Below are 57,671 nucleotides of genomic sequence, written 5' to 3' on the forward strand. Positions count from 1 at the left end.
TGGACATTTCATTCTTTCATTTTACAACATTCTTCATTAAACTTTCAGCAACGTCGATAATAATGCGATCGCATTATTATCCATTGCATTCAAATTTACAGATTTTGCCCGATTGATACCATCAGGAGAGATTACCCAAAGAAAAGTTTGACTATTGGCTAGATTATCAATTGCTTTTTGGATTCCAGTAGCAACTGGAAACATCTCACTGTATATCTCAGCATCACGCGGTAAACGCCTAGCAATATCTTCAACATGACGTTTATGCGAACCAATTAAAATCTGTTGCATTTGCCATGTTGTCCAAATAGCAACGCTACTCAATCCCAAAGCCGAAACTGCAACGATACCCACAGTTAATCGTACGCGCAGTGAAAAAGGGTCAATTCGCCAGATGTTCCTAATTCTTGCTATCACCAACTGTTTCCTGGTGTCGGACAAGTTTTATTCGCAAAGTCACACTGATAAATATACGACTCTTGCCAGCGTAAGGGAATTTCTAGTAAATCTCTTGTTCCTGTGATTTCTTGTCCAATAAATAGCAAAAGTGCAATACAGTTTAAAATTGTATGGATTTTCCGCCAACGCTGCGAATGATCTTTGTGAATATCTGGTGCAATTGCCAACGAAAAAATTATTAACATCGCCGCTGCTATCCCAATATAATAATGCGATAAATACCACTCACTCGCTCGGCGAAAAACTCCATCTTGACTGCCTAAAATGATTAAACCTACACCTGTAAGTGTAGCGAAGATGCCTCGCCAAAGACGCTGTTTTGCGCGAAGAAGTAATACTAAAGAAGTGACAGTAGCCGCAAACATTAACACTATGAATACAACTTGAAATGGTTGCTTAGTAATAAGTTGATTACTGATGACAATGTATAAGCTTGTCATAGATGTAAAATCAATTCCAATTGAGAAGTGAGTAGAAAAGCACTCACTTTCTTCTCAGCAAATTCTCATAATCAATCTGTTGTATTTTTCACTTAAGCTATTAAAGTAAAGGAATAAAAATAATTTCTCATCCCTCTAAATAGTTCCCTTTAAACAGCTTCTGTCGCAGATAAAGTATTGAGATACTGCGCGGTCGCTTGCTTTGGTACGACACCCGCCATCCGCTCTACAACTTGCCCTTTCTGGAAAAATATTATGGAGGAAAAGTTAACTTTAACAGGACAAATTATCCAAAGTAGATTTGATAATGAATTTCCTACACTGCTGGTATCTTTTAAGTCACTTGATTTAACTCAACAATGTCAGCTAGTAGAAATGCTATTTTGTCATCCTGGGCAATGGAACGTTCAGAATACACCAAGAGAATTAGCTTCTTTATTACTGATATTTAACATTTTACTGCGTTCACGAGTTTTGTTTAATCGAAATTTATCAGTGAGTACTATTAAAGTTGCTCAGGTGTAGATTAAGATAGATTATGTGTTATTTAACTAGCCTGACTGTTTTTATTTCGAGTAGAAGCAGCCATTTGCTTAGATGAGTATTGTTCCATTTCCGCCACCGGTAAAACCCAAATTTAAATTTATAAATCTATTCTGCGGTATTGGAGGTTTTAGATTAGCATTACAATCTCTTGGTGGAAAATGTGTATTTTTGTCTGATATTTATACAGTAGCGAGAGCAACATACCAGACAAACTTCGGAGAGTTACCTTATGGAGATATTATAAAGCTTACTAACTTAGACATATCAGATGATGAACTAGATCGCCTCATTCCAAACCATGATTTATTAACTGCTGCTTTTCCATGCCAACCTTTTAGTAGGGCTGGAGTGTCGGCTAGAAACTATCTAGGTCAAAGTCATAAATTCAAAGATCTTGAACAAGGAAATTTGTTTTTTGACATCGTTAGAATTGCTAGATTAAAAAGAGCTAAAGTCTTATTACTAGAAAACGTAAAAAAACTTTCTTACTCACGCTCAAACAAAAACTATTCATATTGTTAGGGAAACAATTGAGAAGGATTTAGGTTACTCTTTTAATTACAAAATTGTAAATTCCATCTCACTGGTTCCTCAAAAAAGAGAGCATTTTTACATAGTTTGTTTTCGAGATAAGGTACACTTTAAGTTTCCTAATTTTTAAGGAGAACCATTACCTTTAAGGTTAATTTTAGAAGAAAATGTGTGCACTAAATTTATAATTTCAGATAAACTTTGGGAAGGACATCAGAAAAGATCGTAAAGGAATGAAGCCAGAGGTGCTGGATTTACGGTGAAATTAGCAAACTTAGACAAAATATCTAACACTCTGGTTTCAAGTTATTACAAAGATGGAAAAGAATGCTTAATTCCTCTGAAGCTGTAGGAAAAGTTCCAAATGATAAAACTTATGCTTTTGTTAAAAAGTAGGCTACAGCTATACTTGATACTAAAAAAGAGTAAGGTTTAGTAAATTTAATTCGCGATTGGGATGACTTCACAGGAATGCTCGCTAGTAAGTTTGAGGAAAATATATCTAAAAGCGATGAAGATGTTGTTTTAACAGCATTATGTCAAGAATACGAAAGGAGAGTTGCTCAAAAAAGAAAAACTAAGGCTGGTAAAGACTTAGAAAGTAGTATTGAATTTATTTTCAATTATTTTGGTATTTAAACAGAAGGTAAACCTAAGCATTTTACCGCTGGTTTGGAAATAGACAACTGGGTTGAAACTAAAAATGGGTGGTATATAGGAGTAACTTTGAAAAGAACTTTAAGAGAAAGATGGAAGCAGACATACACAACTGATGTTAAAATCTATGTTTAACACAAAATTAGTAAAATATTGTGGGTAATTAGTGATGATTCTGATTTAAGTGAACAAAAGATATCTGAACTTGTGTCATACAGGTATATCTTTTTTATTCCAGATAATTTTCGTGTTTTGAGAAACTTGTGTTCTCACCCGAATATAGGGAAATATCTTTTTCCGATTACAGAATTAGTTACTCAGGTACAACAATTAATAGAAACCTGTTAGCACTCTAACAGTAGCGTTTTCGGTGCTAAGTTAGGAAATTTGCACGATTTTAGAACGTAGTCGCAGTTTACTCCAATTAAGTATTTGTAAAACCTGTATCCTGAAGAAACTCTAAAATTGCTGTGTTGAGTTCTTCGGGACAGTTTGCAGGTGCGTCATGACCACAATTTTCAATAATTTTTACTTGCGAATGGGGCATGTGCGATCGCAATTTTTCAGCATCTGTAACCGGAAACCAGCGATCTTGATCGCCCCAAACAATGAGTGTTGGACAAGTAATCTCACCTAAACGTGCTTGAATTTTACTAATTAAATTAGGCTGTTTTTGCTGTAAGCGTTTGATTTCCTGGGCAGCAATTTGTAGTTCTTCAGTGACTTTCGCTAGTGTTCCAGGGATGTAAATGTAGGGATAAGTAATCCAGTAAACTTCTTCAGGTGTAACTGTTGACCAATCTACCAAAACCTCACGGCGTTCTACTCGGACGATCGCGCGGACAAGCGTCGAGAAAAAGAATGTCAACCGCAGCGAATCAACAATCTTTAATAATTCAATAGGTAAATCGGAAAGCGATCGCATCCATCGGTTAGGTAATCGTTCAGGAAATATTGGTACGTTAATTAAAACTAAACTTGCAAATAACTCCGGATTCTCTTGCACAACCGCAAGACTCACCAATGCACCTAAAGATATTGCTACTACAATCGCAGGTTCATTACACAAAGCACGGATAATCCGCTCTAATTCTATCAGTTGATGCCCTGGGTGTTCTGGATATGCTAGTTTCTCGGAGAAACCGTATCCTTTCGCATCAAAGCAAATCACGCGAAAGTGTTTCGAGAGTGGTTCAATACAATGACGCCAACTATAAGACCAACTACCAATACCATGAATTAAGATTAGCGGTTTTCCTGTACCTTTTTCTCCATAGGCAATCGAAACTGGATGACCATTAGTATCAATTATTGTTAAATTTTGCCGTCCTTGAGGAAAAGTCTCTCTCCACCAGTCTTGCATTCGCTTTAATTTATAACAATACTGCTGAATTTATTTAACCACCTATTTAACAAATAATAGGCTGAAAGTTATGCAGCCTACCTTTATTGCAAAATTTTTAATCTGATTCAAAACAGCAATTCGTCTTACTTGTTCACAGCGTTTTGAGGATTCTTGAGATATTCTTCTAGCAAATCGACATTCTTCATATTAGCTTTCCATGCAAAGTCGAACATATCACCGATGACTGGAATTGAGCCAAACACACTCTCTATTACGATATTCCTGACCATCCGTCCTAATACAGCTTTAGGAATCCCTAACCTTGCTGCTTCAATGACAATATACGCCGAAAGGGCGGTTCCAACAATATCTCCAGCACCAGGAATTAAGCCGATAAGAGGGTCAATACCAATACGAAATTTTGTCCCTGGAATGCCAATAGCATTATCAAGCAAACGGCTAAACTTACGCAGGCGTTGTACTGATGTAAGTTTAGGGTGAGCCGCAACATTGGCAAACTGAGCAACAGATTGGGTCATAGATGAAACACAACCATTAATCTTAACGATCAAATTAAAACATTTTTCAATGTCATTTGTAGTGTACCTACAGCGATATTTGTATGTAGTGTAACGATGTTTTTTTGTCTAAACAAATCTCAGGAAATAAATCTAGAGAATGAGTAGGTTTAGAAGTTATTTATCTTGGAGTTTGTCGTACTACTAATTTCTATGACAGTTTTGGAGTGCGATCGCATCGCTTCGCCTACACAAACATTAAGCTGATCGCCGACTAAAAGCACTGCGGCACTCATATACAGCCACAACATCAAAACAATGACTGCGCCAACTGCACCATAAGCTTGATTGTAGTTACCAAAATTTGCTACATACATCCGAAACAAAGCCGATAAGATTGCCCAAGAAATCGCCGCTAAAATGGCTCCAGGCATCATTGGCGTACCAGAATCCCAGCAGCTTGGTCCATAGCGGTAAATAAAAGCAAAAGTCGCAGACATAACGCCTAAAGCTAAAGGCCAAATTAGGATTTGCCAGATGAACAATAAAAAATATAAACCACTTTCGCGAACAAAAAATTCTAAAATGAGATCGCTAAGAAATACTAGAAAAGAGGCGACAACTAATAGTATAATTGACCCTATAGTCAGACCAATTGAAATCAACTTTGCTTTCCAAAAAGGACGCGTTTGTTGTGGTGGAATTTGATGAATTTGGTCGAGGGCTGTCATTATCGTATTTAATGCGCCAGATGCAATCCAAATTGCTGCAACAAAGCTAATTGAGAATAACCCGCGATTTTGGTTCTGAGTAATTTCTTGAGCAAAATCCCGAATCAAAGAGAGGGCTTCATCCGGTGCAACTGTACTGAGTCGTAGTGCTAGTTGCCTAAACGTCGATTGTAGTGACTCTTGAAATAAGCTAATTGCTGTTAGAATAGCAAGAATTGCCGGAAACAGCGATAACATTGAGTTATAAGCGATTTCGGACGATAAACCTAACAGCCTTCTTTCACCTACACGTACAAAGGTTGCACTTAATGTTGCCCAAGTCATGTGGCGAAAAAACCTGACAAAGCGGGTTTTAAACATGTAAGAGATCAGGGGTCAGAGGTCAGAAGCTAGGGAAATTATAAAGTAGAGAAGCCGAGGGTAGGCGGTTACAAGGGAAATTGACAATTATCTGTATACACTGCTACATCCCACATTCGCACTCTACAACGCTCCCACTAGCTACTAACCACTAATCACTAAATAACTCCCATCGCCTGCGCTACAGCTTCGAGTGTCGGCTCTATTCCTGGTTTGAACGCATTTTGGTTGTTGTCAATTGCTGTGTTGGGATCTTTAAGCCCATTTCCGGTGAGAACACACACGACTGTTGCACCTGTGGGAATTTGATCTTTGACTTTTAACGTACCCGCAACCGAAGCGGCGCTTGCAGGTTCGCAGAAGATCCCTTCTGAGGATGCTAATAAACGGTAGGCTGCAAGAATTTCTTCATCAGTAACCGCGTGAAATTCTCCATTGCTTGCAGATTGTACAGCGATCGCTTTTTCCCAGTTTGCTGGATTACCGATGCGAATTGCGGTCGCGACAGTATCAGGGTGCGTTACAGCTTTTCCGGTAATTAACGGTGCAGCACCCGCAGCTTGAAAGCCCATCATTCGCGGTAAGCGATCGCATTTACCGGATTGATGATATTGACAAAATCCCATCCAGTATGCTGTGATATTTCCGGCATTGCCTACGGGGATGCATAACCAATCTGGAGCTTCACCTAAAGCATCAACAACTTCAAATGCTGCCGTTTTTTGTCCTTCCAAGCGGTAAGGATTGACTGAGTTTACTAAAGTAATCGGATAGCTATTTGCCATCTCGCGGACGATTTTCAATGCTTGGTCAAAGTTTCCCTTAATTGACAACACTTCAGCACCATAAAGCAGTGCTTGTGCCAATTTACCTAAAGCAACATATCCATCGGGAATCAGCACAAAAGCTTTCATTCCCGCACGTTTTGCATAGGCGGCGGCGGCGGCGGAAGTATTACCCGTACTTGCACAAATTACTGCTCGCGCTCCTGCTTCTTTCGCCTTGGAAATCGCCATCGTCATTCCTCGATCTTTGAAGCTACCTGTAGGGTTTAGCCCGTCGTACTTGGCGAATACCTGTACTTGTCTACCGATGATTTGAGCAATTGAGGGAATTGGAATCAACGGCGTATTACCCTCTAATAGAGTGACTATCGGTGTATTTTCAGTGACAGGTAAGTATGGCTGGTACGTTTTGATTAGTCCAGACCAAACTTCGCGGTTAGTAGATTTGTTAGCAATCAGAGTCACGGTGTTTGCAGCAACTTTATTTAGATTAAGATTCGGTAAGCGCAAGCATTTCGCTGGCGATGAATTCACTTTTTGTATTTAAAAGCGATATTCATAAATCTTCAGGTTGTATTACTTAGTTTACTCTGACAAGGGAACTATCATCGGGTACAGCACCTAGCCAGTTATAAAATCGACACATTTAATACAACTATGCTTCCAGATAGAGTTACAATAACATTTTGGTGTGAGTAGGCAAAAATAACTATTTAATATAACGATGGGAATCTGTTCAGCTACTATGTCTCCTTCCTCCACTTTGGCGGATAACGACCAAGCAATGACTACTGTTTCTGGCACATCGATAGCGCGATCGCCGTGGAACGAGTCACAAAAATCTTTGTATGCAGCTGGTGTACAAGTTAAATTTCTACATCTGGAAGCTGAAGTAGAATCACTGTTGCAGCAGTTGCAGGCGATAAAAAAACAACGTACCACTGCTGAAGAAGTATCAATGAAGTAAAGCAGTGCGTAAAATGCCCCTCAAATCCCCCAATATTGGGGGAATTTAAGCTTATTAATGATGACTTTGGGTTAGTTTGAAGACAGTGTTTATTTACTTGAAGCGTTGGTGTTGAGGAGACCAGCTTTTAAAGGTATAGTTTTTGCCAGTAGCAACCAGTAATGCAGGAAGTTGATCGTCTTCGAGAGCGGCGATCGCAATCACAGTTTGCCCAGAAGCCCCACTAAACTCGTTGTAAATTATCTTTCCAGTAGCTGAAAAAATAATTGTGTGCGATCGCGAATTGTTGTTTTGCGTTTGCACTAAGCTATGCTCAAAATTATGAACAGCCGCAATTTCCTGTGGGGAGATTGTCATTATTACTTCTATTGTTCCATCACCTGTTAAGTCGATTAACTGTACGGGTAACTCTCCGAGTTGCTGTAGCATTTTCTCTACATTCGGGACAGACTCTTGAGGATTTGGTTTGCGGCGTTGCAATTCCTGCCACAGTTTAGGTAAAATTTCTGCAACTTCAATAGGCTGCGGTTGTTGTGTTAAATCTGATAAAGTGATCGTTTCCGGTTGCAACCACTGTAGTGTTGTTTTCGTAAGTGCTAATTGTCGTGCGGCTGAATCGAATAAAGGAAATGCATCCGATACGGCTAATAGCTTCAGCGTACTACCTTGTAATTGCACAGCTTTGACAACAGCGAGATCAATTTGCTGATGTCCCCCTGGTAGCCAGGAAACGATTTGAACTTCAGCATCTGAGTTTAAACCTAATTGTTGCCAATATTGGGCTGCGGTTTTTGATGGTGCTAGCTTAAATGGTGCATGTTGCCAAGTGTTACCGTCGTGATAAGCGTTGAGTTGAATTTGATACCACGTTTGCTCTTCTGTGACTTGTAAGGGTCTTTGATCGATTTGCAGCCATTGCGCAGGATTGACTTTTGTCATTTTTTGTGGCGTACCAACAAAGCGACTAGGGTGAGAAGGTGTCACTTTATTTGATGAAAAGTCACCTTCTAAACGTTTGAGGAATCTTTGAATATAAGCAACATCAGCAGCAGTTGTTTGTGGTTGCTGTTTTAACCAGGCGATCGCGCTTCTTCTACTTTCTTGTGCGCCTTTGAGGAGTGCCCCCCAAGCTTTGACTTCGGTACGATTAGGGTTAACACGTAACGCAACTTCGACACGATTTCCTATTCGTCCATTATCCGTTTCTAGGAGTGTGGCGATTTCTTGTGTATTCGTTGGTGAAGCTTGAAACACTTTTAACGCCTCTCCCCAACGTCCATCGATTAACAAAGTCAGTACTTGTTGGCTAGGGCTTGCCCAAGTTTGATTTGCTTGCTTTTGAGCTTTTTCGGCGTGTAGTCGAATAAAATCGAGTTGTGCTTGCGCTGCGCTTGACCACGTTTGATGCTTTTGGCGTTGTTGTTTAATAAACTGCAACCATTTCTCGGCGGGTGTCCACAATCCACTACGCGCAATTAGTAATGCATTTTGATAATCGCGACTGTCTAATGCTGGTTCAGCGATGGAAACAGGTTCTAGTTGCAGTGGATCGAAGATGAAATTTGCGGATTTAACTTGATAAACTTGCAATCGCGGTTCTAAATCAACACTTTGATCGATAACTAATTCTGGAGAACCTCCGGCGATCGCTTGTTGCCATTGCGGTTGAGTCGGACTTGTCCAAGGTAACATTAAACTCAGATACGAGCGATCAGGGTTGTAGTGGACGATTTGACCGTAAGTGATCGTGTGTCCTCGTTGTCGTTGTCCCCAAAGATAAAACCACATTCCTTGAGTGGGGGTAGTATTGTCAAACCGACGCAATTCAGTTACAGGTAACGGGCGATTTGAACTTGTATCTGCGGTTTCTGGATCGACAAGTGGCGCGACAACAAATGATTCTTCAAGTCCTGTGACATCAACTTGAGTGATAAATTGATAGTGAACTTCACGACTTGGCTGATTGAGAAGGTTTTTAACGTCTGTAATGCGATATACGCGCAGTTCGACAATTTGATTTTGCGATCGCACGGGTAAAATAACAGACTTTGGTTGTGAATTAGCGTTAACTTCTAACGGTAGCGGTTCTCCGGCAATTTTTCCCTGTCGGCTTAATTCGGCTGTAATTTGTGTCAGCGTTTGTGTTGGTTCTTGACTCGATGGTAGCTGCGCCCACGGCGGTAAGAGTTGGTTTAAGGATGCGATCGCCTTTGGGTTAAAAAACAAACCATAAATCAACCACGCGCTACTTGCAACTAAACCTCCAGCACTCAAAAGTATTGTAATTCTTGCTAAAGTTCCAACCCAGTTTCTTTTATTATTTCTACTAGAAATTGGAACTTTATAGTATGGACGTTGCGGCATCTGGGCTATCTTATTTTACTTATAAATCTGCTACACAAACTTTGGTTTGAATTGTAGCAAATTATGCCCGTGTTTTTATTCAAATCCAGGTAAATTTATTTAAAAATTACAAATTATTCATTCACTTTGAACTATTTACTTTCTATAGCAGCAATCAGATCGTCTTTTTTAATTTTAGATGGAACTCGAATTCCTTTTTCCTTCGCTACTTCTTTTAATTGTGGCACTGTCATTGATGCATAATCATTTGCAGTATTAACTGTATTTTTTTGCTTTTTGGTTAGTTTAGGTTTTTGAGATTCTATTAAATACTCTTCAACCTTGTTTACTTTCTCAAGAAGCAAGGACATTTCTCCTGATAAAAAGCTCAATTTTTCTTTAATCAATTCATTTAATAAATTTAGCTTTTTTTCTATTTTAAGATAATTTTCTGGTACTTCATTTTGATTTTTGTGATGTTTTCTAATTAGTTCTACTTGCTTTTTAATAACATCTTCACTTTCTGCATCAATGATAAATGCTCCTATCATTTCACCTTGTAGGGGATTTTTCTCTTTAGCTTTGATAGCAGCATAATACTCAAAATCACCATCAATTACTTCATAAGAATCTCTACTCACTCTTTGAATAATTAAAGGATTAATTACACCTTCTGCTTCTAAAATCAAATTCGCTGCTTGCTCTAATTCTTCTTCTGAAAATTTAGAAGCATCTATATTAGACTTTATTTTTTTGACAGCAACAAGTGAAATTGAGAGTTTCATTCTGCTACTCCTATTTTTCTTAAAACTTCAGTAGCTAATACTTCAAACTCTTGGGCTGAAATTGAATCAGGTTTATAGTCAAAAACCGATCTAGGATCAGATCTTTCTATATCGTCCACCTTGGTAGTTCTCTCCATACTTTTAGCTAAATCTTCTCTCTCATAAATTACAGAATCCATTACTTCAAAACCGTAACGTTTTGGTATAGCAGCTATTCTTTTTGGCAATGTAGACTGAACAAACTTTGAATTTGTAGATATTTTGCACGGTAGAACACCTAATATATTAATTGGTGGTTTACCAATAATTTTTCTAAACTTATCAATCCGTTTGAAAAACTCTTTTATATTTAAAAGCCCTTGATTGGCAAATGGTTTTAAGTCGGAGGGTATAAGTAAGTAATCTGCTGTTGTTAGAGCAATTTCTGAAAAAAGGTTAAGCGCAGGCGGGGTATCAAAAATAACAATGTCATAGTCTGTATTTACTGCTTGTAATTTCTCATCTAGCATAATTTTAATATCAGCAAGTTGGCTTAATTCTTGCTCATATCTCATTAAGCTGATATGAGAAGGAATTACATCAATCTCTGGCTGATTGAATTGAGAAGGTCTAGCAACTTGTCGTATAGGATATGCTTCTTCTGACTGCAAAACATGACGGATATTACTATCTTTTAGATTATCCAATTCCTCATCGTCAAATTTAATTAGACCAGTAGCAAAAGTAGTGTTTGCTTGGCTATCTAGATCGATAACAAGAACTCTTTTCCCTCGTTTACTTAATGCAGCAGCTAAATTGACTACAGTTGTGGTCTTACCGACTCCACCTTTATTGTGATAAACCGCAATCGTTTTCATTGTATGTTGTCCTTCTGGTGTAAAACCTGCATTATAAAGTTGCTCTAATCTAATTAATTCTTGTTCTATTTGGTAGAGTAGTTTCGCTGTATTTTTGTTTGCTATCTCAGGTAATGAAGTATTAGATCCATCTTTTGTTAAGACTTCTTTCCCAATAATTGACTTGATTGCAGATAAATTATTTTCTACGTCTTTCCCCAAACATTTAAATAATAGTTTTATTTGATTTTGGTCTTTTTGGTATATTCTTATTTCTCTTCCGTTAGTTAGTAACCCATATTGAATATTTAAACTCGTTAGATATTGTGAGAGGCGGTACACGTGGTTGTTTAAGTTTTGATTGGGATGCTTTGCCTCTATGATGACACTTGAGAGACTATCATATAATCCACGAGCAAAAGCTAGGAAGTCTAGACGAATGCTGCCAAAAGCAACTTCTTGATACCAAGTGTCTGGTGAGTAGCCTAATGCTGGCAGCAGATACTGTACAATGAGCTTGCTTTCTACTTCACTTTCGTTACGACAATTTTCTGGGAAAAAAGGCAACTTCTTTTACCTTGACTAAACCAAGACGTTGTAAAAAAAACTTCTCAAGTCGATTTTCGGACAAATATTTTTGTTCTAGGTCAGGGAAATTACGGATTTTTTCAAGCGATCGCACACTATACTTGGTGCGATCGCGCTTCGCATTACCAGTTAGCGACTAACTCTTCAATCATCGCATGGGCTTCGTTCAAAGATTCCTGACGTGCGTCATCACCGCTGCTAAGATTATCAGCTTGCACAAACGTAATGTCAGTAATACCAACTAAGCCAAACACAGCCTGCAAGAAAGGCTTGAGGTAATCATACTGTTCTGCTGGCGTTCCCGATCTATAGCTACCACCGCTAGCAGTCACAATGAGCATTTTCTTTCCGTGAACTAAACCCGCGTACCCTTGATCGGTAACAGTAAAAGTACGATTGACGCGAACAATTTGGTCAATATAAGCTTTAAAAGTTGAAGGTACGCTAAAGTTGTACATTGGGATACCGAACACGTAGCGATCAGCTACAAGAAATTCATCTACTAGTTCATCTGAAAGCTTAATTGCTGCGTTGAGTTCGGGGGTACGCGCTTCTGGGGGTGTAAATGCAGCCGCAATCCATCCTTCATCAACATGAGGTACAGGGTTTTTCCCCAAATCGCGGTAAGTCAGTGTATCCTCTGGATGGGCATTTTTCCAAGCTGTAACGAACTCATAAGAAAGTTTACGCGAAAAAGAGCGTTCACCACGAGGACTAGAATCGATATGCAGAATATGCGCCATAAAACAATGATTCCTAAATATAATTTAACAGCATCAACCGAGTAAATTTAGCATTAATCATACTTTTGTGTCTGTCTATCTTAAGACAGCTAAATCGCAAAATTGATGTCATTAAGCATTAACTTAATTCCAGGATTTTACTAATGGCTTATATCATTGCAACAGCAAATATGAAAGGTGGTGTAGGAAAAACAACGCTAAGTGTTAATTTAGCGACTTCACTCGCCAAAGATCATGCTAAAAAAGTTCTTATTTTCGATTTAGATACTCAAATTAGTGCTACCTTGAGTATCATGTCGCCAACAGATTTCGCTAAGTATCGCAAAACAAAGCGAACTTTGAAATATTTAATCAATCAAGCTATCCAGCCAGAGACACGCTCAAAGATTAGTGTGAAAGAAGCAATTCACTACAATGCGTGCAAGCTTGCCAATCTAGATTTATTACCAGGTGATATCGAGCTATACGATGAATTTGTGGTTTCTGAAATGTTGCATGAAGAAGCCTTTGAAGTAGATAGACTTGATTTTGAAACAGTTTGGAATCGCTTTGAAAGAAGATTAGTTAAACAAATTTTAGAGCCAGTTCTCGAAAATTATGATTTTATTATTCTTGATTGTGCGCCTGGTTACAATTTGATGACTCGCAGTGCGCTTGCTGCAAGTGATTTTTATATTTTACCGGCAAAATCTGAACCTTTATCAATAGTAGGTATTCAGCTATTAGAAAGACGTATTGCTCAACTGAAAGAAAGCCATGCATCTGAGGTGAATTTAGATATTAAATTGTTGGGAATTGTTTTTACAATGTCTGGTAATTTAATTACAAGCAGATACTACAAACAAGTGATGCAGCGAATTAATGAGGATTTTGACGCAGCACAAATTTTCAAGACTCAAATACCAACGGATGTCAATGTTGCTAAAGCAGTTGATAGTTTTATGCCTGTTGTCATGACAAATCCGCAATCAGCAGGGGCTAAAGCATTTACTCAAATAACGCAAGAGTTTTTACAGAAACTGCAAGTTGCTGGGAGTAATCAGCAGCAAACGCAATTAGTTAATGCTCAGTAGGTAGACATAATTAAATATCACACTTGCTAAGGTTGGTAATCGGTAATCGGTAATGAGAAAAAAGATATTTGCCAGTTACCAATTACCAGTTACCTTTTAAAAGTCTCCGGCTAACGCCAAAACACAGCGTTCGCAAATAAGGGGATGTTCTGGAGATGCGCCGACGTGAACTGAGTAGTTCCAACAGCGATCGCACTTCTTCCCGTCTGCATTCACAACACCAATGGCAAGTTCGTCAGTTTGTAAGTTGTTTTTTGCTTGTTGCACTGCTTCTAGTGAATCAACGATTTCTACCTGCGAAGCAATGAATAAATAACGCAGTTCATCAACACCGTTAGATTGAGTTGCAGTCTGTTTTTCTTGTACTGGCACAGCTTGTGCGATTGATTTGGTTTCGTTAGTTGGCGCTTTCGACTTCTGCGATAATACGATGCGCATCAAGGCAACTAGCAAGTAGCGCAGCGTTGCGTAAATGCCAATGAGTTGGAAGACGCGCGGTAGCAGAGGAATATCGTTGATACCGACAAGCACGGCTTTCAACAAGCCAAGTGGCAGTACAATCAAGGGAAACACGGCAAGCACAACAGCAACAACCCAAAGTTCGCGGTATACCTTTAACACATCGCGTAAATATGCTGGCGATCGCATAAAAGGCTGCAAAAGTTCAGCTAAATACTGTTGCCAGGTTTTCGGCGTTTGCGTCGTTAGCGATGTTGTTTTTGTTACATACTTTTCAACAGTCGCTAAGGGTTGAGCCGTGCCAGGATTTAATGTTTGTAACTGCGCATTGAAGGCAGCATCGGGAACATAAAGCAACACCTTGGCTTCAAGTGAAGAACCGATCATTTTCTCGACGCGTGCTTGTTCGAGAACTTTATTGACATCAGCGCGCAGCAGCCGTAATTTTTGCCAAGAACTCGCGAGGTCAGGGTTGTGCCATTGAGAGTCTAGTTGCACCCAACCGGCTTCAAAGACGGATTTGTAGGGCGTCGGGTATGGTAGCTGCTGCCAAATATCTTCTGCCATATGACATAGTACAGGTGCGATCGCGCGGGCTAAATTTTCAAGTGCGACACTCAATACCGTTTGACAGCTACGTCGCCGAAATGCATTTGGCGCGCTAATGTACAATCGGTCTTTGGCAGTATCCAAGTAGAAGTTCGACAAATCGACGACGCAGAAATTTTGCACCGTTTGGAAAAACCGAAAGAATTGGTAGGTTTCAAACGCCTCAGTTACATCCTTAAAGACTTCGGTCATCCGGTGCAGCATATACCGATCGAGTTCGGGCAATTGCTCGTAAGGTACAGAATGCTCAGAAGGGTCGAAATCGTGTAGATTACCCAACAAGAACCGTGCTGTGTTGCGAATCTTGCGATATGCTTCCGACAATTGCTTGAGGATGTTTTTACTCAACGGTGCATCAGAGGTGTAATCGACGGATGATACCCATAGCCGCAGAACATCAGCGCCATATGCTGGTTCCTCTTTTTGATTTTTACCGCCATTAATTACAATCTCTGGTTCGATGCCATTTCCCAGCGATTTGCTCATCTTGCGACCTTGCTCATCGATTGTAAAACCGTGAGTCAAGACCGTTTTATAAGGCGCACAGCCGTTAACAGCGACACTGGTGAGTAAACTTGACTGGAACCAGCCGCGATGTTGGTCAGAACCTTCCAAATACATCTCCGCAGGGTAGCGCAACTCAGGACGCTGTTGCACTACTGCTGCCCAAGAGGAACCCGAATCGAACCAGACATCCATCGTATCGGTACCTTTGCGGTAAGACCGACCATTGTTGCGGTAACTTTCGGGTAGTAACTCCTCGGTTGATAATTCCCACCATGCATCGGTACCTTTTTCGGCGACTATTGCTTGCACGTGCGCGATCGTTTCTTCATTTAGTAGCGCTTCGCCAGTTTCTTCGTCGTAGAAGACAGGGATAGGTACGCCCCAGCTACGTTGTCGCGAAATGCACCAATCTGAACGTTCGGATACCATCGCGGTAATTCGATTTTCGCCGATCGCGGGAATCCACTTGACTTCAGTAATTGCTTTAAGCGCAGCATCGCGAAATCCTTCGACGGAGGCGAACCACTGTTCGGTGGCGCGGAAGATCGTTGGTTTTTTCGTCCGCCAATCGTAGGGATATTTGTGAACGTATGGTTCTTCTTTGAGTAACGCCCCTGCCGCAGATAGGGCATCGATGACAGCAGAGTTGCCATCCCCAAGAACATTTAATCCCGCAAATTGTCCAGCTTCTGCGGTAAAATTACCGTCAGCATCGACGGGTGCTAATATTGGTAAACCGTACCGCTGACCGACGATGTAGTCATCTTGTCCGTGGCCTGGTGCAGTGTGGACTAAGCCTGTTCCTGACTCGGTTGTCACGTAATCGCCACCTATGACGACTGGACTTTCGCGATCATAGAGTGGATGACGATAAGTTGTATGTTCTAAGTCCTTACCGCTTACTTTCGCTTTAATCGCGAGGTCGCTTGCGAGAATCTGTGACAAGCGTTCGACTAAGTCAGCGGCGACGATTAAGTATTTAGGTTGCTCGTTGTTGGCAACTTCCACAACCGCATAAGTTAATTCTGGATTGACCGCCACTGCTAAATTGGCTGGAATTGTCCAAGGTGTCGTTGTCCAGATTGCTACACTCAGATGTGGTAAAAATTCGCCCAGTGCTGAAGCAGTTTCCGAAAGACGAGTCACAGGAAAAGCCGCGTAAAGACTGCGCGAGGTATGACCTTCTGGATATTCTAGTTCGGCTTCTGCCAGCGCCGTTTTTGAGCTAGGACTCCAGTGGACTGGTTTCAAACCGCGATAGATGTAGCCTTTTAAGACCATTTGCCCAAACACGCCGATTTGCGCTGCCTCGTATTCGGGTTTGAGTGTCAAATAAGGATTGTCAAAATCACCCCAAACACCGTAGCGTTGAAAGCTTTTGCTTTGTTCTTCAACCGCTGCTAAGGCGAACTCTTTTGCTTTGCGCCGCAATTCTAATGGCGTGAGGTTTTGCCGTTCGGCTGCCTTCATGTTTTGTAGCACTTTAAGTTCTATCGGCAACCCGTGACAATCCCAGCCAGGAACGTAGCGTACTTTACGTCCTTGCAACAACTGATAGCGGTTGATTATGTCTTTGAGAATTTTGTTGAGCGCGTGACCGAGATGCAGCGCGCCATTAGCGTAAGGGGGACCGTCGTGCAAAACAAATAACTCGCCAGGGTTATTCTGCGACAGGCGATCATATATTTGGTTTTCTGCCCAAAACTTTTGGATTTCTGGCTCGCGCTTGGTCGCATTCGCCCGCATATCAAAATTGGTTTTAGGCAGATTAACAGTATCTTTGTAGCTTCCTGGTTCTGTCACAGTTTGATGCCGAAAGATGATGATGTCGTTTTGCAACTATTATCGACGACAATCCCCTTCCGCTTCAACCTCAATAGTAATCTTCCATAAGCTATTAGCAATTAGCTCAGAACACAATCAACTCGGCGAAGGGTTTTCAGGCGTTTCTGGGTCGGGTGGTGTCGCTTCTTGATGTTTTTCTTCAGCATCTCTAAGTGCAGCTTCTACCAGTTCTGGATCAGGTGGATGAGGGCGTACCAGTTCGGATGCTTCAGGTGCGACTTCAGTTGCGGTTGTGTCTGCAACAGCAGCGCTTGCTGTTTCCTCAGGTAGTGATGTTGCTTCTCTAGCAGCTTGGACAACTTCATCGGCTGCAGTAGCATCAGGAGAAGCCACTTCTGAGATACTTTCGTCGGGTACGGATTCTATCGGCGTACCTGGTGGTGTTGCAGTAGCGTCTGATTGCTCTGCTGTAGACGTACGATTATCAATAATTTGAACTGAGTTCGCAATGTTGTTAGTTGTAGGTGTAGTGCTTGCGGCAGTTGTTGAGGAAACTGTTTCTGGGACTTTTGTTTGTTCGCTCAATTGTTGCAATCGCTCTTTTGCAGTGGTCGCACTATTATCTCCACGCTTAGTCAATTGCAAGAGCTTAGAAAAGAATGAGGACTTGGCAACTTTCTCCTGAACAGTGCTTTTCACTTCCTCCGCACTTGGTGCTACCGTTTGCGAAAGACGTGGAGTAAGTTGTCGTCGGAGTGAAAGCGTTTGGGTAACTGACCAACCTAATAAAGCAACGCCAGCCACTTGACCGAGTAGAACACCCCCTGTGATGCGTCCAGAACACACCCATAAGACCAAGGCGTAGAATAATCCTACCCCGCTCCAAACAAAGTCACCTTTGCGGTGTACCTCAGGAAAAAAGAAAGCTGCCATGTAGATAGCGAGGCTAAGAAAACCTACCGCCAACGCCAGGATGTATGCCAGCATTTGTGGGTTACTCCTTACTGTCTCATGAGACTACATATTTCAATTTTGCGCTTTTATTGTTCAAATAGATACAAATCTCAGTTAATTAGCTAAATCATTCTTGAAATCTACCCATTGGAAGATAAAAACTTAAACCCGCAATTAGATAAATGTTTTTGCTTTTTTTAAAACCCTGATTATGCATTCTCAATGTATCATCTAGTTCGATTCAACCCAAAGCACAGGTCAGAAATCTGTCTTTTGCTTGATTTAGTCAGAGAATCTGTATTTTAGATGCGATTTTGTTCTACTTGATTAACACTTTTAATCTCTTTTTTACAGAAGATATCTTAAAGTTCGAGCTACCCTGAAGGGGAATCATCTCAATAGCGGAGTTAGCAAAGCAAACTTATGACACAGCAAAGCTTTGGTGTAATCGGCTTAGCCGTTATGGGCGAAAATTTAGCTCTTAACGTCGAGCGTAACGGTTTTCCGATCGCCGTCTACAATCGTACCCCAGAAAAAACAGATGCCTTCATGCACACCCGCGCGCAAGGAAAAAATGTAAAAGCTGCGTACTCGCTTGAAGAATTTGTTGGCTTGCTTGAGCGTCCCCGAAAAATCTTGATTATGGTGAAAGCAGGAGCACCTGTTGATGCCGTTATAGACCAGCTTAAACCCTTACTAGATGAGGGCGACATCATCATCGATGGTGGAAACTCTTTGTATGACGATACGGCGCGACGCACCCGTGAATTAGAGCCACTAGGTTTTAGATTTATCGGTATGGGTGTTAGCGGTGGTGAAGAAGGGGCGTTAAATGGTCCTAGTTTGATGCCAGGCGGTACAAAAAGCTCTTACGAATACTTAGAACCAATTTTGACAAAAATTGCGGCTCAAGTAGAGGATGGTCCTTGCGTTACCTACGTTGGTCCTGGCGGCGCCGGACATTATGTCAAGATGGTACACAACGGTATTGAGTACGGCGATATGCAGCTAATCGCCGAAGCTTACGATTTACTCAAAAGTGTTCTAGGACTCGATCACAATCGACTGCACGAGATTTTTGCCGAATGGAATACCACCGAAGAACTTAATTCGTTTCTGATTGAAATTACCGCAGATATTTTTAGGTACATCGACCCCGATACCAATCAACCACTCGTTGAGCAAATTCTTGATGCTGCTGGACAAAAAGGAACTGGACGCTGGACAGTGCAAAGTGCGTTAGAACTCGGTATTGCTATTCCGACAATCACCGCCGCAGTCAATGCCCGCGTGATGTCTTCATTTAAAAAGGAACGCGTTGCGGCTGCGCAAGTTCTTACAGGTCCTACAGCTAAGTACGAGGGCGACGCAGAAGCTTTTATTGATATGATTCGCGATGCGCTGTACTGTTCGAAGATCTGTTCTTATGCACAAGGAATGGCACAACTAGCGGCTGCATCAAAAGTGTATTCCTATAACCTGAATTTAAGTGAGATGGCTCGCATTTGGAAGGGTGGTTGTATTATCCGCGCTGGTTTTTTAGGTAAGATTCAACACGCTTATCAAGAAGACCCAGATTTACTTAACTTACTTTTAGCACCAGAATTTAAGCAATCAATTTTGGATCGGCAGAATGCTTGGCGCGAAGTGGTAGCTACTGCCGCTAAATTAGGCATTGCAGTGCCTGCTTTTAGTGCTTCATTGGATTACTTTGATAGTTATCGACGCGATCGCTTACCTCAAAACCTCACTCAAGCACAGCGTGACTACTTTGGTGCACATACTTATGAAAGAGTTGATAAAGAAGGATTCTTCCATACCGAATGGGCGCAATTTGACGAAGCGTCTCTACAAACTTCAACACCGGAACCTTTAGAGGCAGATCCAGCGACAACTAATGCTTAGGCGAAATACTAGGAATGTGGCTCGCTTAGCGACTAAAGTCGCAGCTAATTAGACAAAGACCATCTGCGTGGTCTACATTGCTGAGATTTATGACAAACGATTTACGCAGGAAGTTTAGGAAATAAGGGCTAGGAGTGTTCGAACTTATTTAGAAGCGGCTAACTCCTAGTCACTTTCCGTTTATACCTCAGGAGAATTTAACATTTGTAACAATCTCTCAACATTGTCTAAATCGCCAACTAAACGCCGCATTGGTTTTGGAGAAACTTTTACAAGCGTTGGTGTGGCACTGACTTGATCGATCTCGGCTTGCTCAGGATGCTTGGTGACATCAATGACTTTGAGCGTGTATGGATAGTGAAATTGCTCAAGCACTTGCCGTAGACTTTGTAGAATGCGCTCGGTTGTTGCACTATGCCCGGCGACAAAGAGGTGCAAAACGTAGGGTGTTTGTGGGTGTTGACGACTCAACGATTCAGGTTGCGATCGCTCAAAACGCACAACAAGGTCGTTTTCTTCCCAAAGTTGGGGAAACGTTGCGCGATACGTGTTCAGTAATATTGCATCGCATAAACCCTCTGCAACAGGCGCGGCTTGCCAAACCACATCAGTTTGAAACACAGCATTTAATAAAGCTTGATACCGCAGTACGAGCGGATATGCTTCAGCGTATGTTTGGACCTGCTGCGTTTGTGGGTCTAACCATCGGTCAATCGTTGCCGTATAGCAAGGCACTAAAAAGTGCGGCGGTTCTAATAAGTTGAGTATTTCTTGTAGACCTGCACACAAATGTAAATGCCAACGCCCTTGTTTACCAGGGTCGATGCAGTAAATAAGATCTCCCCCTGGCGTAAATAGCGCAATACCTTTAAATATTTCTGTATCTCTCGATTTAGCTTGATTCAACTGTTTGAATAAGGGGTCACGGTTCTTCTGGAGAAGAGGAACAAGTTACTGGCTATTAGTAACTAGTTATGATACACGCTTGACACTAATCACTAGCCACCAGCCACTAGCTACTAATTGCTCTTTCTTAGTTCTCTACCTAAACTCTACCGCGTAAAATCATCGCCATCTCGTTTGGCTTGGGTGATGTCTCTAACGCTGTTTCTTCTGTTAACCTTCCTTCTTCGTATAATCGATAAATTGATTGATTCATCGTACACATTCCCTCAAAGTTGCAGCGTGGAATGATTGCCTCTATTTCTTCAACTTCGTTGCGGATGATGTAATCCTTGATTGCGTCTGTATTAATCATAATTTCGTGAATTGCGGCGCGTTTGTTGTCCGTTGTCCGCACAAGGCTTTGCGCAATAACTGCAACGAGAGATTCTGCTACCTGAATGCGCATGGAACCTTGTTCATCAGGATTGTAGAGGTTTAAAATTCTTTCAATCGTTTTCACTGCACTATTAGTGTGCAAAGTGCCAAACACAAGGTGTCCGGTTTGCGCGGCTTTTAAAGCTGTATTTACCGTTTCGCGATCGCGCATCTCCCCAATCAAAATAATATCTGGGTCTTCGCGCAACGATGCTTTTAGCGCATTATCAAATTTCAACGTATGAATGCCCACTTCCCGTTGCTTAATGAGGGACTTTTTACTTTTATGTACAAATTCCACAGGGTCTTCAATCGAGATAATGTGTTTAGGCATTTCTTGATTGATGTAATCTACCATCGCTGCTAGCGTCGTAGACTTACCCGAACCGGTTGGTCCTGTTACCAAAATTAATCCTTTGTGGTAGTGGCACAAATCGCGAAAAACGGGCGGTAGACTGAGTTGTTCTAGCGTCAGAATTTTTAACGGAATCAATCGCAGCACCATCGCTGGACCATTTAACGCTACAAACAAGTTAATCCGTACGCGCGCTACTCCTTCGTACTGTGTCGCACCATCATATTCTAAATGCTCATAAAATTGTTGAATTTGTTGCTCTGTAAGAATTTCTTTGAGCCAGCTAGTAAATGTTGCTTCGTCTGTTTTGGGATAATCAGTAACAATAATTTCCCCACGTTCGCGGAAACGGGGCACTTCACCAACACCCAAGTGTAAATCTGAAATGCCTTTGTCATGAGCTTCGCGCACTAATTGCGCTAAGGTTGGGGCTGTAGTTGTTGAATTTTGTGCAGATTCAGTAGGCGATGTATCGAGTTGAGCAACAGTTTGCATCTGTAGTTGTGTATCTCTATCCGAATGATTCGAGACTCTGGATTTTGGTAATGGCATCGGTGGTACGCGGGGAACTACTGGTGCAGGAATTGGTAGACGCTGTGATTCTGTCATGTGTCGGCTGTTAACTAGTGGCTATTCTGGTCGAATATCAAATAAGGCGTGAGGAGGCACTGCATACTAAGTCGTGATATCCGCTTATAGCTTTCCCTAACTGTCATGCTTTATATCAGGTGTTGAATAGCAAGTATTTGAAGCGTTTTCTTTACTGTTGCTTTTCTTTATAAAACAGTCGTTTGAGCCACCAGTTTGTATGGAATTTGTTACAGTTTCGCTAAAAAATTAAAGCGCAACAATTATTTGTTTTTCAGTTTAAGTATTTATACTCCTACACGAGTGTTCTACCAAAATTAGTTGCTACTTATCAATTGGCGATCGCCACAATGCCTAAGTTAATCGCTAGAAGCTAAAGAAAAGTGAGTCGAGTCAGAACAATATTTAAGAAATATGCATTAATAACCTGAGTTGAGTGCTGCGCTTGATTGCCAATTTGCTCAGACTAGAATGCACAAATTATGAGAGAAGACCCATTTATTATAAATAAATGTTAAAGGCATGCAACGAATTTTGATCAGCTACTATTTAAACTCCACAACGTATATAACAGGATATTGACTAATGATGCTTGGGATCGTGCATTAGTGAGCTTTGGAGCTTTTCTTTCTATTGGTAGATGTCAAGGATAAATAACTAAAATCCAATAATTTTAATTGAGTAGTCATAAATACAAATACTCAAGTGTAAAGTTTAATAACTAAAAGATCATTTTAGCAATCAGCTTTTATATACTTATTTTCAATAGATGACGCTAGCTAAAACTAGCCGACGGGCATTTTACTTAATTCATTTTTTTATTCTCTGTGGAGGAGAAGTATATGACTCTAGCTCAAAGCTCCAGTCTAAAAAAGAACTATTATTTCTTCATGCTCAAAAGCTTTTTAATCTGGACTTTTACACTGGCAGTTTGCTTGTTAGTTGTTGGATTTCCGCTCGTGGTTTTAATGGCAACAGTGGGTTCGCTACTCTCAATTGTGTTGCAATCGGTGATACCAGTTAGTGCGGTTTTATTGGTTGTAGGTAGCATCATCACAATTAATGTATTAGCTGTAGTGGTTGGGGCTGGCGTACTGACGCTTAAAGGCATTCATCCAAAAGAAGTGAGTTGGCTCAACTGGCTACACGGCGAGGCAGACACCCTACATACTTCAGTTTACGCGGCTTGTCCATTAACGTGTGAACTGAAGCAATAAGGAGCGCTGGAAAAGCGGATACTTACAAAACGTGTCAAGTCCTTATCCGTAATAACAGTGGATCTGCCCGGTTGAAGCCGGGTTTTTTCATGCTAAAAATTGTAACTATTCAGGTCTGGTCATCGTTGAAAGCTTTAGCTGTTAATCGATTTCATCTAAATATGGTGTAAGGAGACAAAAGATAGGAGAACATATATCAGGGGAATTATATTCCCCTCAATCCAGTCTTAAACTCCTAGCACATGGCAAAGGTAAACAAGATCTGCATTATTTTGGGTACGCGACCGGAAGCAATTAAAATGGCTCCGGTCATTCAAGTTTTTCAGCGATCGCCACGCTTTGACACGCAAGTGATATTAACCGGTCAACACATTGAAATGGTTGCACAGGTCATGCAGTTATTTGACCTCGAAGCGAACCAAAATCTCGCAATTATGCAACCGAAGCAAACGCTCACTGATATTACTTGTCGCAGCTTACAAGGATTAGAAACCTTATTTGAGCAACTTCGTCCACAATTAGTCTTAGTTCAAGGCGATACGACGACGGCTTTTGCCGCAGCTTTGGCAGCGTTTTATCAAAAAATTCCCGTAGGTCATGTCGAAGCAGGTTTACGTACCGATGATGTTTTTAATCCTTATCCCGAAGAAGCCAATCGGCGGTTGATATCGCAGCTTACTCAATTACACTTTGCTCCCACGACGCTGGCGGTAGAAAATTTGCAACGATCCGGAGTTTTAGGAAAAATTCATCAAACGGGTAATACAGTCATTGATGCACTGTTATCAGTTGCCCAAAGCCAGCCTGCGTGCGATATACCTAGTTTGGAGTGGGGAAAATACCGTGTTTTATTAGCAACAGTGCATCGGCGTGAAAATTGGGGAGAACCCCTCCTGAAAATTGCAGAAGGATTTTTACAAATCTTAGAGGAGTTTCCTGATACAGCGTTGCTTTTACCGTTGCATCGCAATCCAATTGTGCGTGAACCGTTGCAAGCGGCGTTGAGTCATCACTCACGCGTGTTTTTAACTGAACCATTAGATTATGCCGAGTTGGTCGGAGCAATTGCGCGATCGCACTTACTGCTGACCGATTCAGGAGGATTGCAAGAAGAAGCGCCTTCATTAGGAAAACCAGTGCTAGTCCTGCGCGAAACCACCGAAAGACCCGAAGCGATCGCGGCAGGGACTGCTAAATTAGTAGGAACTGATCCAGCACAAATTGTTACTACAGCCAGCGTACTATTAAGTAACACCGATGCTTATCAAGCTATGGCAACTGCGATCAATCCTTTTGGTGACGGTCACGCAGCCGAGCGAATCTTGCAAATTGTAACAGAATATCTGGATGAGCAAGTCTTTGGGTAAAACTCACCCATAAACGCGTTATAAATCGTCAATTCGCGGATTGCGTTTAATCAAGCGCGAAATTAACTTCAGTTAGATGCTTTTTGTCCCCGCTAGCACCGAAAATAGAAAAAACCTCAGCCTAAAAGAGGAGTGATGATATAACTTATGGCACTCATGCAGTGGGCAAACGCCGTATCAACTCGTGCTTCGCTCGAAGCAGCCGTCGCAGAAGTTGTCGATAAAGCTTCTGCTTTGTTACAGTCACCCGCCGATCTTGGGTTAGTTTTTATTTCTGCTGCCTTTACCAGCGAATATCCCCGCCTGCTTCCGTTGTTACAAGAAAAGCTACGCAACATCAAAGTTCTGATTGGTTGTGGTGGTGGGGGTATTATCGGGACAAATCAACACGCGGTGCAGGAGTTTGAGGGTGTACCTGCATTAAGTCTGAGTTTGGCGCAACTACCAGGCGTCAAAGTTACACCTTTTCACATTGCGGCAGAGCAACTCCCCGATCCTGATAGTCCGCCGAAAGCGTGGGTAGATTTATTTGGTGTTTTACCTGCTGAGCAACCCCAATTTATTTTGCTATCCGATCCTTTTTCTTCAGGAGTCAATGATTTATTGCAAGGCATCGATTATGCTTACCCTAGTTCGATTACAGTAGGCGGGTTGGCAAGTGGTAGTCAAACTCCTGGGCGCATTGGTTTGTTTTGCAATGATAAGCTATACCGTTCAGGAACTGTGGGCGTTGCCTTGAGCGGCAATATTGTTTTAGATACGATTGTGGCGCAAGGATGCCGACCGATTGGCGAGCCTTACCGCGTCAGCGCTTCTGAACGTAACATTTTACTTGCTTTGGAAGAACAACCACCTTTAGAAGTATTGCGCGATTTAATTTCGAGTTTAAGCGATGCGGATCGGCAATTAGCTGAACATTCGTTGTTTATCGGAGTCGTGCGCGACGAGTTTAAGCAGAATCTAGAACATGGAGATTTTTTGATTCGCAATTTATTAGGAGTCGATCCAAAAGTAGGAGCGATCGCGGTTGCGGATTTAGTTCGCCCTGGACAGCGCATTCAGTTTCACCTACGCGATGCAGAAACTTCGGCGGATGATTTGGAATGGTTGCTACAACGTTATCAACAGACGCATCCGCATGTATCACCTGCTGGGGCGCTGATGTTTTCTTGTTTGGGGCGTGGCGAAATGCTCTACGGTAAACCTAATTTTGATTCGCAGTTATTTAGTAGCTATATGCCAAATATTCCCGTGGGCGGTTTTTTTGGTAATGGGGAAATTGGTCCTGTAGGCGGGAGTACTTTTTTGCATGGGTATACCTCAGTATTTGCAATTTGTCGCCAACCTTAATTTGAGTCTCAAATGACAAACGACTCGATTTCGCGATCAACCCACTCGCGTTGATATCTTTCCGCAACAAAAGGCTTAACAACAAACTTAGCAGGATTGCCTGCTTTGACATCAATGCGTAGAAATGAGTAGGGTCGCCGTTTATGCGAACCATGACCGCTGCGCCCAAGATAGAGATGCGATCGCGCGACTTCGCGTTCAGTATCACCAATGGTTTCGTGTAGCTGTGCGCCTTCTTTACGCTGTCGTCTTAAGCTATAACCACTTCCACCGCAAATAATCCAATTGATATAAGAATCGGCGTGTCCGGTATTGCCTGTAGAAAGATGCTCTAAGCAATGTGCATGACCTGTCAAAACTAAATCTACAAGCGGACGCTGCTGCGGTAGCCCGCCGAGTACTCCCGCCACTTCATCAAGTACCCAACGGAGATTACGACGTACTGCTAAAGTTTGTGCTTGATACCACTTCGTTGACTCAGTAACATAAGGTGGATGATGCAAATACACAACTCTACCGCGCACTTCTGGCGTGTTCCACGATTCAATGAGTCTTTGTTGCAACCACGTCAACTGCTCAAAATCAGTGACTGTAGTCTCATCCGCTGCTAGTTGCTTATCAATATCCAGCTTGACTTCCTCGACTTGTTCTAACTTTGCTTCTAGATCGTCAAGTCTTTCAGCTTCTTCTGGTGAATTTGCATTCAGCTTGCTTGCTTCCTCCATGATTTGCAGCTTTTCTTGCTCTAATTCATAAATACGACCTTCTAAAGTCCGCCGATAAGCTGCGCCTTCGCCTGTCGTGGGGAGGGGTGCTGGAGCGTTGAATGTGTTCGAGTCTAAAGCAAAAAAATCAATACCACCGCTACGAAAAGTGTAATATCGGTAAGGCAGTCTGGTAAACTCTCCTGGTTTATAAATCAAACAGCGACCTGTACTCGTTGTCGCGGTGTAATGTTTATCAAGATGGCGTTGCAATTCGGCATCAGTATCAAACGCTTTTAAGTAGTCAATAAAGGCTTTTGCATAAGCTTTACCTTGATTAGAACCATGCCAACCAATATCTAAGTCTAATCGTAACTTCAATATCCGCCTTAAAGGCAACGTTACGCCTCCCATCAAACCATAAATTAACGGCAGGTCGTAGTAGTCGTGATTGCCTAATACAGGTAGAATTGGTGTTTTAAATACCATCTTATCGTAGGCAATTTTTTTTGGTTTTTCACCGCCAACAATAAATTCTTTATAAGGCTCGATAAAGTTTTTTAAGTAGTATTCGCTCGACCCGACTAAATAAACAACATCTCCTGTATGTAGTATAAAGCGGGTGCGATCGCTATGCTCCAACATCTTGCTTGCGATCTGACGTTGTGGATTGTGTTTGCGATGTTTTCCTGAACCACTATCGCCAATAACCAAAAATGAAAATTCTGGGCTATCGTCTTCAGATGCCAATACAAATCGCGTTTGGTCAATTTGTCGTTCAAATATAACTGGGTCTTGCCACCGTACCCGTTGTTTCATTTTCTCAATTTTCACGGATATCGGCGGATCGGACACAAATTCCATAAACAGTATCTCGTTTGTCGTGTTTATCTCGTCGAGGCTCTTACTCAGAGTGATTGAATAGCGTTAAGCTTGGTTTTATAATTTAAGCTCTATTGATCGCTCAGCTAATTTGAGCCAAGCATAGATTACCTTCAGACTACAGCCTGCTGTCTCTATCATGCTGCATATTCTTGATGCAACAAAACGATATGTTAGCTCAAGATTCCAACTTACGCTAATATTTGAGAAACCTGAGTAGTCGGTGATCGCGTTTTGAATTTACCACAATTTGCCTCAACTCTCTGCTGGCGGTTTTTTGGACTCTACTCGTAGATTAGGTAATCCTTCTAATTTTTCTGTAGCCTCTTCTTCTGGAACCGCGGGGACAATAATTGTTAAGCCTCCAGGTACACACTCAACATTAATCGGTGTATTACCAACCAATTCGCCATCTACAACTACTTTTTGGGGTGGGTTGGTGAAAATTTTGATGCTTTTCGCCCGCAAGAAACCCGTATCAGGTCTATTCGCAACTTCGCCACTGTAAGCAGATTGTAAGAGATTATATGCAGCCGCGATCGCGCTCATTGTATTTGTCGGTGCAACGATTGTAACATCGAGTAAACCATCATCAATCAATAATTCTGCTGGTCCTTGCGCTAGTACAGAGGTAGGTGGCGCAGCATTTGCTACCGTTACTGCGGCTGCATTTAAGGTTATCACTTTGTCTTCGGTTTCAATTCGAGTTTCAAAAGACTCTAAATTACGTAACTCTTGAATACCTGCTAAAACATATGCAAGCATACCAAAGCGATTTTTTGCTTCGCGATCGGCACGTTCGACGGTTTCCGCTTCAAATCCTACTCCTGCAAGTAACACCATTGGTCTACCATTACAATACGCAGCATCGACGACGCGGGTTTTACCATCCAATATTGTTTGACAAGCTGCGGGAATTGTCGCCGGAATGCCTAAAGCCGTTGCAAAAGCATTTGCTGTCCCGCGCGAGATCACACCCAACGGAATCCCCGTTCCGACTACAGCTTCTGCCGCCGCAGACAGCGTACCATCTCCCCCAGATGCGATAATAATTTGTACACCTTGTTCCACAGCTTCTTTGGCAATTTCGTCAGCGTCTTGCTCAGGAGTCGTCATCCGAATATCAAGATCAAATTCAGGTTCTAGCATACTTTTAATTGTTGCTAAGTCTTGTTCGGAATTAGATTGACCTGCTACAGGATTAAAGATCAAGCAAGCTGAACGAGTCTGTCTTTGATTGCTGATAACTTGGTTGCTATATGCAGAAGAAACAATTACTTGTTTGCTTATTTGGTTTTCTGTGATGCGTTGCTTAGGTATTGCTTCTTGACGTGTTTGATTTTTAGCAATTAGTCTATCTTGATACTCTTTAATAACTCGATGATGGCGATCATTTAATTCATATAAATCTGCTGCTCGTGCATAATTATAGTTAGCTTCTTCTGGTTCAGTGCGCGTAATTTGGGGAACTTTTTCTAATTGCACAGATTCGATGTTGATGGCTAGCTGTGTATACGCTGCTCGTAGGTTCTCCTCATATTTGCTATCTACTGCTACTTGGTCGTTGTAAGCAGGAAGACTTTCTACTTGTTTGCGCTCTAACTCTAAGACATAAACTCGCTCGGCATCATAATCAATATGCGAATATCCTACTGGAAGCATAACTTGCTTGTTAAATATCCACAAGCCAAAGTCAACGACCAAGTAGCGAAAGTATCCTGTCTCATCTACTAAAATATCTTTGATGTAGCCAACTTTTTCTCGGGTCTTATCTGTATAAACATTAAAACCAATAATATCTTTGCCATTAAAAGATTCAAGATAACTTGGAGCAAAATCCTTAATTTTTTTAAGGGGCATAAATTTAACTCCTTGTGAGCATTGCGAATAAATTATCTTCTCATTTTGAGATTGTTGCAGCTAATATGTGTATGCTGTAGTCTTAGCTATTACTTAGTAACTAAATTTATATATTTATTACTCATTGGCACTTAGCAAAGTATCGAGCCTTAGATAGATCTAGATTGCTGTTTTGTGCCTTAACCTATTAGCCGCTGTGCTACTTGCGATGCTAACCAGCAGGTACAATCCTACGACAGGAGCGCGCTGTACACGCGCTTAATCAACGATCTACGTTGTATGCGCGGCAGTTTACCTAGAAATTATGAGTTTAAGTTACACGTCCACAAATATAACTTTCTGGTTATGCTGTAGGTGTATCTTACAACTGACTATCTATCAGCTAGCTCACAATACTAGTCAACTGCCGTAAGGCTTGATGTTGTGTTATTTTTTTCAACTCCCCAGGTAGGATTCGAACCTACGACCAATCGGTTAACAGCCGACTGTGAAGACTTGCTACGCAAGCCTTCTACAGTGATACAAGGTAAAAATACAAGCTTGATACAAGATTCATGCTCAATCGCATTGTTCTAACAATTATTTTTCTAAAGTTTAGTCGAGCGTAGATCGACTCAAGTTTGATACAAAATCAAAACAAAATTACCAATAAGTATTTACATCTATTGACTTTGTACTAATAGATGTAAATACTTCTTCGCTTTAACTAAGCGATCAGATTCATAATGTGCAGCAAACTTATTCGGCTGTCGCTTGTGTTAAGCGTTCGTTGCCATCGACTAATTCCAGTCGCACTCGCTTGCCAACTACCGCCGCAGCACGTTCGATTGTGTCTATCGTTACGGATGGATTGTCTGGATCGAGCAACCGATCAATCGACGACCTGCTTGTTTTCATCTGCTTCGCTAGCGCCGTTTTAGTTAGTTTCTTTTCTGCCATTGCTTGTTTTACTTGCCAGGCGATCGCGCGCTTGAGTGCGATCGCTTCTACTTCGGCAATTATTCCTTCTTCTTCTAACAGGTTGTCAAAAGATGAACCAATATGCGGATTTGTACTCATTTTATTGCCTCTAGTTTTCGCTTACGCTCCCTGGCTAAATCGAGATCTTGCTTTGGCGTTTTCTGTGTTTTCTTAATGAATCCATGCAACAAAACCATCTTGCCTTCATAAATGCAGAACAGTACACGCGCAATTCGACCTTGTGGTAGGTTCGTACGAACCTCAAGCAGCCCATTGCCGATTGAACGGCAAGTCGGCATTCCAATTGGCCAACCAAACTCCACTGTTTTGATGTCAGTGCCAATCAAATATCGCTCTTGCTTGTTCAATTCTTTGAGCCAATCACGCACTGGCTCAGCGCCAGTTTCGGTTTGGTAGAAAACAACAGGAATTCGTTTGTCTATCATCTCCCTCTATTTGTACCAAAAAAGGTACAAATAGGCAATACTCGGTCATTGACCAACGGCGCGGTATTGTCTCATGCGTTTGTTTGATATCGCGAGTATGCGCAGCCCCAAATCAAACACCTAGTTAGCTGTAGACACTCTCGCGGTAGCTAACTACGTGTCTGATTTGAACTAAGCTGTCATTTTAGCTACAGAAGCTATATCCGTAATAGCGGTAAATACCTATCGCTACTCAGATAAGGCGTAAATCGCTCAAGCGATGCGTTAGCACTTGACCTCCTCTGAGTCCCTTACGTTCTTCCCAGTGGACTTTCGCCTTATCAGCATTGATTTCTGTGATTGTGCCGTGCCAGTTGTAGGATTCGCGTTTGGGGTCAACGTGCGCAACTTTTGAGCCTATTTTGAATGGATGTGTATTTCCAAAAAAATTATTGTGGTTGTCTTGTGAAATAGAGCCAATTTCACCTATTGCATTAGCAACAACCGCTGTACTTCCCTCATTGTATGCACTTGAGGTATTTACAGTAAATTTTGCATTTAGATCGTCGGTGGAGCTTAGTGGAGCCTCCGGTGGAGCCATAGGGGGAGCCTCAACCCTTGCTAATTCTACGAGTGGAGCCAGTGGAGCTATTAAGCCATATTTACTTTCTAATTGTTTCACTAAATCCGTCACTTGCTGTTCATCGAGGTATTTTAGTTGCTCGATGAGTAAACGTAAGGTAGACAAAATAGCTCCACTGGCTCCACCTTGGCTCTGTGAGGGAGCTAAGGCTCCCCCTGTAGCTCCACCGATAGCTCCCCCTGTAGCTCCACCGATATTAATTCCGCTGAGATACCAGCTTCCTTTTTTGCCACGATTAGATTTGTCTTCTTCCCTTTTTATTTTTGGGAATAACTCAGAGAATCTTTGAAATACTTGGTGCGAAGCTTTCACCAGTTTGTCATCGCGGTGAATTGGTTCATTCCAAATATTTTTTTGTTTACCTTTAGCATCAGTTGTGATTTCTACATACCCGTTGTCTAAGTACCACTGAAACAGAAGGTCATACAACTCTCCAATAAAAACTTGACCACCGACTTGGTAATCAAGCCCAACCTCTTGACAGAACTCCAGTAGGTGATTATTCTCCCGCCTAATTTCCTGCAACGCTTCCTCGGTGCAGCTGTAATCGATGCCGTTCGCTGCAACATCAGGCAATGCAGCCAGCATTTTATTGAGCAGCGCTGGCACAACTTGCGTTTGTAAAAATGTCGGATCGTACTTAAAGCGCGGATCAGCCTCGATTTCCCCTTTATTTGGGTCGGCATTCAGCTTGAAAGTCTTATCGAAAGTCAGAACTGCCCAACGCGACTCATTAGCCTCTAGCGAGGCTTGTAGACGTGGCATATCGTTGATGTTGAACAGGAAGATGCAGCGCGGGTTCATGGGGCGCTCGTTGACGTTTTTAAGTTCGAGCGACAGCGTATCGCCAGTAATCGCCGCCTTCAAACTTTGCAACGAATCGATGCGCGACAAATTTGAATTCTCACTACTCCAACTGATCCGCGCGTGTTCGAGCTTGGCTAGCGTAAATTTGTGGCTGCTCGTGTCGTATTGGTGGAAATCATTAAACGTTGCACTGACAACCCCCATACCGCCGTACAGCGCTTGCACCGCTTCACGTAGGCTGTCTTTACCGTTGTTACCGTCGCCTTTACACAGCAGCGCTCGAACGCGACTTTTGAACAGACGGATTTTATCTAAGTCCAAACTTGCAGCCAGCGTTTTGATAAAAATGTCTCTTTGTGCAGGTTCAAGACACGACAGCAGGCGATCGCAATCCGTCGGGTCCGCATTCGGATTGAATTCAAATTCACTGACGTAGGTGTAAATCACTTCATGGTTGTGTGGTGCAAGTTGCCACGAAGGGCGTTTATCTTCCCACGAAATTGTTATCCGTCCGTTCAAACAATTAATTCCTGGCGGGTTAACGAGCGCCGGATCAACCGCGAAACTCACCAGCGACCAATTCCAAATCGCATCAACGTAACTCGATTTTGCGTAGGCGTAAGACCAGTTGTTGCTATTTCCCTGTACTGGCGTTGAATTGCACCACCGCGCGATTCTTGCTTTCTCCGCAGCGGTCGAGACAAGCGAGTAATGCGTACCTACCCATCGATACAGTTGCCCGTCAAGCGCAATCCAATTTGTATCGCTGTAAAGCGCATCGATTGCTTTTTGTGTGAACACTTCGTTAGCGGCTGGAACCGTTAACTGGTGGTCATTTGAGGTATTATCTTGACAAATAATACCTTTTTTTATACGCGCGCCCGCGCGTGAGAGATCATAATTTTTATTAGTATTAATAGCATTTAGTATTTGGTCTTTTGTTGCGCCGTCGGCAATCCAATCTGAAACATCTAAACCGCCTGACGCGGGTAAATTCTGCCAATAAAAGTCGCCTGGCGGCGCGTATAACCATCGCGCATCAGGAAAGTCCTCAGCGACCATTTCCATGTGCTTTAAGCCTGGTTGATCGCGGTCAGGGCATAAAACTATATCCGCGCCCTTTAAGTCGTCTAAATAGCCCCCATACGCGCGGTATTTACCTGAACCACCTAAAGTAGTCGTCGCGGCTAGTCCAATGCGGTGTAGCGCGTCAGCAACGCCCTCACCTTCAACGATAAAAATCGGTCTCCCCGCAGCGATCGCCTTCCTAATCTGCTGGTAACGGTAAATCGGAATGCGCGGTCGAATTTCTTCAGGACATCCCTCTAACCACCGCTTGCCATTCCAGTGATACTGAGCGAAAGACTTTTTGCCGTTGCCATCGTCGATGCGCAGCACCTTGATTAGCGGGTTGCCTTCGCGATCGCAGTAAAAGAATTCTTGTTTACTCGCGGGTCGAATCGGTTTGAGCGGCGCGTCAGGCGCGTAAAAGTAAGAACCGTCCTTATCTGTCTTCTCGGTCTGGTGCCATCCGTTTGCAGGTTCTGCACCACGCTTGCAAACGGTTAAGTCTCCGAGTCGATAGCACCAGTCAGGTTTACCGCAGTGAATGCACGGTTCAGATTTAGAAACTTCAGTTAGTTGGGCTTGAGTAGTACGGTTGTATTCTTGCATTACAGCACCTCCATCAAACTGAAGGTGTGCAAGTCTGTCACAAGATTTAGCGAAGTTGTGTCGCTGGCAACTGCTATGCCACTACCAAGTGTTGTATTATTCATATATGCTTTTGCTTCGATATGAAGCGTATAACAGCAAAAAGCAGCCCCGTAGAAACTCCGTCAAAAGTCTTACAGGTGCTGCTTTTTCATTTTTATACACTCCAAATTTAATCAGGAATAGAATCAGCAAAAATCAGGGTAAATACGCAAAATCATCAGATTTACGGATACACTGTCTGATTCTTGAAATTCAGCATACCAAAACTTGAGGGCGATCGCTCTAAGGAGTTTAGAGCGATCGCGCTTTGTAACCTTGTTCAGCCAAGAGCAATCATACAAACTTACTGATTAAGCCGCCACCGTTCGCCATCCCAAATGTAACCAGCGTTCTTCAATTGGCTAAAAATCTTTTAATGCAAATGTGCGATCGTAATTTACTGACTCAATTATTTTTTAAACTTACATGGATAAAGTAACAGAAGCCTTAGAAATTATTCAGCAAGGTTACGAGCGCGTATTAAAAGAAAAGCAAGAAGCTTACGTCTGTCAGTTGACAAACAACAATCAAGGTTTCAATACTTGGGAGATCGACGCAATCAAACAAGAGGTAATTAAACTTCGCTTTGATCTTCCCGTACACATCTCAATCTTGCCCATAGGTAAACAGCCAACTTCACGCAAGTTATTTGACAGACTTATCGATATATATTGCAACAATCAAGCTTTACAAAAAATGGTTGTCGAAATGAAAAAACAACCTAGATAATATAAAATTCCTATTAATCCTACAGAAGGTATATTTATGTCAGCAGTTGCAAACGGAAACCAAACTCTTCATAAACCTGAACAGAAAGAAACTGAAGTTAAACCAAAACGAAGTGGTAATCCTTTAATGAAAGTTATCAGCCCTGATATGTTGTCTAATCCATATCCACTAGACTTTATGGACGAAATGATGAGCAATGAATTTTGCTATGAGAAAGCAAACAAGCAATTACTACAACCACTCGGATTCAAAACAGAGAAAGAATGGTTAGCTTTTTGTAAGCAAGTGTGGATTTGGAGTGAGTCAGCCCAAGAAAGAGAAAGCGAAGCAATAGCTAATCAATTCTTGAGCCAATACCAAAACAACACCAAAATCATCGAAGTCCTTAAGCAGAAGCTATCAGAACGAACACAATAATTCCAGTCGTTAATGTCTTCTAGCGTTTGGATGTTGGCAACCGCAATTTTTAACGCGTCGAATTGTGCGATCTCTAAATTGCTTAGTAACCAGCACGGGGCGTTAACGAAATAGATTAGATAGTTCCGAATGAGCGCAATTTCTTGAGAATTAGGGGCGGGGTTTTTGTGCGGAGCGCTCCAGTAGTTCGTCAGGATAAAAACAGCTTCACTCAGTTCTTCATTGTTGTGATATTGCCACCTGAGGGGTGTTCCGTAGCGTCCGTATTTAACAGTAGGATTTAGGGTTTGTAGCATAGTTTCTAGATAGTTAAGACTTATTTTATTCTGCTGTTACGACTATTGTCAGCCAGAAAGATTAGAGAAGAAATAAAGTTTGCTTTGTGGAAATCGGCAAATAAAAAAACTTGTGCGCTTCGCACAAGGAATAGATAAATCAAACTAGATACTGATTAGTCTATAGGGCGTAATTGTGACAACTTCAACTTATCTGCATAGTTTTTATCGATCATCTGAGTAGAAGTGTCACACCATTTAGCAATTACAGCGCTTGGAACTCCGTTAAGCAATTGCAGCGTGATAAAAGTATCTCTGCAATTATAGGGTGTAGTATTTGGTTTGATTGGATCAACAATTGTATGCCAAGCGCGTTTAGTAAAGTTGTTATAGTTGATGGGCTTACCAGTAGGTGAGGGAAAAACTAAAGTGTTAGGTTTAACGTTTTCTGGTTTGATTGACAATAACAAAGACTGTACTCGCTTGCTAAGTGCAATCGCTCTAGATTTATTATTTTTTGAACCCTCGGACCAAACTTGCGATCCATCGGCAAGTGTTTGAATAGAGCCGTCAAAAATAACAGAAGTACAATCTTGAGAAACTTTACCCCACATAAACCCGATCGCTTCACTTGGACGGCATCCAGTAAAAAACCAAAATTCAACTATTGCAGCGTAGTGATTGTAACTAAGACCATGACGTTGATCGTGCTTGAATGCATGAATAACGGCATCTCGTTCATCTGGAGTGAATGCATCTGGAGTTGGATTAACGATCGACTGCCGTTTAGGCATTTCAGACGATAAACCTCGATAGGGATTATCAGCAATCAATCGATGTTTGATTCCCCAGTTACAACAAGCTGACAAGTATTGCAGCATCCTACGTGTCTGATCAGTTGTTGTGATATTGAGTAAGACGTTTTTAGTCTTTAATCCATCAAAAGTCAGGTTCTCGCCTAGTTTATCGAGTAGTTTAGTAAATTTTCGATACTCGTCTTGACTTTTAGGTTTGAGGTTAGGAAGTCGATCGTCAAGAAATTTATCCCATAGTTGCCTTAATTTGATTTCTGAGACTTGTATCGGTGATACAAGCTCTAAGACAGTTGGTTGTGACTTGCCATATTTCTGGAGAGTAGGATCAAAGCGCTCAAAGGTAATATCGCTGTCTATGACTTGTGCTTTGGCTCTAGCTGCGATGAGCGCGTCTCTAGAATCCCTTCCGACGGTAAGTGAGTATGTTTTACTTTTGATCGTCCACCGGAGGCGTATGCTCTCTCTAAATCGCTCAATCGTGATTTTGCCTAGGCGTTCTTTACCTGCAAAGAAATTAGATTGTGCCATTCTTGTATCTTAGACTTACTATCTATTGCAGTGATACAAGCTTGATACAAGGTTAACGGCTTGTCAACTCATCTGTCTACTACCGCACACGGTAGGTAAAGCGCTGTAATGTTTGATATTGTGTTGTTTTTTCTAACTCCCCAGGTAGGATTCGAACCTACGACCAATCGGTTAACAGCCGACCGCTCTACCACTGAGCTACTGAGGATTGCGAATTCCTATATTAATAGCAAACGATTGTATTTGGCAAGTGTTTTAGCAAAAAAACTTTAATGCTGCTTTTGCACTTCCACATCAGCTTTCCTGCTAGCTAAGTATTCAAGGGGTTTTTAGGTCTTTTTTATCCCCATTCTCATTTCTGCTAAACGCTGTCGCGCTTTAGTGTCTATAGAGTTTGCTAAAAAACGGCTAGCTGGTTTTCTAGCCGAGGTTTTTTCCCGCCGCATTCTACAAGCTGTTGTTTGTACCTCGAACTTAAGTTGTGCTGCTGACAACCATTCTGCCCCATAACCTACTACTGTCAATTGCTGTGCTCTATCAGATGTAGCAACAATTATGCGAGAAATGCGAGAGTAGATTGGTAGTTTACTATTTTTGTTCGTAGTATCGTTAGGCTCGATACCGCGCAGATATGGTCGAAACCCTGCACACAGTTTTTCGATGTATGTATCAGCAGTTTCACCAAAATTTGTGTAGTAAACGGACAAAGTTTCTGTAATGACTTCGTAGTTACTACAGGTATTTTGATAATGAGCATCAAAGACGACTTGAGTAATATATCCTTGATAGGCGCTGTAATTTGTCAAGTCTTCGATTAATTGCCAACGCGACGCTTCTAGTCCGTCGCTATCTCGTATCTTTTTTAAACAAGACCAAGCGCCAATTATATTGTAGCCGTCAACAAGGAGGACAGCTTGTGGTGAGGAACGGGGCATGATGACCAGCAAGTATTGCTAAAGTTAACATTATTTATTCATATCTTAATAGTAATCGAGGTATATCCTATAACATTTTGATAGATACACGTAGAGGACGCGCTTCGCAGGCTCGTGTTTTATGGTTAAAACAGGCGCTGCTAGGTAACGTTTAGCTAGTGCGCAATGGAATAGTTCAGAGCCTCTATAATTCTCTAACTATTTTGATCATGACCACAAACAGAAGCTCAAGCTTTGGCTGTGTTGGTCACATTTTCAGATAGAAATGCATTGATTAGGATGCTAATTCTACTTGCATCAAACGCTGTTTCAGCCGCTGCGGATCGCCACGATCTACTACGCAGCCCTTTTCTAGCAGAAACGCCCCATCGCAATAATCGAGTTCATCTAAGCGATGCGTTACCCACAAAGCTGTTAAATTGCGGCTTTTAACTAACCGTCTTACTTGTGCAACTAAGTCGAGTTGGCTATCTGGATCGAGGAGTGCTGTTGGTTCATCTAATAGTAGCACTTCGCTTTGCCGTGCGATCGCACCGGCGATCGCCACTCTTTGTTTTTGACCCCCACTTAATGCATAGATGGGTCTGCGCTGTAACTCTAGGAGATTGACTGCTGCTAGCGCTTCAGCGACTCGATGACGGACTTGAGTTGGAGATAGTTTTTCTTCTACCAACCCAAAAGCGACATCAGCGCCAACAGTTGGCATGACAAGTTGGTGGTCAGGATTTTGGAATACAAAACCCACAGGCGCTAAAACTTGGCGATCGCCCGACGTAGGAGTTAATAGACCTGCTAAAAGTTTTAGAAGCGTTGATTTTCCACTACCATTAGTTCCTAGCAGCATCCAAAACTCGCCCTGCGGAACTTCTAAGGTGCATGATTTTAAGACATCTGCGCCGTTAGACCAACTAAAGTATAAATCGCGCACCTGAATGGCAAATTCAGCCATATAACCACCAACTGTTAAGTTTATTCTGCTAATGCAAAGAAGCCAGGAGGTCTACCACTAGCCGCAGCACCTGTTTTTTGAGACATCTGAATGCTAGAAATGTCACTCGCGCGTACAGCGACTTTTTTTTCTGTCTGACCCTCACAGGTTAATTCTATAACTTCAGTGCTACCAGAGCGCATAGCTTGTAACAGTTGCTGATAAACAGCTTCTGCATCTTCTGTAACCTTGCGTTGCACCGAGACGGGAAAGGGTGTGTTTTTGAGCGTTAAATCAATGTTAAACATTGTAACTGTTTATGTACTTATTAGCTATAAATCTCATTTTCATTTTAGCTAGCACGCGAGTATCAACACGAAAATTTTGGTTTATATCAAGCGATAGTTGCTAAATTTCTTTAGTTATGAGTTGCTTCACTTAGTTTAACCAAAGATTAAATTCTGGCAAGGATATTGTCATAAAACGAGGTTTAGTAGTACAAATATGATTAGAATAGGTAAAGAATCGTAAAGTAAGTTGACAAATCAACTCGTATCCTGCTTTCGGTAGTTGTAAAATTACCAAATAAAGGTGGACGATTCTAACACGAAATTATAATATCTGGAGTTTTTGCTATGACAATAGCAGTAGGACAGCCAGCGAGTCGAGGATGGTTTGACGTCGTTGATGACTGGCTAAAACGAGATAGATTCGTATTCATCGGGTGGTCAGGACTGTTACTATTTCCCTGCGCGTACATGGCGTTAGGGGGATGGCTAACCGGAACAACATTCGTGACATCGTGGTACACGCACGGAATTGCATCGTCATATTTAGAAGGATGCAACTTCTTAACAGTAGCAGTATCAACACCAGCAAACAGCATGGGACACTCATTGCTGTTCTTGTGGGGGCCAGAAGCGCAGTGGGACTTCACACGTTGGTGTCAGATGGGCGGATTGTGGACATTCGTAGCACTACACGGAGCATTTGCCCTGATTGGCTTCATGCTCCGGCAATTTGAGATTGCCCGCCTAGTGGGAGTCCGGCCCTACAACGCGTTGGCATTCAGTGCACCGATTGCGGTATTCGTCAGCGTGTTCTTGATGTACCCCTTGGGACAATCAGGATGGTTTTTTGCTCCCAGCTTTGGCGTAGCAGCGATTTTCCGCTTCTTGCTATTTTTCCAAGGATTCCACAACTGGACACTCAACCCCTTCCACATGATGGGAGTAGCCGGCGTGTTAGGTGGGGCGTTGTTGTGTGCGATTCACGGTGCAACCGTAGAGAACACACTATTTGAAGACGGTGACAAAGCCAACACGTTCCGTGCGTTCAACCCAACACAAGCGGAAGAAACCTACAGCATGGTGACCGCGAACCGCTTCTGGTCGCAAATTTTCGGGATTGCGTTTTCCAACAAGCGTTGGTTGCACTTTTTCATGTTGTTTGTGCCGGTCACTGGCTTGTGGATGAGTGCGGTAGGAGTTGTCGGTTTAGCACTTAACTTGCGGGCGTATGATTTCGTCTCGCAAGAGTTGCGTGCGGCAGAAGACCCCGAATTCGAGACATTCTACACCAAAAACATTCTGCTCAATGAAGGTATTCGGGCTTGGATGGCTCCCCAAGACCAGCCTCACGAGCATTTCCAATTCCCTGAAGAAGTATTGCCTCGTGGTAATGCTTTGTAAGGCGGCTTGAAACAATAGTCTAGAAGTCCCTGCCTGAAAAGGTAGGGATTTTTCTATTTGTAGTCAAAATTGAGAAAATCATGTGTTATCTTGAATAAGGTTGAACAAACCCAGAGCTAAATACTCTGCCCTTTAGAGATTTAGTCCGGTTAGGCAACAAGGAGGTGATGCCCATGATAGAAAGTAGTAAACGCGTGGGTCATCAGGTTGGAGCAAGCCGGCTGTGTGCCGGGGCTGTTCTCTAAAAGTTAGCTTTAGTCTTATTGATAGACTAAAACAACTCAATTAGCTAGGCTGATTTTCGGAGTTCCTTCCGGCAGTCTGGTTCCAATCTGAAGACCCAACTAGACCGCTCTCACTTAGATCTCCTTGATCTCCTGTGAGAGCGGATAGTTTTTTTGGGGTATTTGGTAATCGATAAGCAAAAAGATTTTCACTATCAATTACCTTTGTGAGTGTTCTAAATTCAACTGAGATTACGGGTGATATCTGGAGCAACTAATAAAGTTGCAGTACCAGAAGTGTAACGATGGTATTGGTTGCCATCATCCAGTGTTGTCCCCTCAAACAGCCATCCTTGCCCAGTCGAGATGAGCGAGTCACCAGCATTACCATTGACAATCAATTGATTAGTTGAATCAGATAAATTGAGTAAATCTAAGCGCGTTAGTTGCAAAGTATTGTCGCCTGAACCCGTCAAGTCAATAATCTCAATACTGCGAATGCGGTTATTGGGAATTGCGGTTAAATCAAGCGTGACGCCACTACCACCGATAGCCAAAGTATCTGTACCACTACCGCCATCCATGCGGCGATTTTGAGGGCTATAGATCAGGACATCATCACCAGCACCACCGTAGAGAACGTTACTACCACCGCCACCACGCAAAGTATCATTGCCAAGTCCACCAATGAGAATGTCATCTGTCTCAGTGCCAATGAGTAAGTCATTACCTGCTGTTCCTTGACGTGTCACTTGTCCTGTGAAGTCTTGTCCATAAATGACGTAGCTTTCTCCTGCACCAACACGACCATTAGGACTAGCACCAGGAGCGCCTAGAATAATGTCATCATAGCCATCACCGTTGATATCTCCTGCGTTACTTACTGCAAGATTGTTGCTGTTAATAATAAAGCCATTGCTGCCATCAATTGTTGTCAAATCAAAACGAGCATCGAAGCTTGAATTACCAAATAATACATAGGTTTCTCGGCTAGGAAAAGCTCCACTGATAATCAAGTCATCAAAACCATCACTGTTGACATCTCCGGCATTACTTACGGCAAAGTTGTTGCCCTCAATCACAAAGCCATTGCTGCCATCGAGAGTTGCGACATCAACACGGGCATCGAATCCTGTGGTTTTGCCAAACACCACATAGCTTTCTTGGGCACCAGGTGCGTTAACAATAATGTCATCAAGCCCGTCACCGTTGACATCTCCGGCATTGCTTACTGAAATAGCAGTAGAGTCGTTACTAATATTAATTCCATCAATGACAAAGCCATTGCTGCCATCGAGAGTTGCGACATCAACGCGGGCATCAAATCCTGTGGTTTTGCCAAACACTACATAGCTTTCTTGACTACCAGAAGCACCGATAATGATGTCATCAAGCCCGTCACCGTTGACATCTCCGGTATTGCTTACTGAAATAGCAGCAGAGTAACCACTCAAATCAATTCCCTGCAGGACAAAACCATTACTACCATCAAGTGTTTCCAAATCAAGACGAGCATCAAATCCTGTCTCTTTGCCAAATATCACATAGCTTTCTGCTGCGAATAATTGACCATAAAGATTAACATCAGAAGTGCCAATAATGATGTCATCAAAGCCATCACCGTTAATATCTCCCGCATTACTTACCGAAAGTGGAAAGGAAACGGAGTAGAAGAGATCGACATTATTCCCCTCGATCGCAAAGCCATTACTACCATCGAGCGTTGCTAAATCAAGACGAGCATCGAATCCTGTTGCTTTGCCAAACACTACATATACTTGTGTTCCTGAGTCATATATGCGATTACCATAATCATCAACGCGGTCACGAGAGGAACCACTCGTGCCAATCAGAACATCAGCAAAACCATCACCATTGATATCACCAGCACTACTAACTGAAATAGTAGAAATATCGTAGTTATCAATTCCTTCAATGACAAAGCCGTTGCTACCATCAAGAGTTGCTAATTGGACATTGGCATCAAACTCAGAAGCTTGACCAAAAACTACATAACTACGTGACAATCCCCTACGAACTATATTGCCATTTCCACCAATAATGAGATCATCAAACCCGTCACCGTTAATATCTCCTGCACTACTTACTGAGTTACCTGCGGGAAACCGAAAGTCACCTTGCAAAGTAAAGCCATTACTGCCGTCGAGTTCAAACAGAGATAGGTTAGCGCCATTGTTATTGAAGCTGAAGTAAGCTTCATTAATATCAAGTGCTGTAGTGCTTTGGATAATAGCAATTAGTTCATCTGTTGCACCTTGTTGCCTATAGTAAAGTGCTGTGCCTGTTGGTAAGCTTTCGGGGGAAGCAGCTAAGTAGTAATCTGAACGTGTGCCGTTGAGTCGAATAGTATCTTCATCAGGGTTAAAGTCTGTAATTAAGGCATAATCGCCAAAACCAGGAGTTGTCGGGTTGCCATCGTTGTAAAAGACAGTTGTGGCACTGCCTAAAATAAAGAGGTCGCTGCCACTTCCACCAGTCAGTGTGTCTATTTCACCGATGCCGCGATTTGTACCGGCAAGGATATCATCACCTGCACCACCATCAAGCAAGTCGTTACCAGCTTGTCCTCGTAGAGTATTATTCGATGAGTTGCCAATAATGATGTTGTCTAAACTATTGCCCGTGCCACTAATGCCAGAACTAAAAATCCTGCCTTCGTCAACTTCTTGTTCAGCAAGTGTCAGGTTTTCTATGTTATCTCCCAAAGAATAGCTATTGTAGGCAATAACTGTATCTATACCCGCATTGGGAGCTTCAATGATGCGATCGCCTGATTCAACTATGATGTATGTATCGTTGCCATCGCCACCAACTAAGAGATCTGGGCTGCCATCTCCATAAAAGAAGAGAAAGTCGTATAAAAAGAAACTCCGGCGAATATTAACGTCACTAGGAATTAGAGTATCGTCACCATCACCACCGTAAAGGATGTCGCTACCGCCGCCACCATCGAGACTATCGTTACCCGCGCCGCCATAGAGAGTATCGTTACCCTCGTTACCGAAGAGGCGATCGTTTCCTACTCCACCATCAAGAAGATCGTTGAAATTGCCGCCGTAGAGTGTATCATTACCAGCACCGCCAAAGAGAGTATTATTTCCTCCGGCATAGCCGATTTGATCGCCATAAAGGACATCGTTACCATCGCCACCGTAGAGGATGTCATTGCCAGTTCCACCGATGAGAGTATCATTACCAGCACCGCCAAACAGAGTATCGTTACCCGCTAAGCCAGAAATAATATTGTTACCACTATTACCAACAATCCGGTTAGCAAGTGCATTTCCTGTGCCGTTGATGTTGCGATTTCCCGTGAGAATGAGATTTTCAACATTATTTGGCAGTGTGTAGCTGACGGAAGAGCGTACAGTATCTATACCTGCGTTGGCAGCTTCCACAACGATATCGCCTACATTATTGATGATATAAACATCGTTTCCTACTCCACCAATGAGTGAGTCAATTCCTGCTCCACCGTTAAGTGTATCGTTGCCTCTACCGCCGTAAAGCGTGTCATTGCCTGCTAACCCTAGCAGCAGATCGTTGCCTGCTAAGCCAAAAATCGTATCAGCAAATCTTGTTCCTACTAACGTATCGTCGCCTGGGGTGCCTCGGATGATTGCCATAGTGATGCCTTTTGCCTTTCTTAAATAACTTGAAAATTTCAGGCACTGGACAGAATAATTAAGTTGTTTTCCTAACAGGAAGCATGCAACTTAACTGTTCATAGTTTGATAATTTATCAAGAAGAGAAGTGTATTTTCTTCTTGTAGGTAGCATAAGTCATCGAGCTATAGAAAATATAAAGTTTTAGTAAAGCTAAAGTAAAATAAGTCCAATAAAATAAAGCTTTGGTAAAGTTTTAAGCTGAGAAATTCGTAAGATGATAGGCAGCGATCGCGATCGCAATTAATAGTTGTTTTTAGTCACAATAGTATTTGATTTTGAAAAAGAGGAGTTCCTCAAATTAAAGGAACTCCAGCTTGACTAATTAATAACTACAGCCAAGTTGTAGGCATTGTGCTAAGCATTATTTTTGACTTTAGCGTTTCTAATGAGTTGCCGCATTGTTGCCGCTAAACTTAAACCGGAAGCTTCTGCTAACTTTTCTAGCTTTTCTTTCTCCACATCATCAAGCCTAAGGGTTAGACTATGCTTTTTCTCCTTCATAGCTATGCTCCACTGTACCAATATGGTATCATTATGGCATAGTCAATAAAGCTGCAATCTTTGCCCTATGTGAATTGCGCCTACTTTCTACATATAATGAGTAGCTAAGGCGCACTAATTAAGCAAACTTAGTAGCGGAATACTGTTCGCAAAACGCCAATGACAACATCATCATTATTCGCATTGTGATTTGGTGCTGTTAGCCAGATCACACCAGGAGTGATTTGGATATTGTCGGTTAACTGATATCTATAAAATGCTTCGAGGTGAAGTGAAGTATCTGGATCAGCCTGTCCACCATTGAGAGTGCTAGAAATTTCTGTAACTTTGGGTTCCATACCTACGAAAATACCACCCAAGTTTCCTTCCCTACCTAAGTTAGGGAAAGCAAGACCTACTCCCCAGTTCCAGACAGTTGCATCACCCCTACCAATATAGCGCTGGTTCGCATATCCTACCCAACCACTAACCGCAAAATTAATGCCAAGTCCGAGTGTTCCTGATACTCCATAAGCATTAACCGAAACAGGTCTACCAAATGTGTCATTCGCCAGGTTACTACCAGTACTTGTTCCAAAGGGAATAAAGTCTGGATTGAGTTGGGGGTCTAAGCCTTCGCCAAAGAAGAACGAACGACTGTAGCTATTAATGTACGTCAATCCAATTCTGGCATTTTCGCTAGGACTGAAGATAACTTGCGCTAAAGCACCGTAGTTACCATCGAATAAACCATTTTTTTCATTAGGTCTTGCTGCATTAATGCTAGGAACAAGATAACCCAAATTTAATTCCAAGTTGTCGCTAAAGAGGTGTCTTACACCTAATCCAGTACCACCGCTGTAGTTATAAATTGGATTGCGTAGCGCAAATAGCGAAACAGCCCCACCATCGAAATAAGGGTTAAGCTGAGAAGACGCATCTAAATCAACAAAACCATTACCTACCGCTGCAAGGTAAACATTTGTTCTAGAAGTGATTGGAAAACGGTATCGCAGCAATGAAAGTCCAATGTCATTTCCGCTATCGCCATCAAATTCTACTCGACCTTCGTTTGTTAGTAGAGGACCACTATTTGTCCCGCCAAGCGGTGTAATGTTATTTCCTTGAATACGTGTTGTTAGCAAGTCTGCACCAGTAAAACTGGTATTAAAGTTCAGTTGTGTTCTTTGACCTAGTGTAGGAATGCGGTCAATCGGTTCTCCGGCGGCGTTATCTCCTGCTAAAACACTTGTTGCAGCAATAACAATCTCTCCATTGAGCCGCGTTATTGTCGAAAATTGATTTGCTTCAAGTTCAGCAACTTGGGCTTCTAATGTATCAACACGACCGCGTATTGTTGCTAGTTCTCCAGTAAATTCCTCTTGTAATCGTCGCAAGACATCTAAATCTTCGCGGGTAACTTGATTTGCGGTTGCTGTCGTAATTAACTCATTCACTCGATCTAAACAAGCGTTTAGACCAGCTGCAAATTCATATCGCGTTAATGCACGATTACCTCGATAAGTACTATCAGGGTAGCCAGCAATACAACCGTAGCGTTCAACTAATGACTGTAACGCTTGAAATGCCCAATCAGTAGGTTGGACATCTGACAGTTGCGATACTGAAGTTACTTGCCCCATTGGCTGTTGATTATTTGCTGTCAGTATATCAACTGGTAACGTATTGGTTTGCAATGAATTTATAGTAGATGTACTATTATTATCTAAGGGAAAATTATCTGCTATAAATGTCGATTCTTCTAGCTGAACGATCGAATCAACGACTAAGCTTTGTTGAGATTGAGTTAAAATACTCGGCTGTTCTTCTGCAATATTTGGTTCAGCAGAGCTTTCAATGTTCTCTTGAATAACTTGCGCAGATGTGGGAATTGTTGCAATTAAATTTGCAGCTATAACGCTTGCAAGCGGGGCTAAAACGTAATGTTGTTTTTTTTTCATTTCTCCTCAATTTACTCTGTTTAATTAAGCTGCGTGTCAGCAAAAACAGAGCAACACCTTTAGTAGACATTGCATACACAAAACAACCTGTTAAGCCATATATGTTCTAGCTTTACAGGAATACTAGTTGTTTAATCACTTCCATAATTCTATAAATATTAGTCTGTTTATATTATCAACACTTTACAAAAATCAAACATTTGGCAAGCGAGTTGAAGGTTAACAGTTTTATATTTTTTGAGGTAAAATAACGTTGACAATCAGGACGTAGCTGGAATCATTAAAATAATTAATATTAGAGCAATCAACATCTATCTTAAGATTGAGAGCAACTATGTCTTTATAGTGTGATTAATTGTATAGTGAGAATAACGACTAAGCTGTCCTATCATCTTTATAGTTGAAATAGAGAACTAGATAAAGTTTTAAGTTCTTATTTTCCAAGGTTACTTAGTCTAAATAAGTATATTTTCCCTGCTTAGTTAGCAACAGGGATGAATGAAACTACACATTTCATCGTGTGAAGTTTTAATTTGGATTGTCGCTTATTAAATGTTGATGCATTAACTTCAGTATTTTTACTGAAGCTTGAGGAGGGTTGTTGTGAGTGGGTTAGATATCTTTTTTTTGGTCGCTTACTTTGTTGCAGTAGGTGCAATTGGATACTGGTCGAGTCGAACAAGTTTAGAAAGTAGCAAATCATACTTTCTCGGCGGTGGTGGAATTGGTTGGATGGCGATTGGTGCTAGTTTGTTTGCTAGCAATATTTCGGCAGAACACTTTATTGGGCTAGCAGGTACAGGAGCGAGTTCCGGTTTAGCAGTAGGGCAATTTGAATGGATTGCTTGCTTTATGCTGCTTTTGTTGGGGTGGCTTTTTGTCCCGTTTTATTTGCGCACTGGCGTGTTTACAATGCCAGAATTTCTAGAAAAGCGTTTTAACTCGCAGTGTCGTACGTATTTATCTACCGTTTCGTTAATTGCGTACATTTTCACGAAAATCAGTGTAGCAGTCTATGCGGGTGCGCTCGTACTGCAAACAATTCTTGGATGGAATATCTGGCTGGGTGCGATCATTTTAATTATCGCAACAGGAGTGTACACAGTCTTTGGTGGGTTGCGTGCAGTCATTTATACAGACTTTTTGCAAGCATTTATCTTGATTGGAGGCGGAATTTTCCTGACAGCGATCGCAATTACCGATGTCGGTGGTTTTGGTTCTTTTATCGAGCGTGCCGAACCCGAATTCTTTAATCTGTGGAAAGCCGTCAATCACCCTGAATTTCCTTGGACTGGTATTTTATTCGGAGCACCAATTCTCGGACTATGGTACTGGTGTACAGACCAAATGATTGTACAACGAACGCTTGCAGCACCGGATATTGAAAATGCACGGCGATCGACAATCTTTGCGGGATTTTTGAAATTATTGCCAGTCTTTATCCTTGTACTGCCTGGAATTGCCGGTCGAGAACTCTTTCCTGATGTTGCACCTAACCAAATGTACGCGACGATGGTGAATGAACTGCTACCGTCTGGCATTAAAGGTTTAGTTGTAGCGGGCTTACTTGCAGCTTTGATGAGTTCGCTCTCCAGCGTGTTTAATAGTAGTTCGACGTTAGTCGTGATGGACTTTTACAAGCGATGGCGTCCTGATGCGAGTGAAAGAGAACTTGTGAGAGCCGGACAGCTATCAACGATTGTACTCGTCATTTCCGGTTTACTTTGGCTTCCGTTCATTGGCTTGATGAGCGATCAATTGTATGTCTATCTCCAGTCGGTACAAGCTTATATTTCACCGCCGATCGCCGCAGTTTTCTTAGTCGGAATTTTGTGGAAACGGGCGAATGGTAGAGGTGCGATCAATGCATTAATTGCAGGGTTTATTCTCGGTGCAATTCGCTTCGTTGCGGAACTTGGAACGCGTGCGGGTTGGATTACTTGGCGACCATTAGTTGCTTATGCAACTATCAACTTTTTACACTTTGCAATTTTACTGTTTGTCATTTCTGTGTTCATTCTGGTACTCGTGAGTTTGACAAGCGCCGCACCAAGCCAGAAGCATCTCAGTATGTTCTTGACACCAGAACAAAGAATCGATAAAGCGCTAGGTTCCGCGAAAGTACATCGACAAAACGTGATTTATAGTGCGAGTTTAGTAGCGATTGTCCTTGTATTTTGGGTCATCTTTAGTCCTGCTGTATTGTAAGCACAAATGTATTTTTGGGAAAGAGACTTTCTCTTTCCCGCGCTATGTTCTTTAAGCAATCACACCAACACAGGAAGCATGAACCAAATAGTACGTGTCGGACTCATTGGATATGGAATGGCTGGGGAAGTATTTCATGCACCAGCGATCGCAGTTATCCCCGAACTCAAGTTAATCAAGGTTGTAGAACGTCACGGTACTAAATGTCAAGCGCGCTATCCTGGGGTAGAAACGGTAAGTAGTGCTGAGGAACTCCTAAAAGATTCTGATATAGATCTTGTCGTTGTCGCTACACCGAATACTTCGCACTTCGAGTTGGTCCAAAAAGCACTTCTAGCAGATAAACACGTTGTTGTCGAAAAGCCTTTTACACCAACATCACAACAAGCAACTGAGTTAATTGCGCTAGCACAACAGCGTCATAAATTGCTTAGTGTCCATCACAATCGCCGCTGGGATGGCGATTTTCTCACTGTTAAACAAATTATTGAAAATGGTGTATTAGGCAAATTAGTCGAATACGAAGTTCATTTTGACCGCTTCCGTAACCAGATCAAAACAAACTGGCGCGAATACGATGAGCCAGGTTCAGGAATTTTGTACGATCTTGGTTCGCATTTAATCGACCAAGCAATTTGTCTTTTTGGTTTACCAGATACGGTGAATGCTGATATTAGAAAGCAACGACCACAAGCTAAAACCGCAGACGCGTTTGAGTTGATTTTAAATTATGGAGAACTAAAAGTTACTGCAAAAGCTGGTCAATTAGTCAGGGAATTAGGACCACATTTCTTATTGCATGGTACAGCCGGTTCTTTCATTAAATATGGCATGGACCCTCAAGAAGAGGCACTAAAACAAGGGCGACTTCCTAAAGGTAGCGATTGGGGTAAAGAACCACAAAAACGTTGGGGTGTGCTGAATACAGATATTAACAGATTACATTTCTACGGAAAAATCGAAACGCTTGCAGGTTATTATCCGGCGTATTACCAAAATATCTACAATGTTATTACTCAAAATGAAGAACTGATTGTCAAACCAGAACAAGCAAAAAATACAATTCGGATTATTGAGCTAGCGATGGAAAGTCAAGTACAAAAACGCACGCTAGATTTTTGCTAAATAAGTAGGTGAAAGTCAATGTCACTAAAAAGTTGGTCATTGGTAACTGGCAACTAAATAGCTATTAGCTATTAGTGATTAGCGGTTGTTTGATTGCTAAATGCTAACTACCAAAAGCTAAAAGCTTTTCTATTACCCAAAAACTTATGTCCACCTACTTAAATTCAACCTATAGCAGTCGAAGGGATCGTTAGGACATTGGAGGTACGAATAGCCATTACCCTCATTAATTTTCACCCCTGACCTCTGCTATATTAAACATTAACCGTAATCAACCTTGACTGATGGAAAATGCATCCTCTGGACCGACGATCGAGATATAAGGAGCCAGAAAATAACGACACGCAGCTTGTTGTAACTGTTTCGCAGTAACCGCCGCAATTTGTTGCTGAAAGCGCGTATCAAATTCGATTCCTAATCCTAAAGCTTCGTACCAGCCGTAGGCTTGCGCAATTTGAGCATTGGTTTGTTTACCCAAAGCATACTGCCCAAGTACTTTATTTTTAGCGGTTTGCAGTGCATATTCTTCTAGCGGTTGCGTGCAGAGAAGTTCGACTTCGGTTTTCAATCCTGCGAGGGCGATCGCTGTATTTTCGGGAGCGGTTCCGATATACACCACAAATGGCGCAATACCTTGGCGAGTGGGATAAAATGCGGAAACATCGTAAGCGAGTCCCCGCTTTTCGCGTAATTCTACAAATAGACGGCTCGAAAGTCCATTACCTAAATATGTAGATAGTAATTTCAACGCCACATAATCACTTTGCTGTACCGACGGCGCAAGGTACCCTAACATCACAATTGATTGTTGCGTGGGTTGAGTTTTGTTGATTTGATACGGTTGTGACTCGATGTCAGGTAATTGCAACACGGGTAATGGAGTTGCGGGATTTTGCCAATCGCCAAAAACTTTTTCAATTGCAGCGACAGCTTCAGTTGCAGCAATGCGACCTGTAATACTGATAACTAGATTATCAGGACGAAAATACGTTTGATGGTATTCGATTAAATCATCACGACGGAGATTTGCTACAGTTGCTTCAGTTCCTAACGCTGATGACGCATACGGATGATTTTGATACATTGCTTGCCGTAATTGGTCAAATGCAATGGTAAACGGCTGTTCTTGCTGCGAACGAATGTTTTGCATCAACCAGCGTCGTTCTAACTCGACTTCTAATTCAGGAAACGAAGGCGATCGCAATAATGCAGCGGCGAGTGCCAAAACCTCCAAAAAATCTGAGCTAACCGTCTTCAAACTCAGTAAAAAATAATCCGCAGCAGCATCCGTACCCAAACTCGCCCCGACCGATTCCACTTGCTCTGCAATCTCTAACGAAGAAAGTTGTTGCGTTCCTTTTGTCAGTACCGACGCAAGTAAATGAACTAAACCCGATTGGTGTGCAGCTTCGCAACAACTTCCAGCCTTCACAAATATTCTAGCAGCAACGATATCGGCTACTGGATTTTCGGTTACAAGTACGACAATGCCATTACTTAAAACCGTGCGGGTAATCTGTTTATTCGGTGGTGATGCGATCGCGATGTATTGTCCGTTGTCCGTTTTCATCTGTCTGTGCGTGCAATATGAGGGGCGAGGGAATAGTGATTGGTGGCGCTTTGGTTAGTGAAATGCGTGAGTTTTGAGTAATATAGAGCAAAAGAGTAATTAGTAAAAGAGAAGTTCATAAGTATTATTTTTCCTCTGCACCTGAAGCTTTCCTGCTTCTTGAACCCTGACCTCTGATCTCTGACCTCTCACTCTAGGCTAGCAAGGTTTGAGCACTGTAACTGCATAAGAATATGGTGAAAGATATTGTTTTGTTAATAACTGAAGATCTTCTGCTTGAAAAGACTGAATTTGTTCGGGATAAATGACTGCTAATTCGGCTTGCGCGATCGTATTGTAGTAACCATAAAGCCCTGCTAGTTGGCTCGGCGTTTCGGTTGAGAACGTGTAATCATTACACAACACGCGTTTACACCGCGCCAGTTCCGCTGGCGTCATGAGGGTTGTTTGTAAATCCTCTAAGTGCGCGCGAATCAATGATTCTACACGTTCCAAGTTTTCTGGGTCTAACCAAGCCGTAATTGTAAATAAGCTAGAATCGCGCTGAAGCGAAAAATTGCTCGCGATTCCTTGCACTAATTGCTGTTCTTCGCGTAACTCGCGGACTAATCGTGATGAACGACCTTCAGAGAGTAACACCGAAAGCAAATCTAAACCATACGCATGACAGAGTTGATCGACTCCTGGACCTGTCCAAGCCATTAACAATCGTGCTTGCTCTAGTCTGGGTAAATAGATTTCTTGACGGCGAACTCCTGCAAGTAATGGTTCGGTGAGCGCAATTTCTGTGTGCGGACACTTGCTGCGCGGCGCAAACTCCTGAAAAGCCTGACGGACAATCTCAATTGCTGGTTCTTGAGCAATACCCCCTACAACGACTACAGTCATGTTTTCTGGTTGATAGTGCGCGTGATGAAAACAACGCATTGCTTCAGGCGAGTACTGCATCAAGTCAGTCTCGCTACCGAGTACCGAACGTCCGTAAGGATGCTGTTGGTAAATACTCTCGCCCAAAGCTTGAAAGCCTATCCAATCGGGGTCGTCGTACGCGCAACGAATTTCCTCACGAACAACATCGCGTTCTAGAACAAACTCTTCCTCAGGAATCGCCGCGTTGAGGAGTAACTCTGCTAAGTATGGTAGTGTATCCTCTAGGTAGGGTGCAGCAGTTGTCAGGAAAAAATGAGCATAATCATGGCTCGTAGCAGCATTGGTCGTTCCTCCCAGGTTTTCAATAACGTAGTCAAATACGCCAGGAGGTATTGCGGAAGTGCCCTTAAAAATCATGTGTTCGAGAAAGTGCGCCATCCCATACCAAGGTTCTGGTTCGCACATCGCACCAGCGCGTACCCATACGTCTACCACAACAACAGGGGTAGCAGGGATATGTTGATGAATAATTGTTAAACCGTTGTCTAGCTGAGAAACAGCCGCTGGAAATACTGGGGTAGTCAGCAATGAAGACAAAGTAGCGCAACTTGAATCAGAATTCAACTATCCTAACGTATCCTAGATAACAATTTCGCAGCAATTGATACAGCAGATAGAAATAGTTGATCGGTAATAGGTAACTGGTAATTTGTCATTGGAAAGAATCTCAATTACCAATAGTTAAAACTCTCTCAGTTGGAACCAAGAGAGCTTTACGATGCTTGAGTTCACCGCAGTGCCGTTTTACCTCAGTTTTAGACCTGGATAAATCCAGGTGGGTACCTCTTCTCTAACTTAAAGTTTCCGAGTAGCAAAGCTCGGTCTACTGCCGCTAGAACACAGTGGTTCCCTAATTCAACAAAGCATAGATCCAAAAACATTATTGGCAGTCACCAACGCCGCAGTGGAACTTTATTCATTATAGCGATTAATTTGTCTGATGTCGTCAACTGATTCTATTTTTTTACTGGCGGCGTTAACAAACGATAAAAGGCTGAAAGTACAGCGATTTGCGGCAATAAGCCTCTAAACAAGAGTATTTACTTATTTGACTTAGGATACCAAAGTGATTCGATTTTTTGGGCGATCGCCTGCGCAACTTCGGGACTATGTTCATTTAATAAAACTGTAACATGACCGAGCTTGCGTCCTGGGCGCGATTCATTCTTACCGTACCAATGAACGTGCGCGTCAGGAATCTGACTGATTTGCGAGCGCTTGTCAAGATAGTCGTTTTGTGCATATTCATAACCTAATAGATTAATCATCACCGCGCTGCTACACGTCAACGCAGAGCTTCTTAAAGGTAAGTCACACACAGCGCGTAAATGTTGTTCAAACTGCGAAGTTGCACACGCATCAATTGTAAAGTGTCCAGAGTTGTGCGTACGCGGGGCTATTTCATTCACTAAGACTTTTTGCTCTCCTGTCAAGAATAGCTCGATACCAAATACACCAACTGCTTGTAAACTGTTGATCAACGTCTGGGCGATCGCTTCAATTTCTTGAGCTACAGTTGAACTGATCGCTGCTGGTGCAATAACCCGCCGACAAACTTGATTTTCTTGCTGAGTTTCCACAACGGGGAATGTTACAACATCACCGTTGACGGCTCGCGCCACAATCACCGCAAGTTCGCGCTCAAAAGGTATAAACTCTTCTAGAAGAACTTCTGAAGGCTTGTGCGAAGTATCTAATTTATGCTGTAGAGTTTCTACATCTTTAATGATAAATGTACCTTGACCGTCATAACCATGACGTCGAGTCTTCAAAACAACGGGACACTCTAACTGATTGTGGGATGAGGGTAAAACAAATTTCGGTTGCGGTAAACCCAATTTTTCTAGATGACAGCGTTGATGATACTTATCGAGTAAAGGAGATAACGCCTCTAAGCGAGGGCGAAAACAAACACCACTTTCTGCTAGTGGAAATAATGCAGCTAAATCAACAAATTCATTCTCAAACGTGATGACATCGCAGCGCCGCGCTAATTCCTGGGTAGCATCAGCATCATCAATAGGGGCAATTATTGTATCAGCAGCGATCGCTACTGCGGGATCGTCACAACTCGGCGTTTGGATAACTAATTCTACCCCCAGTGCTTGTGCTGGAGTTGCCATCATCCAAGCAAGTTGTCCGCCACCAATGACACCAACTCGTTTTACTTGCATCCTAACGATTCCCGCGTATCGACACCTGTTGTAGGATTTACGCCACTCGCCCGTTGACACAATTCTTTGATTTGTACGCCGTCTAAAATTGCATCACTAAAATCAGTAGCGGTAATATCTGTATTATCGAACACTGAGCGTAACAAAATTGTTTCAGCAAGAACAGCTGCGCTTAAATCGGCATTAGTAAAGTTAACTTGATCTGCCATTGCATTCGTTAAGTTTGCACCGTGTAGTTTCGCATTCTTCATCACCGAAGCGCTAAAGATTGCGCCTCGCAAATCGGCATCGGTAAAATTCGCCTGTTCCATATTCGCGTTAGAAAACTCGGAAGCGCGTAACATTTGTCCTGAAAAATCGCGTCCTTTTAATTCAGCATTGCTAAAAGACAATGGAGGAGGATAGTCTAAAGCTTTCGCAGGTAACGTCCAGAAGGATAATATGAGTATCAACAAAAGAAAAGTTAGTTTCCGCCAAAACATATTAAATAGCGAGTAAAGTGTCAAGATCTATTGTGTAACTAAAATGCCGTTTCAGTTTAGCGTATCTCTCATATAGGTATTTTGGTACTTGTACACGCTAAATATTTGAGGAGTGAATGTTATGCTTCAGTTTGTTCTGATTTGGGTTTTGAGTGCGATCGCACTTGTGATCACAGCTTATATAGTGCCAGGATTTGCAGTGACAAGTTTTGCTTCGGCGTTGCTGGCTGCGGTGATTTTGGGATTGCTCAATGCGATCGCCAAGCCGATTTTAGTGTTACTGACACTACCACTTACCGTTGTCACTTTAGGATTATTTTTATTTATCATTAACGCCTTAGTCATTTGGCTAGCGGGTGCCATTACTCCTGGTTTTGTTGTCACTGGGTTTTTTCCAGCTTTGTTAGGTTCAATTGTTTTAACGCTGGTGACAAGTTTACTTACCTTTTTAGTTGGTAGCGTTCGCCGTTAGTTTTCTTGCTGGAGGACTTTCGGACAACGCGAAAGATAACTTTGGGGTGATAAAGTTGTAGCGGTGAGCGCAGCAAATTAACGATTTGGATGAGTTGAGTATACGTGTGTGGATCGCTGTTATTAAGCTGCAATAAGCGATTTGTATACCAACTTAATAATCCACCGCTACTGACTTCTCGACGACCTTGAGCGGAAAATAATCTGCTAGTACTCTTGCTGCAAGTAGCCCCGCAATACTACCGCCAATGACAACGGCACGATTATTATTACCTTTACCCATTAATGTTATACCACATAGTTTCAATTCTCCTTGGTTCACGCCAGTTGCTACAACGGAGGACACCTCCGCACGACCTCCCGCACCGCACTGGTTCCCCTGCTCCTTTACACGCCTGCTTTTTCCCAAACGCAGCAACTCCTACGGCAAAACAGCATTATACCCTCGTGGTGTAATCATCCAGTCGCCTTGAGTGCGCGTACTTTGGTTGCCGATTAAAACTGTTGTGAGCATATCTACAGGTACATCAAGTACTTTTTCAAGGGTTGTCAGCGTAATTTGTTCGTCTTGACGGTAAGCAGAACGTACTACTGCTACAGGTGTTTGCGGATGACGATACTGTAAGAATATCTCAATCGCACTCGTAAGTTGTTGAATGCGGGTTTGCGATCGCGGATTATATAATGCGGTAACAAAATCTGCTTGGGCGGCGGCGTGTAAGCGCTTTTCAATGACTTCCCACGGTGTGAGTAAATCGCTTAAACTAATTGCACAAAAATCATGCATTAATGGCGCACCTAAACGCGCAGCAGCGGCTTGCATCGCGGTAATTCCTGGAAACACTTCTACATTGGGAGTTTTACCATCCCAGCCTTGAAGAAGCAGTTCTTCTAAAACTAAACCCGCCATTCCATAAATACCAATATCACCCGAAGAAATGACAGCAACCGTCAAACCCCACTGGGCGAGGGAAATTGCGCGTTGCGCCCGTTGGCGTTCTTGAGTGATGGGTAAGGCTTCGATGATTTGATGTGGCTGGAGGAGTGGGGCGACCAAATCGATGTACAACGAATAACCGATAACGGCATCCGCAGAAGCGATCGCCGCTTGTGCAGCAGGAGTAATTTGATCTAATTGTCCTGGTCCTATCCCTACCAATAACAATCTGCCAGCACGTCCAGTATATTCTTGTTCGGCTTGCGCGATCGCAACTGTAACAGCGCCTTGAAATTCAGCAGCACGAAAAATTTGCTTAGCAACAAGTAGATTTTGCGCTTTTGCAGCGCACAACGCCGCAGCTTCGGCAACACTAGGGGTTCCCACTTCCGCATCAACGATCTTTGAGGGATTGGGGACAGTAACGCTACGCAAAACATCAGCAGAGAAAGTCCGTAAAGGAAAATTGCAATCGCGACACAATTCAACTAATCCAACTTCATCTGCTTTGAGATCAATTGTGGCAATACCTGCGATCGCCTGTTCGGCGAATTGATACTCTTGACAAACTTGTGTAATTGCGCTCTTAATTAATTCCCGCGATGTCCCGCGTTCGCAACCAATTCCCAGCCATAATACACGCGGATGCCAGTGGATAGAGGGGATATGAGGGGTAAGGCATTGGCAAGGGTGAGGGGTAATATAAATTGCTGGTGTGTTGGGAGTGGTTTCAAGGGTTAAACTAGATTTTTGAAAGCTTGCGGTAGATTGCCATAGCGTAGAACCAGCTTCTTGAATAACTTGTACTGGTTCATTGCGTGCTACTGCGGCACTAACTTCTGTCCAATTTCCTACACCCTTTTGCCAACCGAAGGGATTTCCTAAAATATCAACTGCAGGTAATCCTAATGTAGATGCAGTGCCAGTTAATATCGGTGTCGC

At 42.3% G+C, this 57,671-nt stretch carries 47 protein-coding genes, 1 tRNA gene, 1 other RNA gene and 1 pseudogene (1 of these 50 running past the window's edge); 16 read left to right on the forward strand and 34 right to left on the reverse strand.

The genetic code is table 11. The features are described from left to right. Positions 1-36: 36 nt before the first annotated feature. Both NIES1031_RS17870 and NIES1031_RS17875 read right to left on the reverse strand, forming a co-directional pair. Entirely contained in the window at positions 37-417 is a 381-nt protein-coding gene (locus NIES1031_RS17870) for a hypothetical protein (protein WP_178378173.1), read from the reverse strand. Further along, positions 414-851: pseudogene (locus NIES1031_RS17875) on the reverse strand (DUF4079 domain-containing protein); the annotation flags it as partial. The gene NIES1031_RS17870 and the pseudogene NIES1031_RS17875, both read right to left, overlap by 4 nt. A 303-nt stretch (positions 852-1,154) precedes the next feature. Between NIES1031_RS17875 and NIES1031_RS17880 the strand changes: the two are divergent. The 4 genes from NIES1031_RS17880 to NIES1031_RS24465 all read left to right on the forward strand — a co-directional run bounded on the left by NIES1031_RS17880 (position 1,155) and on the right by NIES1031_RS24465 (position 2,615). Further along, a complete protein-coding gene (locus NIES1031_RS17880) occupies positions 1,155-1,424 on the forward strand; it encodes a hypothetical protein (protein WP_178378174.1) in 270 nt (89 codons plus the stop codon). A gap of 72 nt (positions 1,425-1,496) precedes the next feature. Continuing rightward, positions 1,497-1,967 carry a DNA cytosine methyltransferase gene (locus NIES1031_RS17885; protein ID WP_073550861.1) on the forward strand — a complete coding sequence of 157 codons (471 nt, stop codon included), beginning with the start codon at positions 1,497-1,499 and terminating at the stop codon, positions 1,965-1,967. A gap of 7 nt (positions 1,968-1,974) precedes the next feature. After that, positions 1,975-2,106, forward strand: coding sequence for a hypothetical protein (locus NIES1031_RS26415; protein ID WP_407919507.1), 132 nt, complete (start codon positions 1,975-1,977; stop codon positions 2,104-2,106). 341 nt (positions 2,107-2,447) lie between these two features. Beyond that, positions 2,448-2,615: a hypothetical protein gene (locus NIES1031_RS24465; RefSeq protein WP_178378175.1), complete on the forward strand. Its 168-nt coding sequence runs from the start codon at positions 2,448-2,450 to the stop codon at positions 2,613-2,615. Positions 2,616-3,057: 442 nt separating this feature from the next. Here NIES1031_RS24465 and NIES1031_RS17890 read toward each other — a convergent pair whose 3' ends face one another. The 4 genes from NIES1031_RS17890 to thrC all read right to left on the reverse strand — a co-directional run bounded on the left by NIES1031_RS17890 (position 3,058) and on the right by thrC (position 6,837). Continuing rightward, on the reverse strand, positions 3,058-3,996 hold the full coding sequence (locus NIES1031_RS17890) for an alpha/beta fold hydrolase (protein WP_073550862.1): 939 nt from the start codon (positions 3,994-3,996) through the stop codon (positions 3,058-3,060). A gap of 125 nt (positions 3,997-4,121) precedes the next feature. Further along, complete coding sequence (locus NIES1031_RS17895; RefSeq protein WP_073550863.1) at positions 4,122-4,517, reverse strand: DUF4112 domain-containing protein; 396 nt, start codon at positions 4,515-4,517, stop codon at positions 4,122-4,124. A 149-nt stretch (positions 4,518-4,666) separates the two neighbouring features. After that, positions 4,667-5,587, reverse strand: a complete 921-nt coding sequence (locus NIES1031_RS17900) for a YihY/virulence factor BrkB family protein (RefSeq protein WP_073550864.1) — start codon at positions 5,585-5,587, stop codon at positions 4,667-4,669. A 158-nt stretch (positions 5,588-5,745) separates the two neighbouring features. After that, positions 5,746-6,837, reverse strand: a complete 1,092-nt coding sequence (gene thrC / locus NIES1031_RS17905; protein WP_084544393.1) for a threonine synthase — start codon at positions 6,835-6,837, stop codon at positions 5,746-5,748. A 280-nt stretch (positions 6,838-7,117) separates the two neighbouring features. Here thrC and NIES1031_RS17910 point away from each other — a divergent pair, with 280 nt between their 5' ends. Beyond that, complete coding sequence (locus NIES1031_RS17910; protein WP_236738892.1) at positions 7,118-7,339, forward strand: hypothetical protein; 222 nt, start codon at positions 7,118-7,120, stop codon at positions 7,337-7,339. A 93-nt stretch (positions 7,340-7,432) separates the two neighbouring features. Here the strand turns inward: NIES1031_RS17910 and NIES1031_RS17915 are convergent, their stop codons facing one another. The 4 genes from NIES1031_RS17915 to NIES1031_RS17930 form a co-directional block, all read right to left on the reverse strand. Then, the gene (locus NIES1031_RS17915; protein WP_073550866.1) at positions 7,433-9,703 is read right to left on the reverse strand and encodes a hypothetical protein; all 2,271 of its coding nucleotides are present in this window, start codon (positions 9,701-9,703) and stop codon (positions 7,433-7,435) included. A gap of 131 nt (positions 9,704-9,834) precedes the next feature. Beyond that, positions 9,835-10,467, reverse strand: coding sequence for a Rho termination factor N-terminal domain-containing protein (locus NIES1031_RS17920; protein WP_073550867.1), 633 nt, complete (start codon positions 10,465-10,467; stop codon positions 9,835-9,837). After that, on the reverse strand, positions 10,464-11,870 hold the full coding sequence (locus NIES1031_RS17925) for an AAA family ATPase (protein WP_073550868.1): 1,407 nt from the start codon (positions 11,868-11,870) through the stop codon (positions 10,464-10,466). Before NIES1031_RS17925 ends, NIES1031_RS17920 begins: the two co-directional genes overlap by 4 nt. Before the next feature lie 143 nt (positions 11,871-12,013). Then, positions 12,014-12,634 carry an FMN-dependent NADH-azoreductase gene (locus tag NIES1031_RS17930; protein WP_073550869.1) on the reverse strand — a complete coding sequence of 207 codons (621 nt, stop codon included), beginning with the start codon at positions 12,632-12,634 and terminating at the stop codon, positions 12,014-12,016. A 143-nt stretch (positions 12,635-12,777) separates the two neighbouring features. Between NIES1031_RS17930 and NIES1031_RS17935 the strand changes: the two genes are divergently transcribed. Next, on the forward strand, positions 12,778-13,707 hold the full coding sequence (locus NIES1031_RS17935) for a ParA family protein (RefSeq protein ID WP_073550870.1): 930 nt from the start codon (positions 12,778-12,780) through the stop codon (positions 13,705-13,707). Positions 13,708-13,803: 96 nt separating this feature from the next. On the opposite strand, the gene ileS is transcribed toward NIES1031_RS17935, so the two are convergent. Both ileS and NIES1031_RS17945 read right to left on the reverse strand, forming a co-directional pair. After that, the gene (gene ileS / locus NIES1031_RS17940) at positions 13,804-17,028 is read right to left on the reverse strand and encodes an isoleucine--tRNA ligase (RefSeq protein ID WP_407919508.1); all 3,225 of its coding nucleotides are present in this window, start codon (positions 17,026-17,028) and stop codon (positions 13,804-13,806) included. A gap of 174 nt (positions 17,029-17,202) precedes the next feature. Beyond that, a complete protein-coding gene (locus NIES1031_RS17945) occupies positions 17,203-18,054 on the reverse strand; it encodes a Ycf66 family protein (protein WP_073550871.1) in 852 nt (283 codons plus the stop codon). 390 nt (positions 18,055-18,444) lie between these two features. On the opposite strand from NIES1031_RS17945, the gene gndA reads away from it, so the two are divergent. Continuing rightward, a complete protein-coding gene (gene gndA / locus NIES1031_RS17950) occupies positions 18,445-19,926 on the forward strand; it encodes an NADP-dependent phosphogluconate dehydrogenase (RefSeq protein WP_073550872.1) in 1,482 nt (493 codons plus the stop codon). A 180-nt stretch (positions 19,927-20,106) separates the two neighbouring features. Here gndA and NIES1031_RS17955 read toward each other — a convergent pair whose 3' ends face one another. Both NIES1031_RS17955 and NIES1031_RS17960 read right to left on the reverse strand, forming a co-directional pair. Continuing rightward, the gene (locus NIES1031_RS17955) at positions 20,107-20,832 is read right to left on the reverse strand and encodes a circadian clock KaiB family protein (protein WP_073550873.1); all 726 of its coding nucleotides are present in this window, start codon (positions 20,830-20,832) and stop codon (positions 20,107-20,109) included. Between the two features lie 139 nt (positions 20,833-20,971). Next, positions 20,972-22,210, reverse strand: a complete 1,239-nt coding sequence (locus tag NIES1031_RS17960; RefSeq protein WP_073550874.1) for a type IV pilus twitching motility protein PilT — start codon at positions 22,208-22,210, stop codon at positions 20,972-20,974. A gap of 821 nt (positions 22,211-23,031) precedes the next feature. On the opposite strand from NIES1031_RS17960, the gene NIES1031_RS17965 reads away from it, so the two are divergent. From NIES1031_RS17965 to NIES1031_RS17975, 3 genes are all read left to right on the forward strand, one after another. Further along, positions 23,032-23,406, forward strand: coding sequence for a hypothetical protein (locus tag NIES1031_RS17965; RefSeq protein ID WP_015186610.1), 375 nt, complete (start codon positions 23,032-23,034; stop codon positions 23,404-23,406). A 242-nt stretch (positions 23,407-23,648) separates the two neighbouring features. Further along, complete coding sequence (wecB, locus tag NIES1031_RS17970) at positions 23,649-24,773, forward strand: non-hydrolyzing UDP-N-acetylglucosamine 2-epimerase (RefSeq protein WP_073550875.1); 1,125 nt, start codon at positions 23,649-23,651, stop codon at positions 24,771-24,773. Between the two features lie 156 nt (positions 24,774-24,929). Beyond that, positions 24,930-26,123, forward strand: a complete 1,194-nt coding sequence (locus NIES1031_RS17975) for an FIST signal transduction protein (RefSeq protein WP_218596855.1) — start codon at positions 24,930-24,932, stop codon at positions 26,121-26,123. An 8-nt stretch (positions 26,124-26,131) separates the two neighbouring features. Here NIES1031_RS17975 and NIES1031_RS17980 read toward each other — a convergent pair whose 3' ends face one another. From NIES1031_RS17980 to NIES1031_RS18005, 5 genes are all read right to left on the reverse strand, one after another. After that, on the reverse strand, positions 26,132-27,691 hold the full coding sequence (locus tag NIES1031_RS17980) for a metallophosphoesterase (protein ID WP_073550877.1): 1,560 nt from the start codon (positions 27,689-27,691) through the stop codon (positions 26,132-26,134). A gap of 273 nt (positions 27,692-27,964) precedes the next feature. Next, complete coding sequence (locus NIES1031_RS17985) at positions 27,965-29,569, reverse strand: YegS/Rv2252/BmrU family lipid kinase (protein ID WP_236738893.1); 1,605 nt, start codon at positions 29,567-29,569, stop codon at positions 27,965-27,967. A gap of 738 nt (positions 29,570-30,307) precedes the next feature. Further along, positions 30,308-30,628, reverse strand: coding sequence for a helix-turn-helix domain-containing protein (locus NIES1031_RS17995; protein WP_073550878.1), 321 nt, complete (start codon positions 30,626-30,628; stop codon positions 30,308-30,310). Then, positions 30,625-30,975, reverse strand: coding sequence for a type II toxin-antitoxin system RelE/ParE family toxin (locus tag NIES1031_RS18000; RefSeq protein WP_073550879.1), 351 nt, complete (start codon positions 30,973-30,975; stop codon positions 30,625-30,627). The genes NIES1031_RS17995 and NIES1031_RS18000 overlap by 4 nt, the downstream gene beginning before the upstream one ends. A 232-nt stretch (positions 30,976-31,207) precedes the next feature. After that, on the reverse strand, positions 31,208-34,078 hold the full coding sequence (locus NIES1031_RS18005) for a DUF5906 domain-containing protein (protein ID WP_073550880.1): 2,871 nt from the start codon (positions 34,076-34,078) through the stop codon (positions 31,208-31,210). A 507-nt stretch (positions 34,079-34,585) separates the two neighbouring features. On the opposite strand from NIES1031_RS18005, the gene NIES1031_RS18010 reads away from it, so the two are divergent. Beyond that, complete coding sequence (locus tag NIES1031_RS18010; protein ID WP_073550881.1) at positions 34,586-34,888, forward strand: hypothetical protein; 303 nt, start codon at positions 34,586-34,588, stop codon at positions 34,886-34,888. Positions 34,889-34,924: 36 nt separating this feature from the next. Then, a complete protein-coding gene (locus tag NIES1031_RS18015) occupies positions 34,925-35,305 on the forward strand; it encodes a hypothetical protein (RefSeq protein WP_073550882.1) in 381 nt (126 codons plus the stop codon). Positions 35,306-35,756: 451 nt separating this feature from the next. On the opposite strand, the gene NIES1031_RS18020 is transcribed toward NIES1031_RS18015, so the two are convergent. The 5 genes from NIES1031_RS18020 to NIES1031_RS18040 all read right to left on the reverse strand — a co-directional run bounded on the left by NIES1031_RS18020 (position 35,757) and on the right by NIES1031_RS18040 (position 39,094). Next, positions 35,757-36,923: a site-specific integrase gene (locus NIES1031_RS18020; protein WP_073550883.1), complete on the reverse strand. Its 1,167-nt coding sequence runs from the start codon at positions 36,921-36,923 to the stop codon at positions 35,757-35,759. A gap of 136 nt (positions 36,924-37,059) precedes the next feature. Then, positions 37,060-37,131, reverse strand: a tRNA-Asn gene (locus NIES1031_RS18025). A 121-nt stretch (positions 37,132-37,252) separates the two neighbouring features. Further along, a complete protein-coding gene (locus tag NIES1031_RS18030) occupies positions 37,253-37,858 on the reverse strand; it encodes an NYN domain-containing protein (protein ID WP_073550884.1) in 606 nt (201 codons plus the stop codon). Between the two features lie 274 nt (positions 37,859-38,132). Further along, complete coding sequence (locus NIES1031_RS18035) at positions 38,133-38,807, reverse strand: energy-coupling factor ABC transporter ATP-binding protein (protein ID WP_073550885.1); 675 nt, start codon at positions 38,805-38,807, stop codon at positions 38,133-38,135. Positions 38,808-38,827: 20 nt separating this feature from the next. Next, entirely contained in the window at positions 38,828-39,094 is a 267-nt protein-coding gene (locus NIES1031_RS18040; protein WP_073550886.1) for a UPF0367 protein family, read from the reverse strand. 327 nt (positions 39,095-39,421) lie between these two features. On the opposite strand from NIES1031_RS18040, the gene psbD reads away from it, so the two are divergent. Continuing rightward, a complete protein-coding gene (gene psbD, locus NIES1031_RS18045; RefSeq protein WP_073550887.1) occupies positions 39,422-40,477 on the forward strand; it encodes a photosystem II D2 protein (photosystem q(a) protein) in 1,056 nt (351 codons plus the stop codon). Positions 40,478-40,943: 466 nt separating this feature from the next. On the opposite strand, the gene NIES1031_RS18050 is transcribed toward psbD, so the two are convergent. From NIES1031_RS18050 to NIES1031_RS18060, 3 genes are all read right to left on the reverse strand, one after another. Next, complete coding sequence (locus NIES1031_RS18050; protein WP_073550888.1) at positions 40,944-44,348, reverse strand: FG-GAP repeat protein; 3,405 nt, start codon at positions 44,346-44,348, stop codon at positions 40,944-40,946. A 397-nt stretch (positions 44,349-44,745) separates the two neighbouring features. After that, entirely contained in the window at positions 44,746-44,892 is a 147-nt protein-coding gene (locus NIES1031_RS18055) for a ribbon-helix-helix protein, CopG family (protein WP_073550889.1), read from the reverse strand. Positions 44,893-45,020: 128 nt separating this feature from the next. Next, entirely contained in the window at positions 45,021-46,832 is a 1,812-nt protein-coding gene (locus tag NIES1031_RS18060) for an iron uptake porin (protein WP_073550890.1), read from the reverse strand. Positions 46,833-47,435: 603 nt separating this feature from the next. Between NIES1031_RS18060 and NIES1031_RS18065 the strand changes: the two genes are divergently transcribed. Together NIES1031_RS18065 and NIES1031_RS18070 are read left to right on the forward strand one after the other, a co-directional pair. Then, positions 47,436-49,040, forward strand: coding sequence for a sodium:solute symporter (locus NIES1031_RS18065; protein ID WP_073550891.1), 1,605 nt, complete (start codon positions 47,436-47,438; stop codon positions 49,038-49,040). Positions 49,041-49,118: 78 nt separating this feature from the next. Continuing rightward, a complete protein-coding gene (locus NIES1031_RS18070) occupies positions 49,119-50,165 on the forward strand; it encodes an oxidoreductase (RefSeq protein WP_073550892.1) in 1,047 nt (348 codons plus the stop codon). A 271-nt stretch (positions 50,166-50,436) separates the two neighbouring features. On the opposite strand, the gene NIES1031_RS18075 is transcribed toward NIES1031_RS18070, so the two are convergent. From NIES1031_RS18075 to NIES1031_RS18095, 5 genes are all read right to left on the reverse strand, one after another. Then, entirely contained in the window at positions 50,437-51,735 is a 1,299-nt protein-coding gene (locus NIES1031_RS18075) for a M16 family metallopeptidase (RefSeq protein WP_073550893.1), read from the reverse strand. Between the two features lie 198 nt (positions 51,736-51,933). Next, positions 51,934-53,193, reverse strand: a complete 1,260-nt coding sequence (locus NIES1031_RS18080) for a M16 family metallopeptidase (protein WP_073550894.1) — start codon at positions 53,191-53,193, stop codon at positions 51,934-51,936. Between the two features lie 196 nt (positions 53,194-53,389). Next, positions 53,390-53,576, reverse strand: a non-coding RNA gene (gene ssrS / locus NIES1031_RS18085) — 6S RNA. 129 nt (positions 53,577-53,705) lie between these two features. Then, positions 53,706-54,839, reverse strand: coding sequence for a 5-(carboxyamino)imidazole ribonucleotide synthase (locus NIES1031_RS18090; RefSeq protein ID WP_073550895.1), 1,134 nt, complete (start codon positions 54,837-54,839; stop codon positions 53,706-53,708). After that, positions 54,830-55,294: a pentapeptide repeat-containing protein gene (locus tag NIES1031_RS18095; protein WP_236738894.1), complete on the reverse strand. Its 465-nt coding sequence runs from the start codon at positions 55,292-55,294 to the stop codon at positions 54,830-54,832. Before NIES1031_RS18095 ends, NIES1031_RS18090 begins: the two co-directional genes overlap by 10 nt. Before the next feature lie 148 nt (positions 55,295-55,442). On the opposite strand from NIES1031_RS18095, the gene NIES1031_RS18100 reads away from it, so the two are divergent. Continuing rightward, on the forward strand, positions 55,443-55,793 hold the full coding sequence (locus tag NIES1031_RS18100; protein ID WP_073550897.1) for a phage holin family protein: 351 nt from the start codon (positions 55,443-55,445) through the stop codon (positions 55,791-55,793). Between the two features lie 153 nt (positions 55,794-55,946). On the opposite strand, the gene NIES1031_RS18105 is transcribed toward NIES1031_RS18100, so the two are convergent. Next, complete coding sequence (locus NIES1031_RS18105; RefSeq protein ID WP_143167805.1) at positions 55,947-56,138, reverse strand: hypothetical protein; 192 nt, start codon at positions 56,136-56,138, stop codon at positions 55,947-55,949. A 75-nt stretch (positions 56,139-56,213) separates the two neighbouring features. Beyond that, positions 56,214-57,671: the 3' portion of a precorrin-3B C(17)-methyltransferase gene (cobJ, locus tag NIES1031_RS18110; protein WP_073550899.1), read on the reverse strand. 372 nt of this gene lie beyond the right edge of the window; only the last 1,458 of its 1,830 coding nucleotides appear in the window; its start codon lies beyond the right edge, outside the window — the gene reads right to left on this strand; the stop codon is at positions 56,214-56,216.

Source organism: Chroogloeocystis siderophila 5.2 s.c.1 (assembly GCF_001904655.1).
Lineage (GTDB): Bacteria > Cyanobacteriota > Cyanobacteriia > Cyanobacteriales > Chroococcidiopsidaceae > Chroogloeocystis > Chroogloeocystis siderophila.

What these genes read in the sequence shown, in the direction of transcription:
- NIES1031_RS17880 (WP_178378174.1), top strand. Translation starts at nt 1,155, where the DNA reads ATGGAGGAAAAGTTAACTTTAACAGGACAAATTATCCAAAGTAGATTT.
- NIES1031_RS17885 (WP_073550861.1), top strand. Translation starts at nt 1,497, where the DNA reads ATGAGTATTGTTCCATTTCCGCCACCGGTAAAACCCAAATTTAAATTT.
- NIES1031_RS24465 (WP_178378175.1), top strand. Translation starts at nt 2,448, where the DNA reads ATGCTCGCTAGTAAGTTTGAGGAAAATATATCTAAAAGCGATGAAGAT.
- NIES1031_RS17890 (WP_073550862.1), bottom strand. Translation starts at nt 3,996, where the DNA reads ATGCAAGACTGGTGGAGAGAGACTTTTCCTCAAGGACGGCAAAATTTA.
- NIES1031_RS17895 (WP_073550863.1), bottom strand. Translation starts at nt 4,517, where the DNA reads ATGACCCAATCTGTTGCTCAGTTTGCCAATGTTGCGGCTCACCCTAAA.
- NIES1031_RS17900 (WP_073550864.1), bottom strand. Translation starts at nt 5,587, where the DNA reads ATGTTTAAAACCCGCTTTGTCAGGTTTTTTCGCCACATGACTTGGGCA.
- NIES1031_RS17910 (WP_236738892.1), top strand. Translation starts at nt 7,118, where the DNA reads ATGTCTCCTTCCTCCACTTTGGCGGATAACGACCAAGCAATGACTACT.
- NIES1031_RS17915 (WP_073550866.1), bottom strand. Translation starts at nt 9,703, where the DNA reads ATGCCGCAACGTCCATACTATAAAGTTCCAATTTCTAGTAGAAATAAT.
- NIES1031_RS17920 (WP_073550867.1), bottom strand. Translation starts at nt 10,467, where the DNA reads ATGAAACTCTCAATTTCACTTGTTGCTGTCAAAAAAATAAAGTCTAAT.
- NIES1031_RS17930 (WP_073550869.1), bottom strand. Translation starts at nt 12,634, where the DNA reads ATGGCGCATATTCTGCATATCGATTCTAGTCCTCGTGGTGAACGCTCT.
- NIES1031_RS17935 (WP_073550870.1), top strand. Translation starts at nt 12,778, where the DNA reads ATGGCTTATATCATTGCAACAGCAAATATGAAAGGTGGTGTAGGAAAA.
- ileS (WP_407919508.1), bottom strand. Translation starts at nt 17,028, where the DNA reads ATGCGGGCGAATGCGACCAAGCGCGAGCCAGAAATCCAAAAGTTTTGG.
- NIES1031_RS17945 (WP_073550871.1), bottom strand. Translation starts at nt 18,054, where the DNA reads ATGCTGGCATACATCCTGGCGTTGGCGGTAGGTTTTCTTAGCCTCGCT.
- gndA (WP_073550872.1), top strand. Translation starts at nt 18,445, where the DNA reads ATGACACAGCAAAGCTTTGGTGTAATCGGCTTAGCCGTTATGGGCGAA.
- NIES1031_RS17960 (WP_073550874.1), bottom strand. Translation starts at nt 22,210, where the DNA reads ATGACAGAATCACAGCGTCTACCAATTCCTGCACCAGTAGTTCCCCGC.
- NIES1031_RS17965 (WP_015186610.1), top strand. Translation starts at nt 23,032, where the DNA reads ATGACTCTAGCTCAAAGCTCCAGTCTAAAAAAGAACTATTATTTCTTC.
- wecB (WP_073550875.1), top strand. Translation starts at nt 23,649, where the DNA reads ATGGCAAAGGTAAACAAGATCTGCATTATTTTGGGTACGCGACCGGAA.
- NIES1031_RS17975 (WP_218596855.1), top strand. Translation starts at nt 24,930, where the DNA reads ATGCAGTGGGCAAACGCCGTATCAACTCGTGCTTCGCTCGAAGCAGCC.
- NIES1031_RS17980 (WP_073550877.1), bottom strand. Translation starts at nt 27,691, where the DNA reads ATGGAATTTGTGTCCGATCCGCCGATATCCGTGAAAATTGAGAAAATG.
- NIES1031_RS17985 (WP_236738893.1), bottom strand. Translation starts at nt 29,569, where the DNA reads ATGCCCCTTAAAAAAATTAAGGATTTTGCTCCAAGTTATCTTGAATCT.
- NIES1031_RS17995 (WP_073550878.1), bottom strand. Translation starts at nt 30,628, where the DNA reads ATGAGTACAAATCCGCATATTGGTTCATCTTTTGACAACCTGTTAGAA.
- NIES1031_RS18000 (WP_073550879.1), bottom strand. Translation starts at nt 30,975, where the DNA reads ATGATAGACAAACGAATTCCTGTTGTTTTCTACCAAACCGAAACTGGC.
- NIES1031_RS18005 (WP_073550880.1), bottom strand. Translation starts at nt 34,078, where the DNA reads ATGCAAGAATACAACCGTACTACTCAAGCCCAACTAACTGAAGTTTCT.
- NIES1031_RS18010 (WP_073550881.1), top strand. Translation starts at nt 34,586, where the DNA reads ATGGATAAAGTAACAGAAGCCTTAGAAATTATTCAGCAAGGTTACGAG.
- NIES1031_RS18015 (WP_073550882.1), top strand. Translation starts at nt 34,925, where the DNA reads ATGTCAGCAGTTGCAAACGGAAACCAAACTCTTCATAAACCTGAACAG.
- NIES1031_RS18020 (WP_073550883.1), bottom strand. Translation starts at nt 36,923, where the DNA reads ATGGCACAATCTAATTTCTTTGCAGGTAAAGAACGCCTAGGCAAAATC.
- NIES1031_RS18030 (WP_073550884.1), bottom strand. Translation starts at nt 37,858, where the DNA reads ATGCCCCGTTCCTCACCACAAGCTGTCCTCCTTGTTGACGGCTACAAT.
- NIES1031_RS18035 (WP_073550885.1), bottom strand. Translation starts at nt 38,807, where the DNA reads ATGGCTGAATTTGCCATTCAGGTGCGCGATTTATACTTTAGTTGGTCT.
- NIES1031_RS18040 (WP_073550886.1), bottom strand. Translation starts at nt 39,094, where the DNA reads ATGTTTAACATTGATTTAACGCTCAAAAACACACCCTTTCCCGTCTCG.
- psbD (WP_073550887.1), top strand. Translation starts at nt 39,422, where the DNA reads ATGACAATAGCAGTAGGACAGCCAGCGAGTCGAGGATGGTTTGACGTC.
- NIES1031_RS18050 (WP_073550888.1), bottom strand. Translation starts at nt 44,348, where the DNA reads ATGGCAATCATCCGAGGCACCCCAGGCGACGATACGTTAGTAGGAACA.
- NIES1031_RS18055 (WP_073550889.1), bottom strand. Translation starts at nt 44,892, where the DNA reads ATGAAGGAGAAAAAGCATAGTCTAACCCTTAGGCTTGATGATGTGGAG.
- NIES1031_RS18060 (WP_073550890.1), bottom strand. Translation starts at nt 46,832, where the DNA reads ATGAAAAAAAAACAACATTACGTTTTAGCCCCGCTTGCAAGCGTTATA.
- NIES1031_RS18070 (WP_073550892.1), top strand. Translation starts at nt 49,119, where the DNA reads ATGAACCAAATAGTACGTGTCGGACTCATTGGATATGGAATGGCTGGG.
- NIES1031_RS18075 (WP_073550893.1), bottom strand. Translation starts at nt 51,735, where the DNA reads ATGAAAACGGACAACGGACAATACATCGCGATCGCATCACCACCGAAT.
- NIES1031_RS18090 (WP_073550895.1), bottom strand. Translation starts at nt 54,839, where the DNA reads ATGCAAGTAAAACGAGTTGGTGTCATTGGTGGCGGACAACTTGCTTGG.
- NIES1031_RS18100 (WP_073550897.1), top strand. Translation starts at nt 55,443, where the DNA reads ATGCTTCAGTTTGTTCTGATTTGGGTTTTGAGTGCGATCGCACTTGTG.